The 57362-nt window shown below is 72.6% G+C and carries 50 protein-coding genes (1 of these 50 running past the window's edge); 35 read left to right on the top strand and 15 right to left on the bottom strand.

The window, feature by feature from the left end; genetic code table 11:
• Window positions 1-1272 (bottom strand): DJ-1/PfpI family protein (locus tag ACFFJG_RS10170; RefSeq protein WP_378518565.1); only part of this gene is annotated, 1272 nt, incomplete at its 3' end.
• Window positions 1272-2735: an MFS transporter gene (locus ACFFJG_RS10175; RefSeq protein ID WP_378518566.1), complete on the bottom strand. Its 1464-nt coding sequence runs from the start codon at window positions 2733-2735 to the stop codon at window positions 1272-1274. The genes ACFFJG_RS10170 and ACFFJG_RS10175, both read right to left, overlap by 1 nt.
• A 200-nt stretch (window positions 2736-2935) precedes the next feature.
• On the opposite strand from ACFFJG_RS10175, the gene ACFFJG_RS10180 reads away from it, so the two are divergent.
• A complete protein-coding gene (locus ACFFJG_RS10180) occupies window positions 2936-3091 on the top strand; it encodes a hypothetical protein (RefSeq protein WP_378518568.1) in 156 nt (51 codons plus the stop codon).
• Between the two features lie 117 nt (window positions 3092-3208).
• Here ACFFJG_RS10180 and ACFFJG_RS10185 read toward each other — a convergent pair whose 3' ends face one another.
• From ACFFJG_RS10185 to ACFFJG_RS10195, 3 genes are all read right to left on the bottom strand, one after another.
• Complete coding sequence (locus ACFFJG_RS10185) at window positions 3209-4642, bottom strand: MFS transporter (protein ID WP_378518569.1); 1434 nt, start codon at window positions 4640-4642, stop codon at window positions 3209-3211.
• Between the two features lie 255 nt (window positions 4643-4897).
• A complete protein-coding gene (locus ACFFJG_RS10190) occupies window positions 4898-5932 on the bottom strand; it encodes an alpha/beta fold hydrolase (protein ID WP_378518570.1) in 1035 nt (344 codons plus the stop codon).
• A 462-nt stretch (window positions 5933-6394) separates the two neighbouring features.
• Window positions 6395-9136: a helix-turn-helix transcriptional regulator gene (locus tag ACFFJG_RS10195; protein ID WP_378518571.1), complete on the bottom strand. Its 2742-nt coding sequence runs from the start codon at window positions 9134-9136 to the stop codon at window positions 6395-6397.
• A 154-nt stretch (window positions 9137-9290) separates the two neighbouring features.
• Between ACFFJG_RS10195 and ACFFJG_RS10200 the strand changes: the two genes are divergently transcribed.
• From ACFFJG_RS10200 to ACFFJG_RS10210, 3 genes are all read left to right on the top strand, one after another.
• Window positions 9291-9992 carry a DJ-1/PfpI family protein gene (locus tag ACFFJG_RS10200; RefSeq protein WP_378518572.1) on the top strand — a complete coding sequence of 234 codons (702 nt, stop codon included), beginning with the start codon at window positions 9291-9293 and terminating at the stop codon, window positions 9990-9992.
• Between the two features lie 70 nt (window positions 9993-10062).
• Window positions 10063-11100, top strand: a complete 1038-nt coding sequence (locus tag ACFFJG_RS10205; protein WP_378518573.1) for an NAD(P)-dependent alcohol dehydrogenase — start codon at window positions 10063-10065, stop codon at window positions 11098-11100.
• Window positions 11101-11109: 9 nt separating this feature from the next.
• Complete coding sequence (locus ACFFJG_RS10210) at window positions 11110-11385, top strand: hypothetical protein (protein ID WP_378518574.1); 276 nt, start codon at window positions 11110-11112, stop codon at window positions 11383-11385.
• On the opposite strand, the gene ACFFJG_RS10215 is transcribed toward ACFFJG_RS10210, so the two are convergent.
• Window positions 11334-11819 (bottom strand): hypothetical protein, encoded by a 486-nt coding sequence (locus tag ACFFJG_RS10215; protein ID WP_378518575.1) that lies wholly within the window; start codon window positions 11817-11819, stop codon window positions 11334-11336. The two genes, ACFFJG_RS10210 and ACFFJG_RS10215, sit on opposite strands and share 52 nt — an antisense overlap.
• 81 nt (window positions 11820-11900) lie before the next feature.
• Between ACFFJG_RS10215 and ACFFJG_RS10220 the strand changes: the two genes are divergently transcribed.
• The 15 genes from ACFFJG_RS10220 to ACFFJG_RS10290 all read left to right on the top strand — a co-directional run bounded on the left by ACFFJG_RS10220 (window position 11901) and on the right by ACFFJG_RS10290 (window position 25815).
• Complete coding sequence (locus ACFFJG_RS10220) at window positions 11901-12374, top strand: hypothetical protein (RefSeq protein WP_378518576.1); 474 nt, start codon at window positions 11901-11903, stop codon at window positions 12372-12374.
• A 501-nt stretch (window positions 12375-12875) separates the two neighbouring features.
• Complete coding sequence (locus tag ACFFJG_RS10225) at window positions 12876-13352, top strand: hypothetical protein (RefSeq protein ID WP_378518577.1); 477 nt, start codon at window positions 12876-12878, stop codon at window positions 13350-13352.
• 369 nt (window positions 13353-13721) lie between these two features.
• Window positions 13722-16004 (top strand): chemotaxis protein CheA, encoded by a 2283-nt coding sequence (locus tag ACFFJG_RS10230; RefSeq protein WP_378518578.1) that lies wholly within the window; start codon window positions 13722-13724, stop codon window positions 16002-16004.
• 8 nt (window positions 16005-16012) lie between these two features.
• Window positions 16013-16444 carry a chemotaxis protein CheW gene (locus ACFFJG_RS10235; protein WP_378518579.1) on the top strand — a complete coding sequence of 144 codons (432 nt, stop codon included), beginning with the start codon at window positions 16013-16015 and terminating at the stop codon, window positions 16442-16444.
• 99 nt (window positions 16445-16543) lie between these two features.
• Window positions 16544-18238 (top strand): methyl-accepting chemotaxis protein, encoded by a 1695-nt coding sequence (locus tag ACFFJG_RS10240; protein WP_378518580.1) that lies wholly within the window; start codon window positions 16544-16546, stop codon window positions 18236-18238.
• Window positions 18239-18266: 28 nt separating this feature from the next.
• Window positions 18267-19403 (top strand): protein-glutamate methylesterase/protein-glutamine glutaminase, encoded by a 1137-nt coding sequence (locus ACFFJG_RS10245; protein WP_378518581.1) that lies wholly within the window; start codon window positions 18267-18269, stop codon window positions 19401-19403.
• Entirely contained in the window at window positions 19400-20290 is an 891-nt protein-coding gene (locus ACFFJG_RS10250; protein WP_378518582.1) for a CheR family methyltransferase, read from the top strand. Before ACFFJG_RS10245 ends, ACFFJG_RS10250 begins: the two co-directional genes overlap by 4 nt.
• A gap of 1 nt (window position 20291) precedes the next feature.
• The gene (locus ACFFJG_RS10255) at window positions 20292-20681 is read left to right on the top strand and encodes a response regulator (RefSeq protein ID WP_378518583.1); all 390 of its coding nucleotides are present in this window, start codon (window positions 20292-20294) and stop codon (window positions 20679-20681) included.
• Entirely contained in the window at window positions 20678-21163 is a 486-nt protein-coding gene (locus ACFFJG_RS10260) for a chemotaxis protein CheX (protein WP_378518584.1), read from the top strand. Before ACFFJG_RS10255 ends, ACFFJG_RS10260 begins: the two co-directional genes overlap by 4 nt.
• Window positions 21160-21522 carry a response regulator gene (locus tag ACFFJG_RS10265; protein ID WP_378518586.1) on the top strand — a complete coding sequence of 121 codons (363 nt, stop codon included), beginning with the start codon at window positions 21160-21162 and terminating at the stop codon, window positions 21520-21522. Before ACFFJG_RS10260 ends, ACFFJG_RS10265 begins: the two co-directional genes overlap by 4 nt.
• Complete coding sequence (locus tag ACFFJG_RS10270) at window positions 21519-22022, top strand: hypothetical protein (protein WP_378518587.1); 504 nt, start codon at window positions 21519-21521, stop codon at window positions 22020-22022. Before ACFFJG_RS10265 ends, ACFFJG_RS10270 begins: the two co-directional genes overlap by 4 nt.
• A 175-nt stretch (window positions 22023-22197) precedes the next feature.
• Window positions 22198-23943 carry a methyl-accepting chemotaxis protein gene (locus ACFFJG_RS10275; RefSeq protein ID WP_378518588.1) on the top strand — a complete coding sequence of 582 codons (1746 nt, stop codon included), beginning with the start codon at window positions 22198-22200 and terminating at the stop codon, window positions 23941-23943.
• A gap of 53 nt (window positions 23944-23996) precedes the next feature.
• Complete coding sequence (locus ACFFJG_RS10280) at window positions 23997-24311, top strand: hypothetical protein (protein ID WP_378518589.1); 315 nt, start codon at window positions 23997-23999, stop codon at window positions 24309-24311.
• A 62-nt stretch (window positions 24312-24373) separates the two neighbouring features.
• Window positions 24374-24850, top strand: a complete 477-nt coding sequence (locus ACFFJG_RS10285; protein ID WP_378518590.1) for a glutathione peroxidase — start codon at window positions 24374-24376, stop codon at window positions 24848-24850.
• Window positions 24847-25815 carry a hypothetical protein gene (locus tag ACFFJG_RS10290; RefSeq protein ID WP_378518591.1) on the top strand — a complete coding sequence of 323 codons (969 nt, stop codon included), beginning with the start codon at window positions 24847-24849 and terminating at the stop codon, window positions 25813-25815. Before ACFFJG_RS10285 ends, ACFFJG_RS10290 begins: the two co-directional genes overlap by 4 nt.
• A gap of 62 nt (window positions 25816-25877) precedes the next feature.
• Here the strand turns inward: ACFFJG_RS10290 and ACFFJG_RS10295 are convergent, their stop codons facing one another.
• From ACFFJG_RS10295 to ACFFJG_RS10310, 4 genes are read right to left on the bottom strand one after another with little or no spacing between them, the layout of a single operon-like run.
• Window positions 25878-26159: a GNAT family N-acetyltransferase gene (locus ACFFJG_RS10295; RefSeq protein WP_378518592.1), complete on the bottom strand. Its 282-nt coding sequence runs from the start codon at window positions 26157-26159 to the stop codon at window positions 25878-25880.
• Between the two features lie 9 nt (window positions 26160-26168).
• Window positions 26169-27440, bottom strand: a complete 1272-nt coding sequence (locus tag ACFFJG_RS10300) for a glutathionylspermidine synthase family protein (protein ID WP_378518594.1) — start codon at window positions 27438-27440, stop codon at window positions 26169-26171.
• 15 nt (window positions 27441-27455) lie between these two features.
• Window positions 27456-27914 (bottom strand): DUF350 domain-containing protein, encoded by a 459-nt coding sequence (locus ACFFJG_RS10305; protein WP_378518595.1) that lies wholly within the window; start codon window positions 27912-27914, stop codon window positions 27456-27458.
• A gap of 58 nt (window positions 27915-27972) precedes the next feature.
• A complete protein-coding gene (locus tag ACFFJG_RS10310; protein ID WP_378518596.1) occupies window positions 27973-28359 on the bottom strand; it encodes a hypothetical protein in 387 nt (128 codons plus the stop codon).
• A 79-nt stretch (window positions 28360-28438) separates the two neighbouring features.
• Here ACFFJG_RS10310 and ACFFJG_RS10315 point away from each other — a divergent pair, with 79 nt between their 5' ends.
• Entirely contained in the window at window positions 28439-29818 is a 1380-nt protein-coding gene (locus ACFFJG_RS10315; RefSeq protein ID WP_378518597.1) for an NAD-dependent malic enzyme, read from the top strand.
• A 280-nt stretch (window positions 29819-30098) separates the two neighbouring features.
• Here ACFFJG_RS10315 and ACFFJG_RS10320 read toward each other — a convergent pair whose 3' ends face one another.
• Entirely contained in the window at window positions 30099-32252 is a 2154-nt protein-coding gene (locus ACFFJG_RS10320; protein WP_378518598.1) for an MMPL family transporter, read from the bottom strand.
• Between the two features lie 157 nt (window positions 32253-32409).
• Between ACFFJG_RS10320 and ACFFJG_RS10325 the strand changes: the two genes are divergently transcribed.
• Window positions 32410-32949 (top strand): MarR family winged helix-turn-helix transcriptional regulator, encoded by a 540-nt coding sequence (locus tag ACFFJG_RS10325; protein WP_378518600.1) that lies wholly within the window; start codon window positions 32410-32412, stop codon window positions 32947-32949.
• A gap of 51 nt (window positions 32950-33000) precedes the next feature.
• Here ACFFJG_RS10325 and ppgK read toward each other — a convergent pair whose 3' ends face one another.
• On the bottom strand, window positions 33001-33756 hold the full coding sequence (gene ppgK, locus ACFFJG_RS10330; protein WP_378518601.1) for a polyphosphate--glucose phosphotransferase: 756 nt from the start codon (window positions 33754-33756) through the stop codon (window positions 33001-33003).
• 50 nt (window positions 33757-33806) lie between these two features.
• On the opposite strand from ppgK, the gene ACFFJG_RS10335 reads away from it, so the two are divergent.
• From ACFFJG_RS10335 to ACFFJG_RS10370, 8 genes are all read left to right on the top strand, one after another.
• Window positions 33807-34439 carry a PadR family transcriptional regulator gene (locus ACFFJG_RS10335; protein ID WP_378518603.1) on the top strand — a complete coding sequence of 211 codons (633 nt, stop codon included), beginning with the start codon at window positions 33807-33809 and terminating at the stop codon, window positions 34437-34439.
• Between the two features lie 79 nt (window positions 34440-34518).
• Window positions 34519-35535 carry an ATP-binding cassette domain-containing protein gene (locus ACFFJG_RS10340; RefSeq protein ID WP_378518604.1) on the top strand — a complete coding sequence of 339 codons (1017 nt, stop codon included), beginning with the start codon at window positions 34519-34521 and terminating at the stop codon, window positions 35533-35535.
• A complete protein-coding gene (locus ACFFJG_RS10345; RefSeq protein WP_378518605.1) occupies window positions 35532-36287 on the top strand; it encodes an ABC transporter permease in 756 nt (251 codons plus the stop codon). The genes ACFFJG_RS10340 and ACFFJG_RS10345 overlap by 4 nt, the downstream gene beginning before the upstream one ends.
• A gap of 196 nt (window positions 36288-36483) precedes the next feature.
• Entirely contained in the window at window positions 36484-37959 is a 1476-nt protein-coding gene (locus ACFFJG_RS10350; protein WP_378518606.1) for a fatty acid desaturase, read from the top strand.
• Between the two features lie 9 nt (window positions 37960-37968).
• The gene (locus ACFFJG_RS10355; RefSeq protein ID WP_378518607.1) at window positions 37969-38538 is read left to right on the top strand and encodes a TetR/AcrR family transcriptional regulator; all 570 of its coding nucleotides are present in this window, start codon (window positions 37969-37971) and stop codon (window positions 38536-38538) included.
• Window positions 38535-39956 carry an MFS transporter gene (locus ACFFJG_RS10360; protein WP_378518608.1) on the top strand — a complete coding sequence of 474 codons (1422 nt, stop codon included), beginning with the start codon at window positions 38535-38537 and terminating at the stop codon, window positions 39954-39956. Before ACFFJG_RS10355 ends, ACFFJG_RS10360 begins: the two co-directional genes overlap by 4 nt.
• 9 nt (window positions 39957-39965) lie before the next feature.
• Window positions 39966-41213, top strand: a complete 1248-nt coding sequence (locus ACFFJG_RS10365; RefSeq protein WP_378518609.1) for a M15 family metallopeptidase — start codon at window positions 39966-39968, stop codon at window positions 41211-41213.
• Between the two features lie 35 nt (window positions 41214-41248).
• Entirely contained in the window at window positions 41249-42226 is a 978-nt protein-coding gene (locus ACFFJG_RS10370; protein ID WP_378518611.1) for an NADPH:quinone oxidoreductase family protein, read from the top strand.
• A 15-nt stretch (window positions 42227-42241) separates the two neighbouring features.
• Here ACFFJG_RS10370 and ACFFJG_RS10375 read toward each other — a convergent pair whose 3' ends face one another.
• Window positions 42242-43705 (bottom strand): hypothetical protein, encoded by a 1464-nt coding sequence (locus tag ACFFJG_RS10375; protein ID WP_378518612.1) that lies wholly within the window; start codon window positions 43703-43705, stop codon window positions 42242-42244.
• Window positions 43706-43840: 135 nt separating this feature from the next.
• On the opposite strand from ACFFJG_RS10375, the gene ACFFJG_RS10380 reads away from it, so the two are divergent.
• The 5 genes from ACFFJG_RS10380 to ACFFJG_RS10400 all read left to right on the top strand — a co-directional run bounded on the left by ACFFJG_RS10380 (window position 43841) and on the right by ACFFJG_RS10400 (window position 51746).
• The gene (locus tag ACFFJG_RS10380) at window positions 43841-45784 is read left to right on the top strand and encodes a M13 family metallopeptidase (protein WP_378518614.1); all 1944 of its coding nucleotides are present in this window, start codon (window positions 43841-43843) and stop codon (window positions 45782-45784) included.
• A gap of 250 nt (window positions 45785-46034) precedes the next feature.
• Entirely contained in the window at window positions 46035-46871 is an 837-nt protein-coding gene (locus ACFFJG_RS10385) for a 2-phosphosulfolactate phosphatase (protein ID WP_378518615.1), read from the top strand.
• Between the two features lie 93 nt (window positions 46872-46964).
• The gene (locus tag ACFFJG_RS10390; protein ID WP_378518617.1) at window positions 46965-47984 is read left to right on the top strand and encodes an SGNH/GDSL hydrolase family protein; all 1020 of its coding nucleotides are present in this window, start codon (window positions 46965-46967) and stop codon (window positions 47982-47984) included.
• 85 nt (window positions 47985-48069) lie between these two features.
• Window positions 48070-49506 carry a sigma-70 family RNA polymerase sigma factor gene (locus tag ACFFJG_RS10395; RefSeq protein WP_378518619.1) on the top strand — a complete coding sequence of 479 codons (1437 nt, stop codon included), beginning with the start codon at window positions 48070-48072 and terminating at the stop codon, window positions 49504-49506.
• Between the two features lie 92 nt (window positions 49507-49598).
• On the top strand, window positions 49599-51746 hold the full coding sequence (locus ACFFJG_RS10400; RefSeq protein ID WP_378518620.1) for a RecQ family ATP-dependent DNA helicase: 2148 nt from the start codon (window positions 49599-49601) through the stop codon (window positions 51744-51746).
• 118 nt (window positions 51747-51864) lie between these two features.
• On the opposite strand, the gene ACFFJG_RS10405 is transcribed toward ACFFJG_RS10400, so the two are convergent.
• Window positions 51865-53367, bottom strand: a complete 1503-nt coding sequence (locus ACFFJG_RS10405) for a DHA2 family efflux MFS transporter permease subunit (RefSeq protein WP_378519478.1) — start codon at window positions 53365-53367, stop codon at window positions 51865-51867.
• 150 nt (window positions 53368-53517) lie between these two features.
• On the bottom strand, window positions 53518-54696 hold the full coding sequence (locus tag ACFFJG_RS10410) for a dipeptidase (protein WP_378518621.1): 1179 nt from the start codon (window positions 54694-54696) through the stop codon (window positions 53518-53520).
• 224 nt (window positions 54697-54920) lie between these two features.
• Here ACFFJG_RS10410 and ACFFJG_RS10415 point away from each other — a divergent pair, with 224 nt between their 5' ends.
• Window positions 54921-57362 carry the 5' portion of a DEAD/DEAH box helicase gene (locus ACFFJG_RS10415; RefSeq protein ID WP_378518622.1) on the top strand. Its footprint extends 321 nt past the window's final position, so 2442 of the gene's 2763 nt are visible here — the first part of the coding sequence; its start codon is at window positions 54921-54923; the stop codon falls past the right edge of the window.

Raw genomic sequence — 57362 nt, forward strand, 5'->3', positions numbered from 1 at the left:
TCCCACACCGATGGCGAGCAGGACCGCTGTAGCTGCGAGGACAGGGGTGCGAGCTGAGGTTGCCTTCGTGCCGAGGTTGAGGCTGCTGACCGGGTAGTCGATCATCTTGGCCGCGGAGCGGGCGGTCGTCGCCCCGCTGACGTCCGCTAGGTACTCGAGAGCACCGTCGAAGCCGGCGCGCCCGCTCGGACCGTGAACGCCTGGTCGCAGACGGATGTCGACGCTGGGGGCGTCCGGTTCGGTGAGGGTCAGGAGCGTCATGCCGTGGGCGGTGTGGACCACGCCGGTGTCGTTGAGCGCGACGGTTCGCGCTGCGGCGGAGTTGGCGTAGACCTCGAACAGGGCTGCCGTATCGATCTCTCCGTCGCCGTCTTGAAGCTGGATGCCGATGGTGGGGCGGCCCCACGGGAGGAGGGTGTTCAGGCCGAAGGGCCAGTCGGCGAGCGCCCAGGACTGCACGGGGATGGCCGTGGGGGCGTCGGGCGACCACCCGGGGTAGCCGACTTGTGCGCCGACCGTTCCGGCTTCGTCGGCTCCTGCGAGGTCTTCGATGACGGATAGCGCGCCGGGGATGCCGGAGGTGATGCCGGCGGTGGTGGTGATGGTGCCGTCGCGGACGAACCGTTGCCCGGCCACCCAGCGTGTTTCGGGATGGGCGGCGCGCAGGCTGGACAAGCGCGACCAGTGGCTGGTGGCGGTGCGACCGTCGAGGAGTCCGGTCTCGGCCATCAGCATCGCGCCGGCGCAGACGCTGAGGATGCGCGCGCCACGCGCGTGTTGCTGCGCGACCCAGTCGCGGGTGTCCTGCTCGACGATGCCGGAGGGGTCGTCGACCGCCGGGACGACGACGACGTCTGGTGCGAGCTCGGCATGGGCATCGACGTCGCTGAACGTGTGGTCCGGCACGATCGACGGTGCCCCCTGCGTTGGGGCGGGGCCGGGGTCGCGGGCGACGGTGTAGACCGAGAACCGGGGCGAGCGCGCGAACACCTCATACGGGCCCATCGCGTCGGTCGCCACAGTGGCAGACGTGCCCAGGATGACCGCAACGACAAACGTCTTGGGTCGCGCGGGCCGGGCCCCTGCTCCGGTTGGGAGGAGGTCCATGTCGGCGTCTCCGGCCGAGGCAGGGTCGTACGGGGTGTGCTCGAGGTGGCCCTGGGCTGCGGTGACGCGGGCGCCGGCAAGGCCGAGCCCTCCCAGTGTGAGGACCGCAAGGACCGTGAACAGCGTCGTGCGAAACGTCGCAGCGACGATCCGTCGGACCCGCATCACAGGTCACCCTCCCCGTGACGGGCGCCGGTGCGCCCGCTGCCAAGGGTGCGCCAGCCGAGGGCAGCGGTAGCGAGCGCGACGACGGCTCCCGCGGTGAACGCTGCGGTGAACCCGGGGCCGTCGAGTGCTCCGGTGGTCGGGGCGGCTGACGCACCGATGACGATGAACGCGGCGGTCCCGAGAGCGCCGCCGACCTGCATGGAAGCAGACGCGAGGCCGGAGGCCAGGCCGGTGTGGGAGGCAGGCATCGAGGCAGCCACGACCATGGTGGATGGAGTGAAGCTGAGCGCCACTCCGGTCGCGACGAGGAGCAGGCCGGGGAGGACCTCCAGCGCGTAGCCGAAGTCCTGGGGAGCGTAGGCGAGCCACATCTGACCGCTGGCAAGGAGGACCAGGCCGAGCACGAGGGTGCGGAGGGGACCGAAGGCCTTCAACGCGCGCGGGAGGACGGCGAGGGAGACGGCGAACCCGGTCAGCGAGGTGGGGACCATGGCGATACCCGCCTGTTCGGGCGGCATGGCGAGGACCTGCTGCAGGTACAGAGCGACAAGCACGAAGGTGGATCCACGAGTCGCTCCCCCGAACAGCGCCAGGGCCACCCCACGGCGCGCCATGCGCGAGACGAACACCTCGAGCGGGACGATCGGGTCGACGGCCCGGCGCTCCAAAGTCACGAACGCTGCCCCAAGGACCACTGAGGTGCCGAACAGGCCGAGGACGCGCGGCGAGGTCCACGCGTGGTCGACGGCGTCGACGGCACCGTGCACGAGCGTGATGACGGCTCCGGTGGCCAGCGCCGCACCGACCCAGTCGAGCGAACGACGCCCGGTGACCGAGTCGGCCGCGAGGACGCGCCGCGCGAGCAGGATCGCCGCTACCGAGACAGGGACGGTCACGAGGAAGACCGCTCGCCAGCCGAGGTTGCCGGCGAGGAGGCCGCCGGTGACGACGCCGGTCGCGCCGCCGAGGGTGGACGCGGCACCCCAGGCGCCCATCGCCCGGGCGCGCTGCGCGGCGGGGAAGGTGGCGAGCAGCAGGGACATGGCGGCGGGGCTCAGGGCGGCAGCGCCGATGCCTTGGACGACCCGGCCGCCGATGAGCATGACGGGACCTGCCGCGAGCGCTGCGAGAAGGGTTCCCAGGGTGAAGAGGCCGGCGCCGGTGGTGAACAGGCGCCGGCGGCCGAACAAGTCGGACGCCCGGCCGGAGAGGAGCAGCAGCCCGGCGAAGGCGAGCACGTAGGCGTTCACGACCCACGTCAGCTGAGCCGGCCCGAACCCGAGCTCGGACTGGATGGACGGCAGGGCCACGTTGACGATAGAGGTGTCGAGCATGACCAGGAACTGCGCTGAGACGAGGAGCGCGAGCGCGAGCGGCTGCCGGCGCTGCTGACCCGAGCCGGTGGGCTCAGCGGCGGCTGAAGCCGCGTGCGGTTCCGTGCGGCCGGTGGTGGCAGTCATGGTGTCACGCCCTTCAGGCCGCGAGGCGGGCCAGGACTGCTCCGCCTCGGGCCTCGCCGCGCGCCCCCACTCGTGCCGTGCGCGTGGTGCCGCACCGGGGGCAGTGGGTGCCGTGGACGACGTCCATGTCCTGACCGCACCAGCACCGCTCGCGCCCTGCGTCGGCGGCCGGCCGGCTGGGCCTCCCTGACGTTCCCGAGATGCTGAAGACGGTCGCCGCCATCTTGTGCGTCGGTGCGGTCGTCCCGGACATCGTCATGCTGAACGTGGTCGTGGTGGACGTCGTCATGGTGGTTGTTGCGGTCCTGCCGGTCCAGGAGCTGCTGTACATGGTGCTCACCGCCTGCGTGTCGTAGTGGGTGGGTTGATGTCTTCAAGATGTCGCGGACCCGGCGTGCTCGAACCGGTCGAATGGCCAGGGTTGGGCCTTGCCGTGGCCGGGTCGAGGTGGGGGGTCGGGTCCGCGACACCGGTCACTGGTGCATGTGGCCGATGGCGCCGGTGACGCGCTGTGCGGGCATCCGCCACAGGGCGTAGGCGGCAACGACCGCTGCGATGGCGGCGGCGCAGGTGAAGCCCCTGCTGAAGGCGTCGGCGGCCCCGTCCGCCGTCGCGAGCGACCCGGCGGTGCTGGCCACCGCGGACAGGACGGCCACACCGAGCGCGGCTCCGACCTCGTGTCCGGTCATCAGGAACCCGGACGCCACGCCGGCGTGCGAGGCGGGGATGCCGGCCATCGACGTGACCGACACGGGCACGAAGACCATGCCGACGCCGACGCCCATGATGATCAGGCCGGGGAGCAGGTCGACGGCGTAGCCGGCGTCGGGTCCCGCGATGGACAGCAGCACGGCGGCGCCTGCGGTGATGAGGAGACCGACGCCGGCGACGACGCGCGGTGCCGCGTGAGCGAGCAGGTGCCGGGCGAGGATGGTGCCGGCGGTGATGGCGAGCGCGAAGGGCAGGAACGCCACCCCGGTCTTCAGCGCCGAGTAGCCAAGCACGGTCTGCACGAAGATCGAGGTCAGGAACACGGAACCGACCAGGAGGCCGGTGATGCCGAGCATCACGGCCGTGCCGGACACGAGGGCCTTGAGCTTCCACACGTGCGGAGGGAACAGCGGCTTGTCGGCGCGTCGCTCGATGGTCAGGAACGCCACCAGGAGGACGGCCGAGACCGCCATGGCGAAGACGGTGTGGGCTGACCACCAGCCGTGCGTGGCGGTCGCTCCCAGCGCGTAGGTCAGTGCGACGAGTCCGCCGATGACCGCGCTGGCGCCGGGAAGGTCGAGGTCGGTGAGCTGGGGACGGGCGACCTGCTCCTTGGCGATGGTGCGGGTGCCGACGATGAGCGCGATGACACCGATGGGGCCGTTGATCCAGAAGATGAACTGCCACGACGTCCAGGTCGTGACGGCTCCGCCGAGCAGGACGCCTGCGGCGACGCCGAGGCTTCCGACGGCTCCCCACAGGGCGAGCGCGGCCCTGCGCTGTGCGCCGGCGTAGGTGGTGGTGATGAGCGACAGCGCAGACGGGGTGAGGAGTGCGGCGCTGAGTCCTTGGACGGCGCGGGCGGCGATGAGCTCGCCGGTCGAGCCGGCGAACCCGCTGAGGATGGACGCGGCGGTGAAAAGGGTGAGGCCGGTGAGGAACACGCCGCGGCGCGAGAGCAGGTCGGAGATGCGTCCGCCGAGGAGCAGTCCGCCGCCGGACATCATCACGTACGCGGTGACGAGCCACTGCAGGTTGCCGCCGTCGATGTCGAGGGCGTGCCCGATGGTGGGGAGCGCGGTGTTGACGACCGAGATGTCGAGCACCACGAGGATCTGCGCGGCCAGAGCGACGGCGAGCACCGTCCATGGGCGGCGCGGTCCGTCCTCGTCGTCCTGGCCTCCAGTGGCGTGCAAGGAGGCGTGAGGGTCAGCATGAACCGCGTGCTGCGCGGCGTGCGGTGAGGCAACCGGCGAGGGCTGGCGTGCGGGGTGCGGTGCACCGTGGCGTGTGTGGGACATGTTGGGCTCCTGCGTGATGGGTGGGATGTGGCGGGGGGATACGGCCAGGGGGCTGCGTGGATGGGCTGCGCGCGCTCGGCTGGGCGGGCGAGCCGGGGCGGTACGCCGTCGGTCCCTGCGGTAGGGCGTGCGGCGGATACCGGTGGTCGGTCAGGGCCTCGCGAGCGGGGTGTGGCTGCGGACGGCCTGGACGACCGAGGTGATGGCCTCGATCGAGGCGGAGGCGCCGGCCGGGTCCTCGACCATTCCCTGGTGGCTGGCGTCTACAACGCGGTGGACGACGTTGCTGGACAGCGCCGCGAGCTGGTCCTGCGCATGCGTCCAGCCTCCGGTGTCGTGGGCGGTGTCCGCGCTGGTCAACACGACGAGGGGACGGCTCCCGAAGGTGGTCAGCGCCTGAGCCTGCGCGAACACCTCGGGCAGCATCGACACCTCGTCGCGAGCGTTCCGCCCGCCTCGCGGGGACGCGTTCATGTCGTCGACCGCACCTGCCGCACCGCCGGGCAGGTGTGACCCGGCCAGCAGCGACCCGAGACCGAGTCGGGCCAAGCTCGGCATGACGCCGTAGATGCGACGCAGCATGGCGTAGGTGCCCGGGTAGCTGGGGATGGCGGTGAACTGGTGGGGGCTGGTGCTGTCGATCAGCACCAGCCCGGCGGTCTCGTCCGGGTACTGGTGGGCGTAGGTGAGGGCGTAGGGGCCGCCGATGGAGTGACCCGCGAGGACGAAGGGTCCGTTCTCGCCGGCGGCGTCGAGGACGGCGTGGAGGTCTTCGGCCGCGGTCACCGCGTCCTGAGGCTGGTCGACGTCGTCGCTCCAGCCCTGCCCGGCGCGGTCGTAGGCGCACACGCGGGTCGTCGGTGTTGTGCCGTCGACGATGCGGGCCCACGAGGCGGAGAACTCGCCGAGACCGTTGAACAGGACGACCGTCGGGCTGCCCTGACCGCGGCAGTCGATGTGAAGGTCATGACCGCGCACCGAGACCGTCATGCCTGAGGCGGGGTTGGCTTCCGCGAACGGGTCGACGGTGACCTGGCGTGCTCCTGCACCGACTGCGGCCGCCGTGAGCACCAGCAGTGTCGCGGCCACCAGCCAGCGGCCCGCCCCGGTGAGGTGCCGGCGGGACTGGACGAACGTCCATCCTGCGAGCGCGAGCGCGAGCGGCGGCCAGACCCAGGTGAGCACGCCAAGGGTGTGGTCTGAGGGGGAGGAGGCGATGAGGGCGCACCCAGCCGCTGCCATGGCGGTGGCCGGGACCACCGCCCACCGCTGCGGGCGACCGGTCCTGCCGGCCAGCGTGTAGAGCACTGCCCATCCAAGGGCGAAACCGAGCAGGGCGAGGCCCGTGGTGACTCCTTCTCTGGCGCCCGGAAAGACGCCGAGCGTTAGGGCGCCGGCCGCAGCCGCTCCGACGGCCAGGGAGACGACCACGAGCGCGGTTGAGGGGCGCGTGCTTGGCGCCGTGCCGGGGGTGCCGGTGGCACTGTCGGTGGTGCTCGGCGACGGGTGGGTGGTGCTCATCAGCTTCTCGCTCTCACAGCTGGGGAACTGTCCTGCTGAGAGTGCGCGCGCCGACCGGACCGTCGCCCCGGTCAGATGGCCGGGATGACCTGACAAAGCGTGTGGGGGAAGGTCGTCGAGTCGGGGTCAGGTGAGGTCGAGCTGAGCCAGTTCGCCTCGGGAGGTGACGCCCGCCTTGGTGAAGACGTTGCGCAGGTGGAACGCGACGGTGCGCGGGGAGATCCAGCACTGCGCCGCGACGTCTTTGTTCGACATCCCGGAGCTGACTAGCTGGGCGATCTTTCGCTCCGTCGGGGTGAGCTGCAGCTGGGTGGACGGGTCGCGCTTGCGGGCGGTCTCCCCCGAGGCGCGGAGCTCCTGCTCGGCGCGTGCCGACCACGCGCTGGCGCGGACGTCGCTGAAGGTGTCGAGCGCGTGCCGCAGGTGCTGGCGGGCGTCGACGCGGCGCTGCTGGCGACGCAATGACTCCCCGTAGGTGAGCTCGATGCGCGCAACGTCCACGGGACGTTCGCTCCGCTCGCCTTCCGCGAGCGCACGACGGAAGCCGTCCTCGACGTCGCCGTACTCGGTCAGCGCGTGACCGAAGGCGACGGCCGACCGCGCCCACGGGTGCGCCGTCTGATCAGCGAAGTCCTCGAGCTCCGCGGTCCACGCCTGCACCTGGGTGTCCTCGCCGGCCCGCGCGGCCGCTTCGAGCCGCTGGGTCGCCACCATCCGAGCGATGAAGGCGAGGCGGATCCGGGTGAAGTGGTGGAGCGCACCCGCGGTGTCCCCTTGCCCGGCGGCCCGCAATGCGGCGGCCCACCTGGTTAGGTCGTGCACCGGGTCGGCGGTGATGCCGAGCGGGTAGGCCCCGACCACGGTCTCGAGCCGGTGGGCGAACTGGTCGTAGTCGTCGCTGCCCTGATGGGCCGCGAGCAACGTCAGCCAGGCAAGGGGCAGGGCCGTCATGGCCCCCTGGCCGATGCTCTCGCCGAGGTTGAGCGCCTCCTCGGCGCTGACCCGCACAGCGAGGTGGTCACCGCTGGCGAAGTGGACGAAGCACAGGCGTTGGAGGCAGTAAATGACGGCGGTCACCGCTCCGCTCTCGCGTGCACGGGACAGGGCGTGGGAGTAGAACCGGCGCTGGCCTTCGTCGTGCCCGAGCTGCAGGGCGGCGTTTCCGAGGTTCCAGAGCACGTCTCGGTCGTCGACGTCCTCACCGAGGTCGAAGGCGAGGTCCAGCGCGCCCACCGCCGCATCCCAGCGTCCCTCGGCGACCTCGGTCATCGAGGTCAGCATCGCTCGCAGGCACCGGGTGCGGACCGAGTCGTCACCCGCGGTCGCGGCGAGCAGGTCTGCGGTTCGCAGTGGTGTGCCGCTGTCGGCGCCGAAGGTACGCATGACGGCGGCCAGGACCCCGAGTTGCAACGCCCGGGCGGGGTCGGTGTCGCACACGGCGTGTGCGGCATCGACGAAGATCCGGTGCCCTTCTGGGGCGGAGCCGATGTTGACCTCGATGTGTCCGCGAAGACTGGCAATGTCGGACAGCACGACCGGGTCATCCGCCACCTCCCGTGCGGCTGCGAGGAGTGCGCGGGCTCGCTCCGCCTGACCGCACGCCCAGGCGCTGCGAGCGGCCGCAACGCTCAGCTGCGCCCGTCGGGCAGGAAAGTTGGACAGGCCGGCGGCGCGCTCGTACGCGGCGAGCGCAGCGACGTACCCACCGCGTCTCTGGGACCGGGAGCCGACGTCGGCGAGCGCGTCGACCAGGTCCTCCTGAAGATGGTCATGGAGGTCGTCGTGACTGTCGTTCACAGCGAACGCACGGTGCCACACGGCACGGTCTGCCTCCCCGGCGCGGCTCAGCGCCTCGCCCAACGCGCGGTGTGCGCGGCGTCGCGCGTCGTCCGGTGCGGCCTGGTAGACCGCGGACCGGACGAGGGGGTGCCGCAGTGCCACCGTGTGGTCGGACTGCACGAGGAGTCCTGAGTCCACGGCGGCGCGAAGCGCGAGGTCGTCGAGGTCGAGCCGTCGGGCGGCGGCGCGGACGACGTTGAGACGGCCCGAGTCGTCGGCGGCGGCCAGAAGGAGGACCTGCTGGGCGGGTTCGGAGAGCCGGCGGCTCCGGTCGAGGAATGCCTGCTCGACGCGTTGGGTGAGGTGCAGGTGGGCCGGCAGCGCGGACGCGCCGGTGAGCTGGGCGGCGTCGAGCTCGTGCGGGAGCTCGAGGAGCGCCAGCGGGTTGCCGCGTGACTCGTCCACCAGCCGCGCGACAACCCCTTCAGCTGCCGATTCGCCGAGGTGGCGGACGAGAAGAGCGCGACTCGCGTCGTCGTCCAGCCCACTCAGCACGATCTCGCGAAGCCCCGGGGCCTCGAACCGCGAAGCACCGTCCTCACGGGCCGCGAACAGCATCGCCACCCGGTCCGCGCCCAGGCGGCGGCCACAGAACAGCAGCGCTCCGATCGACGCCGGGTCGAGCCAGTGGGCGTCGTCGACGATGCACAACACCGGCGCCTCCTCCCCGGCTGAGGTGAGCAGCGACAACGTCGCGACCCCCACCAAGAACGGCTCCACCGACGGACCGTCCTCCTCGCCGAACGCCACCCGCAGCGCACGCGCCTGCGGCGCCGGTAGCTCGTCGCGCAACCGCGTCAGCGGTAGCAGTAGGCGGTGCAGGGCCGCGAACGGCAGCGGAGCCTCGGCTTCGAGCCCCTGGGTGCGAAGAAGGGTGACGTCTGAAGCGTCGGCGGCGAGAGCGTCGAGGAGCGCGGACTTCCCGACACCCGGGTCGCCGCGGACCACCACGGTTCCGGCCGCGCCGTCGCGTGCCTGCTCGACGAGCGCTCCCAGGAGCGCCCGCTCGGGGTCCCGGCCGACCAGCACGGCACGAACGTACAACCGACCGGCGGCGGCCGCAGGGATGGACCGGACCAACCCCGGCGGTTTTGCCGGGGCGACCCGGCATCATCCGCAGCAGGCTCGGACTCACGCTCGGAGGCACTCGGCCCCGAGAAGGTCCACCACCTGGAGCCCACTAATGCACCCCCACCTCACCTCTGCCACTACCGACAGCGGCACGCGCGCCGGCAACGCGCCCACCGTCATCGCTTCGGCTGACCCGCAGACATCGGACCGCGACGAGACCGCGAGACGCCGCCAGATCGGTCTGCTGGTCTTCGACGGAGTCGAGGAACTGGACGCCGTCGGGCCGTGGGAAGTGCTGTCGAACTGGACCCGCGAACACCCCAACGACGGATGGGACGTGTTCTGCATGTCCGCCCACGGAGGACCCGTCGTCGGAGCGAAGTCCCTCATGCTCGGAGCCCACCACTCGACCAAGACCGCACCCCAACTCGACGTCCTCATCCACCCCGGCGGGAAAGGCACCCGACCGATGCTGAACGACCCGGAACACCTCGACTGGATCCGCAAAGCCCGCCGCCGAGTGCCGCTGATGGCCTCGGTATGCACCGGCAGCCTCGTCTACGCCGCCGCCGGCCTCCTCACCAACAGGCCAGCCACCACCCACTGGGCCTCCCTCAACCACCTCGCTGAGCTCGACCCCACCGTCATCACCGACGTCCGGTCTCGCTTCGTCGACGACGGAGACCTCATCACCAGCGCCGGAGTAAGCGCCGGCATCGACATGGCCCTCCACCTCGTCGCCCGCCTCGCCGGCACCAACCGCGCCCAAGAAGTCCGACGCGACATCCAGTACGACCCCATGCCCCCCGTCTGACCACCCGCCCCCACGCCAAGACCAACCCACCCAACCCCGACCCACCGCGCCAGCAGACAAGGACGAAGGCATGAGCACCGACACCCCCGCCGACAACACCATGGCTTCGGCAAACCCCCGACCCGGCACGATGCGCGCCATCACCCAGGACCGCTACGGCAACGCAGACGTCCTCTACCCCGCCCACGTGCAGCGGCCCGTCGCCGGCGACGGGCAGGTACTCGTGCGCGTCCGCGCCGCCGGCCTCGACCGCGGCACCGAGCACCTCCTCACGGGAAAGCCGTACGCCGTGCGCCTCGCCAGGGGACTTCGCCGCCCCAAGAACCCCGTTCCAGGGAGGGACGTCGCCGGCATCGTCGCTGAAGTCGGAGCTGGCGTCGACGGGTTCACGGTCGGCGACGAGGTGTACGGCGTCGCCCCCGGCTCGTTCGCCGAGTACGCCCTCACCACCCCGGACAAGCTGACCCGCAAGCCCGCCGACGTGTCGTTCGCTCAAGCCGCCGTCGTACCCATCTCCGGCGGCACCGCGCTCCAAGCCGTCACCGGTGCGGGGCGTCTCCAGCCTGGCCAGACCGTCCTCGTCACCGGCGCCTCAGGCGGCGTCGGCAGCTACGCCGTTCAGATCGCCCGCGCTCTGGGAGCCGAGGTCACCGGTGTCAGCAGCCCCGCCAAGACCGACTACGTCCGAGCCATCGGCGCCCACCACGTCCTCACCTACCCGCACGACGACTGGGCCGACGGCACCCGCCAGTGGGACCTCATCATCGACGTCGCCGGCAACCCCTCCATTCGCCAACTCCGCCGCGCCCTCACCCCACGCGGGACCGCCGTGTTCGTCGGCGGAGAGAACGCCGGCGCCCTCGTCGGCATGCACCGCCAGATCCGCGGGGCCATGCTGTCGCCGTTCGTCGGTCAGCAACTCGTACCCCTCCTCGCCCGCGAACACGCGAACCACTACGAGCGCCTCACCACCCTCATCGAAGCCGGTCAGCTTGACCCCGTCCTCGACCGGACCTACCCGCTTGAGAAGGCCGCCGACGCGATGCGGCACCTCGCGCGCGGCGAGGTTCGCGGGAAGGTCGCGGTCGTCATCAGCGGCCGCGGCTAGCGTCCCTGCATGGGCACCGAGCATCAGGACGCCGAGCAGAGCGACGAGTCCGTCGACGTCGCGGCCATGCAGGCCGAATTCTCGAGGTACGTGCCTAGGGGCACCGCCAAGCGCCTCGCGAAGCTCATGGACGCCGGCACTGACCTGGTCGCCATCAGCCTGCGCGGTAGTGGACCAGGGTCGGAAGGAGTCAACCCGCAGATCCTCTTCTGCGACCGCTCTGTACGAACACCTCACGCGCGACTGGCCCTCCTCCTAACGCCCGTGTTGAGTCCGGCCGTCTGAAGCAACTCGACATCACGACTCTTGGTGAGTACCTGCGCCCTGACTGTGGCCTCGACCTGCGCGACTTGGTACCACACCACGCCGTCCGTGCCGACCACGTGCGGGAGTCGGCCTCGTCGCGTCCGCTGACGAACGGCGGCCGGCTGCACCCCGAGAACCTCAGCGACGACCTCCGCGCGCACCCAGTCGTGCTCGCTGTTCGGTGGCGTGGGCTCGGCAGGCGGTTCAGGGTCAGGCTTCGGCAGCGCCCGAAGGCGAGCGGCCTCGGCGCGCGCGTCCCGCAACGCCAGCACTTCGGACTTCCGCAGGCTCGAGCGCTCTCGTCGCGGGTGCAACAACTGACGGCGCGTCAACTTCGGCACGTTCGACGGGTGCGTGGACAAGAGGCGTGCGGCGGCCCGGATGGTGATCCACTCGTCGTCCGCCTCCGACATGCCCGGAACGCTACCCACGATCGTGTGCATCCAACCGGTTCTCCGCAGGGCGATGTCGGTGGTGGCGGCTAGCGTCCCGACATGGACAGCAACGACGGCCACTCGAAGAGCCAGCCCGTCCAAGGCGATGACGTCGATGTTGCGGCCCTGCAGGCCGAGCTCGCCGAGGCCAAGCGGATCGGACGATGGCTCTACGACCACTCCCCGGGACTGCGGCGCTTTCTCGGCGACGTGTCCGAGTGGCCGTGGCTTCTCGATGCGGATGCGCCTGGCGGCGTGGACGCCGCGCACGTTGACGACGCTGTACGTGACCGGCAAGTCCTTCATGCTTTCGCGGTCATCCAGGCGTCGGGACGCGACCCGTTCGACGCCCAGGACCTTCCCACCGCCTTGGGGTTCACGAGCTCCGAGTTCGACTCGACGGTCTCTCGCCTCATCCATGGAGGGCTGGTCACCGGAGGTCGGTACTTCAGTCGCGCGTTCGTTGAGACCGTGACCGACGCTGGCATGGAGGCCGCGCGCACCAAGGACACCGCGCACGTGGCGCGGCCGTGAGGACGTCTCCCACGGTCCACCCGGTCTCGCAGCCGGCGAACGGGGGCGCCGGCCCGGCTGGATGTCGCGACAAGCTGTCACGGACCTAGTCCGCGGACACGTGCTGGGCCGGCATGCGCTCCGCCGAGGCGGCACCCAGGGGCCTACCGACCGACGTCAGGGAGCGCATCGAGCTCGAGCCCAACCGGCCACAAGCCTGTGGCCTGGGTCACAACGCGACGGTAGCCCTCCTCGGCGCCCAAGATGCCCGGCGTCTTTCCCGTGCGCTCGGTGCGGGACGTCGAGCAGCGGGAAGCGGTCGAGAGGCGGAGCCATGAACCCGAACAGTCAACGTCGGCGCGGACGTGCGTCCGCGACTCGTCCGCTGACCGTCGGACGGTTGCGCATGGTGAAGGGGGATGACCCCGGCCGGGGCTCGACTCGGCCACCGTCCCCCACAAGCAACGCGATCCGCCCCAGTGTGCTCCACGACGCGGACGCGACATGGAAGGCCGACCTGCGATGACCAACGAGATCCTTACGGCGCTGACTCACACGCCGTACGTCGCTGCCCTCGCCAGCCTCGCCGCTGCCCTCGCCAGCCTCGTCGCCGCCCCCGCGGCAGTCGTGCATGGCAGGGCAGCCATCATCCGAGCCCGTGGGGACGCCGATGCGAAGCGCACCGACGCCGAAGCCCGGCGCCTCGACGCGGAAACGAGGAAGGCGTCGGCCGGCGTCAGCGACGCAGGGCGGACGAACACCCAGATGCAGAGCGATCTCATCCTGAGCCGACTGCTGAACTCGCCGCCGGACGACATCGAGAAGTTGAAGGTCCTCGCCGGGATGTACCAGCACGCGTCGGCCGTAGCGGCCGGCACCGCCGTCCCATCGTCCACGGACACGACACCCCAGGGGGATCAGTCACCTGGTCTCGCGGTCGTGCCAGACCTGTCTCGCATGGAGCGTCTCCTCGCGCGTGCCGCATCAGCTGTCGGGTGAGCTCAGGTCGTTCCGACACTGACGACGTGACCTCCGTCGTCAGCGCGGGGGCCGGTGGTTGCACCCCTTGAGTGGCAGACCTTCCACCGCTCGGATGGGAACTCCCCCCTCGCGCACCACCACCTCGAAGGCCCCGGATCACCGATCCGGGGCCTTCGTCGTTCCCGGGGCCGGGCCCGGACGCGGGCCCCGCGCCCGCCCGAGCACGCCGCCGTACGGCAGCGCCGCCACAGCCGGGATGGCCCGGACGGGTGGTGCGGCATGGCCCGAACGGGGGGTATCGGCCGCCGTGCCTCAGCCGGGTCCGTGCCGGGCCGATTCGACGGGGGACAAGCCATACCCGTAGGGACGGAGCCCACGTTGGATGCCATGGACGGCCTCGACGAGATCATCGGCGAGTTCCTGGTCGAGAGTCACGAGAACCTCGACCAGCTCGACCGCGACCTGATCGCGCTCGAGCGCGACCCCTCCTCGACAGCACTGCTGGCGAGCGTGTTCCGCACGATCCACACGATCAAGGGCACGAGCGGGTTCCTCGCCTTCTCGATCCTGGAGTCGGTGACCCACGTCGGGGAGAGCCTGCTCGCACGGCTCCGCGACGGTGAGCTGTCGCTGACGCCGGGCCTGACCAGCCTGCTGCTCGAGGTCGTGGACGCCGTGCGCGCCCTGCTGACCAACATCGAGCACGAGGGCGGCGAGGGCACCGAGACCTACGACGACCTCGTCGCGCGCCTCTCGGCGGTCCTCGACGGACAGCTGCCGGACGACCCCGCCCCCACGGCCGCCCCCGCTGCGGCCGTCGCGGAGCCCGAGGACGACGCCGCGGAGCCCGGGACGGACCTCGGCGAGCACGCCGGGGAGGTGCTCGCCGAGGTCGCCGCGGTCATCGAGGCCGCGACGCACGCGCCCCTCGAGGTCGTGCCCCTGCCGGCACCCGTTCCCGCAGCCGTGCCCGCGCCCGCCGCGGCCGAGCACCACGAGGAGCCGGGCGAGGCCCGCAAGTCGGTGGCCGACAGCACGATCCGCGTGGACGTGTCGCTGCTCGACTCCCTCATGAACCTGGTGGGCGAGCTGGTGCTCACCCGCAACCAGATGCTCCAGCGCGTCGCGTCCCGCGAGGACGTCGAGCTGGCCCGCACCACGCACCGCCTCAACCTCGTCGCCGGCGAGCTGCAGGAGGGCGTGATGAAGATGCGCCTCCAGCAGATCGACACGCTGTGGAGCAAGCTGCCGCGCGTCGTGCGGGACCTGTCGGTCCAGCTCGGCAAGAACGTGGAGCTCGACATGCGCGGTCGCGAGACCGAGCTCGACAAGACCATCCTCGAGGCCGTCCGCGACCCGCTGACGCACCTGGTGCGCAACAGCATCGACCACGGCATCGAGACCCCCGAGGCGCGCATCGCGAAGGGCAAGCCCGCGCAGGGCACGCTGTCGATGCGCGCGTTCCACGAGGGCGGCCAGGTCAACATCGAGATCCGCGACGACGGCGCCGGCATCGACCCGGCCAAGCTGCGCGAGAAGGCGGTCAGCAAGGGCCTCCTCGACCGCGAGACCGCCACCCGCCTCAACGACCACGAGGCCGTCAACCTCATCTTCACCCCCGGCTTCTCGACCGCCGAGGGCGTCACCAACGTCTCGGGCCGCGGCGTCGGCATGGACGTGGTGCGCACCAACATCGAGAAGATCGGCGGCGCCATCGACCTCACCAGCGAGGTGGGGGAGGGCACGACGGTCCGGATCCGGATCCCGCTGACGCTGGCGATCATCCCGGCGCTGGTCGTCGCCGCCAACGGCAACCGCTTCGCGATCCCGCAGGTCAACCTGCTCGAGCTCGTGCGCCTCGATGCCGCGCAGGCCGCCACCGCCATCGAGACCGTCCACGGCTCGCCGGTCTACCGGCTGCGCGGTCGCCTCCTGCCGCTCGTCGACCTGCGCGAGCAGCTCGACCTGCCCGCGGTGGAGCGCGAGACGACGTACGTCGTGGTGCTCAAGGCCGACAACCAGCAGTACGGCCTGGTCGTCGACGACATCCTCGACACCGAGGAGATCGTCGTGAAGCCGCTGGGCCACCAGCTGCGCCACCTGCCGCTCTACGCCGGCGCCACGATCATGGGCGACGGCGCCGTCGCGCTCATCCTCGACGCGACCGCCCTGGCCCGCCGGGCCGGCATGACCCCGGAGTCCGAGCTCGGCCTCGCGGGTGCGGGCGCCACGGACGGCGACGAGGACGTCGCCTCGCTGCTCCTGGTGGAGCTCGGCGACGGGCGCCGCGCGGCGATCCCGGTCGCCGCGGTCGACCGGCTCGAGGAGATCGAGCGCGGTCGGGTCGAGCGGGCCGGTCACCACGAGGTCGTGCAGTACCGCGGCCAGATCCTGCCGCTGGTGCGCCTCGACCACGTCCTGCACGGGGACGGCGGCCACCCCGGACTGTCGACGCTGCAGGTGGTCGTGTGCCGCCAGGGCGAGCAGCGCGCGGGCGTGGTGGTCTCCGCGATCCACGACATCGTCGAGACCGCCCTCGACACCCGTACCCCGCTCGACTCCACCGGCGGCGACGGCTCGGCCGTCGTGTCGGGCCACGTCACCGAGCTCGTCGACATCGCCCAGGTCTTCGCCGGACTCCCGGCCGACCGCCTGGCCTGGTCGGCGTAGGAGCCCCCATGTCCCAGTACTGCACCTTCTCCCTCGACGGCCACGTGTTCGGCGTGCCGGTGTCCTCCGTGCAGGAGGTCCTGCGCTCGCAGGACCTCACCACGGTGCCGCTGGCGCCGACGGAGATCGCCGGCCTGCTCAACCTGCGCGGCCAGATCGTGACCTCGCTCGAGCTGCGCGCCCGCCTCGGCCTCCCGCCGCGCGACCCGGACGCGCCCGCCGTCAACGTGGTCGTCAAGACGGCCGACGGCGGGGCGGTGAGCCTGGTCGTCGACGAGATCGGCGACGTGCTCGAGCCCTCCCGCGACGCCTTCGAGGCGCCGCCGGACACGGTGCCGGTCTCGATCCGCGGCCTGGTGACCCGGGTCTGCAAGCTCGACGGCGCCCTGATGCTGCTCCTCGACGCCGCCCGGGCCGTCGAGGTCCCGGTCGCCTCCTGACCATCCGGGGGCGCACCGCCCCCCGGCCGGCACCCGGCCACCCGACCCACCCATCCCGCTCCGGAGCCCCTCCGTGGCTCCCCCTCCCCCGGAGATCCCATGACCTTGCTCGCCCCGCCGCCGGCCCACACCGTGCCCGACGTCGCCCACCCGACCGTCGGCCAGGCCCCGGACGCCGGTCGTCCGGCACCGGCCGCCTCGCCCGAGCGGGAGGGTGGCCGCTTCCGGAAGATGACCGCCGACCTGTCGACCGCCCGCAAGCTCGGCCTGCTCACCGTCGTGTGCCTGCTGCCCTCGGTCGTGCTGCTCGGTGTCTCGGTGAAGGCGACCAGCACCGCCACCGACGACGCCAGCGTCTACGAGCAGGTCCAGCTGGCCTCGGCGGAGCTGTTCCACCTCGACAACCGCAACAGCGAGATCAAGGCCGACGCCTTCCGCTCGCTGATCCCCGGCGGCAGCGCGCAGGCCGCGGTCACCGATGCCGCGGACGACATCGCCAGCGCCCAGGACGTGATCGCCACCCTGCAGGGCCTCGACGTCCCGGCCGAGATGGAGGACGCCCTCGCCGACCTCGACACCACGGCCGCCACCTACTACGACGCCGTCGACGCCTTCATCGCCGACGCGACCGACGGCGAGGGCCCCGCCCTCTCCGAGCAGGCCGTGATCAACGCCAACCACGACCTCGACAGCTCGCTGGAGGAGCTGCGGGCCGTCGCCGACAGCCAGCTGTCGACGCTCGACGCCGACGCGGAGGCCGCCCAGTCGCGGGCCCGGACGCAGATGGTCGTCGTCGCGCTGCTCGGCCTGCTGCTCGGCATCGCGCTCGCGACCTGGATCGCCCGCGCCATGGTGCGCCGTCTCTCGCGCACCGTGGAGCTCCTCGAGCACGTCGCCGACGGCAACCTCGACCGTCGTCTCGAGGTCGACTCCATGGACGAGGTCGGTCGGATGGGCGTCGCGCTCAACGCCGTGCTGGACCGGCTGTCCTCCACGATGGGTCAGATGGACGCGAACGCGCAGTCGTTGGCGTCGGCGTCGGAGGAGCTCTCGGCGGTCTCGGGTGAGATGTCGGGGTCGGCGTCGGAGTCGTCGTCGCAGGCGGGTCTGGTCTCGGCGGCTGCCGAGCAGGTCTCGCGCAACGTGCAGACCGTCGCCACGGGCACCGAGGAGATGTCGGCCTCGATCCGCGAGATCGCCGCGAACGCCTCCAACGCCGCGTCGGTGGCCGCGCAGGCCGTCGTCGTCGCGGAGTCCACCAACGCCACCGTGGCGAAGCTGGGCGACTCCTCGGCCGAGGTCGGCAACGTGATCAAGGTGATCAACTCGATCGCGGAGCAGACCAACCTGCTGGCGCTGAACGCCACCATCGAGGCGGCGCGTGCCGGCGAGGCCGGCAAGGGCTTCGCGGTCGTCGCCAACGAGGTCAAGGAGCTGGCGCAGGAGACGGGGAAGGCGACCGAGGACATCGGGCGCCGGATCGAGGCGATCCAGGCCGACACCCAGGCCGCGGTGGACGCGATCGCGGAGATCGCCGAGATCATCGGCCAGATCAACGACACGCAGGCCACGATCGCCTCGGCGGTGGAGGAGCAGACCGCGACGACGAACGAGATGAGCCGCAACGTGGCGGAGGCGGCGACGGGGTCGGCGGACATCGCGATGAACGTGACGGGTGTGGCGCGCAGCGCCTCCGACACCCAGGCCGCGGCGAACTCCACCAGCCAGGCTGCGGACGAGCTGGCCCGGATGGCCTCGACCATGCGCTCCCTCGTCGGCCAGTTCCGCTACTGAGACCGGCCGGACGAGGAGAGGGACCCCCATGACGAGGCGGATCAGGGTGCTGGTCGTCGACGACTCGGTCGTCGTGCGCCGGCTGGTCAGCGACGCGCTGGCCGCTGACCCGGCGGTCGAGGTGGTCGGCACGGCGGCGAACGGCCGGGTCGCGATCGCCAAGATCGACCAGGTCAACCCCGACCTGGTCACGCTCGACATCGAGATGCCGGTCATGGACGGCCTGGAGACCCTGCGCCACCTGCGCAAGGACCACCCGCGCCTGCCGATCGTGATGTTCTCCACGCTCACCGAGCGTGGGGCGACCGCGACGCTCGACGCCCTCGAGCTCGGCGCCAGCGACTACGTCACCAAGCCGGCCAACGTCGGCAGCGTGACCGCGTCGATGGAGGCGGTGCGCAACCAGCTGCTGCCGCGCATCCACAGCCTGTGCGCCGGGATCGCGAGCAACCCGCGTGCGGCGTCGCCGTACCGGCCCGCTGCGCCCGTCCTCGCCGTCCGCCCGCCCGTCGCGGTCGCCGCGGCACCGCGCCCGTCGGGTCGGGTGGACGTCGTGGCCATCGGGTCGTCCACCGGCGGGCCCGACGCCCTCGCGGCCGTGCTCGCCGCGCTGCCCGCCGACCTCCCGGTCCCGGTCGTGGTGGTGCAGCACATGCCGCCGGTCTTCACCCGGCAGTTCGCCGACCGGCTCAACGGCAAGGTGCCGCTGCGCGTCTCCGAGGCCGTGGCGGGCGACGCCGTCACCGCCGGCCGGGTGCTCATCGCCCCCGGCGACCACCACCTGCGGTTCCGGGGCTCGCCCACCCGGTCCGTGACGCCCGTCGCCACCCTGGACCAGGGGACGCCGGAGAACTACTGCCGCCCTGCCGTGGACGTGATGTTCCGGTCGGTCGTGGAGACCTGGGGCGGCAACGTCCTGGCCGTCGTGCTCACGGGGATGGGATCCGACGGCGCCAGCGGATCGGCGGGCGTCGTCGCCGCCGGCGGGTCCGCGATCGTGCAGGACGAGGCGACCTCCGTGGTGTGGGGCATGCCCCGCGCCGTGGTCGACGTCGGCGTCCCGGCGCAGGTCCTGCCGCTGGACCGCATCGGTCCGGCCATCGTCGAGCGCGTCCGCCACGGACGCCACCATCCCTTTGCCCCCCGAGAGGCAGCCCTCGCATGAACCTGTCCCCCCGCTCGTTCGCCTACGTCTCGGAGCTGGTGCGCCGCGAGGCCGCGATCGTCCTCGAGACCGGCAAGGAGTACCTGGTCGAGGCCCGGCTGCAGCCCCTGGCCCGCGCCGGTGGCTTCGCGAACCTCGACGCGTACGTCGCGCACCTCCAGACGCCCGGTGGCTTCACCGGCCGCGCCGCGGTCGTCGAGGCGCTCACCACCAACGAGACGTCGTGGTTCCGCGACCGCGAGCCCTTCGACGTCCTGGTCGCGCAGGTCATCCCCGACCTGCTGGCCCGCAACGCAGCCCGGCGCAAGATCACCGTCTGGTCCGCCGCGTGCTCGAGCGGCCAGGAGGCCTACACGATCGCGATGCTGCTCCAGGAGCACGTCGTCTCGCGCGGCTTCCAGGTCGAGATCGTGGCCACCGACATCGCGCCCAGCATGGTGCAGCGCACCAAGGAGGGGCGCTACAGCCAGCTCGAGATCGGCCGCGGGCTCCCCGCGCCGCTCATGGTCAAGCACTTCCAGCGCGCCGGCACCCAGTGGCAGGTCTCCGACCAGCTGCGCTCGATGGTGCGCGCGCAGACGATGAACCTCGCCACGGCCTTTCCGCCCATGCCGGTCTTCGACCTGGTGTTCCTCCGCAACGTCCTCATCTACTTCGACCAGCCCACCAAGCGCTCGGTGCTCCAGCGCGTCCGGCAGGTCATGTCCCCCGACGGATACCTCTTCCTGGGGGGCGCGGAGACGACTCTCGGGGTCGACGAGACCTGGCACCGCCAGCCCGTCGGCCGGCTCACCCTCAACCGACCCCGACCCCCGGCCAGCTCCGCCGGGGCCCCGACCCGTCCCGCGCCGGCGTTCAGCATGCCGACCCGACAGGAAGCGATCTGACATGCGAGCTCTGGTGATCGACGACTCCCGCACCATGCGGCTGATGCTGGCGCGCCAGCTGCAGCAGCTGGGCTACGAGGTGCTCCAGGCCGGCGACGGCCAGGCGGCCCTCGACGTCCTGGCCGACAACCTCGACGACCTGCCGACCCTCGCCACCGTCGACTGGAACATGCCGGTGATGAACGGCCTGGAGTTCGTGCAGGCGACCCGCAAGGACCCGAGGCTGCGCGACCTCACGCTGATGATGGTCACGACCGAGGCCGAGCAGGGCCAGATCGTCCGTGCCCTCGCTGCCGGTGCCCACGAGTACCTCATCAAGCCGTTCTCGGTCGAGGCGTTCGTCGACAAGATCGACTACCTCGGCCTCAACCCCCAGAGAGGTGTCGCATGAGCACCTACGTGCCCGAGTCACCGGTGACGCCCGAGGACCTCCAGCTCCTCGGGGCGGACGTGCTGGCGGCCTTCCTCGTCGACGGCCCCGCCGGTGTCGTCCGCGAGGAGCAGGCCGACGGACGCGTCCGCGCCTCCGTGGCGGTCCGCGGCGAGTGGAACGGGGTGATCACCCTCGAGGTGTCCCGCGCCGCCGCCCACGACCTGACCCGCCGCATGCTGCTCCTCGACGAGGTCACCGAGGAGGACGTGACCGACGCCGTCGGCGAGCTCGTCAACGTCCTCGGCGGCAACGTCAAGAGCCTGCTGGTCGAGGGCAGCGTCCTCGGCCTGCCCGAGGTCACGGACGGTGACCTCGGGGACAGCACCCGCGTCGAGATCTGCCAGACCGAGCTCTGGTGGGCCGGCCACCCCGTCCACGTCCGTGTCTGGGGAGCCGACCCCGACCATGACCCCGCCCATGAGCACAGGAGCACCCCATGAAGATCCTCATCGCCGACGACAGCCGCGTCATGCGGCAGATCGTGATCCGCACCCTCCGCCAGGCCGGCTACTCCGGCCACGACATCGTCGAGGCGGAGAACGGCGCCGTGGCCCTCGAGCTGGTGCGCAGCGAGTCGCCCGACCTGGTCCTCTCGGACTGGAACATGCCCGAGATGAACGGCATCGACCTGCTGCGCGCGCTGCGTGCCAGCGGCGACCAGGTGCCCTTCGGCTTCGTCACCTCCGAGGGCACCCCGGAGATGGTCGAGCGCGCCAAGTCGTCCGGCGCCCTCTTCCTCATCGCCAAGCCGTTCACCGCCGACTCCTTCCGCGACGAGCTGGACGCGGTGGTCGCGTGAGCACCGACCTGCTCGCGGAGATGGCCCGCGTCCCCAACGCCCTCGAGGTGCGCGAGCTCCTCACCGACCTGCTCGGCCGTGACGTCGAGGTCGCGCCGGCCGACCCGTTCGCCGGCGACGCCTCGATGGGCTCGACCTTCGCGGTCTACGTCGACGACCAGGGCACCACGCGGGTGGTCGCGGTCATGGACTTCGCGCTCTCGGCCTGGTCCGCCGCCGCCGTGGGCCTGATGCCCGCCGGCGGGGCCAGCGACGCCATCGACGAGCGCGAGCTCTCCCCGATGCTGAAGGAGAACCTCTTCGAGGTCCTCAACGTCATGGCCGCGCTGCTCAACGGCGCCGGTCGACCGCACACGCGCCTGGAGACCGTGCACCACGTCGACGCGTGGCCGCACTCCCAGGTCGTCATCGACGCCGAGACCACCGGACGCCGGCTCGACCTCACCGTCACCATCCCGCTCTACGGCAAGGGACGCCTGTCCGTCGTCGGCATCCGCTGACCCGCCGGCCGGCGTCCGTGGGGCCGGTGCTCCCGCCAGGAGCAACCGGCCCCGCGCCGTCGCACCGCACGCCCCCGCTGCACGCCCCGCTGCACGCCCCGCTGCACCCGCCCAGGCGCCACCGCCTGACCTCGATGCCTCGCCCACCCGCGGGCGGCAGACCCGGAGGAAGCCGATGACCACGCTGACCGACCCGCCCGCGCTCGGGACGCCCGAGCACGCCGGGACGTACCCCGGCGCGACGGTCACCGACGACGTCGTCGCCGGGGGAGGTCCCGACGACGCCGGTGCTCCCCGGCGCCGCCGCGTGGCGCTCCGCCGGCCCGGGCGCCTGCGCTTCCGCTTCCGCGACCTGCCGACCGCCCGCAAGCTGCTCCTCGGCTACCTCGCGCTCGTCGTGATGATGGTCGGCGTCGGAGCCGTCGGGATCACCCGGCTCGCGGCCTCCCAGGACCACCTCGAGTCGATGTACCGCGACAGCCTCCAGGCCACCCTGTGGCTCTCGGAGACCGGCGACCACCTCTCCGCGATGACCCGCGCGCTCGACGACTTCGCCCTCAACTCCACCGCGCGCTCGGTCAGCGACGTCTCGGCGGGTGTGATGCGCGAGGACCAGCTCATGGACCAGTCGTGGCGGCTCTACACCTCCGCCGACGCCCCCGGGCGCGAGGACGGACGGGCGGCCTTCGACGCCGCCATCGCGAGCTACCGCGACGCCCGTGACGAGAAGGTGCTGCCCCTGCTCGCCTCGGGCGAGGTGGCCCAGGGCGTCGCCGCGATGAACACCGACCTCAAGCGCACCCAGGAGGCCTCCACCCAGGCGCTCGAGGCCCTCAAGGTCGTCGAGACCAAGGCCGCCGAGCAGGCGATCGCCGACGCCCGTACGTCCTACCAGCACGCCCGCGACGTGATCCTCGCGCTCGTCGCGGTGGCCGCGCTGCTCGGCATCGCCCTGGCGCTCGGGATCGGCCGCCTGGTGTCGCGCCCGCTCGTGCGCACCGTGGAGGTGCTGGAGGACGTGGCCGGGGGACGCCTCGACCGCCGGCTGGAGGTCAGCTCCGCCGACGAGGTCGGCCGGATGGGCGTCGCGCTCAACGCCGTGCTCGAGCGGCTGTCCTCGACGATGGGCCAGATGGACGCCAACGCCCAGTCGCTGGCGTCGGCGTCCGAGGAGCTCTCGGCCGTCTCGGGCGAGATGAGCGGTGCGGCGTCGGAGTCGTCGTCGCAGGCCGGCCTGGTCTCGGCCGCGGCCGACGAGGTCTCGCGCAACGTGCAGACGGTCGCCACCGGCACCGAGGAGATGTCGGCCTCGATCCGCGAGATCGCCGCCAACGCCGCGAACGCCGCCTCGGTGGCCGCCCAGGCGGTGCAGGTGGCGGAGTCGACGCACCGGACGGTCGCCAAGCTCGGCGACTCCTCGACCGAGGTCGGCAACGTGGTCAAGGTGATCACCTCGATCGCGCAGCAGACCAACCTGCTCGCCCTCAACGCCACCATCGAGGCCGCCCGCGCCGGCGAGGCCGGCAAGGGCTTCGCGGTCGTCGCCAACGAGGTCAAGGACCTCGCGCAGGAGACGAGCACCGCCACCGAGGACATCAGCCGCCGGATCCAGGCCATCCAGGAGGACACCGGCGCGGTCGTCGCCGCGATCGCGGAGATCGCCGAGATCATCGGCCAGATCAACGACACCCAGGCCACCATCGCCTCGGCGGTGGAGGAGCAGACCGCCACCACCAACGAGATGAGCCGCAACGTCGCCCAGGCGGCCACCGGGTCGACCGAGATCGCCCACAACGTCGTCGGCGTCGCCCGCAGCGCCTCCGACACCCAGGCCGCGGCCGACTCCACGAGCCAGGCGGCCGAGGAGCTGGCCCGGATGGCCGCGACGATGCGCTCGCTCGTGGGTCAGTTCAGCTACTGACACCCACCCCTGGGGGCACCGCGCGCCGGTGCGGCCGCTGGCATGCTCGTGCCATGGCAGACGCCCAGGACGGCCCGACCGACGAGGAGCGGTGGCTCGTGGTCGACGGCCGTCGGTGGCGGCGCACGGACCCGGCGGTGCCGGAGGACGCGCTGGCCCGGCTGAAGTCGCACCTGGGTCGGGGACGCTCCGGCGTGCGGACGGCGCCGGACGACGCGGCGCTGGCCTCCACCCGTCGGCGCACGCAGCTGGCCAAGGTCGGCCTCGGCGAGCGGGGCACGCCGTGGTGGGAGCAGACCGATGCCGAGCGACGCGAGCGGTGGGAGACGGCGCTCGCGGAGCTCGACGCGCTGGACGCGGCCGACTGAGGGGGAACGGGGCCGGGTCCGGGCGCCCGGGAGGTCTCGGCCGGGCTGGCAGACTCGGAGCCATGACTACTCTCACCGACTTCTCCGCGAAGGCGATCGACGGCACCGACACCGACCTGTCGGCGTACGAGGGCAAGGTCGTCCTCGTGGTCAACACGGCCTCGCAGTGCGGCTTCACCGGTCAGTACAAGGGCCTGCAGGAGCTCCAGGACACCTACGCCGACCAGGGCCTGGTCGTCCTGGGCTTCCCGTGCGACCAGTTCGGCCACCAGGAGCCCGGCGACGAGGCGGAGATCTCGGAGTTCTGCGAGCGCAACTTCGGCGTCACCTTCCCGCTGTTCTCGAAGGTCGAGGTCAACGGTGACGGCGCGCACCCGCTGTTCCAGTGGCTCAAGGACTCCAAGGGCGGGATGCTCGGCAGCAAGATCAAGTGGAACTTCACCAAGTTCCTCGTCGGTCGCGACGGCCAGGTGATCGACCGCTACGCCCCGACCACCGAGCCGGAGAAGCTGTCGAAGGACATCGAGAAGGCGCTGTGATCCGCGCCGGCGTCCTCGTCGCGGCGGTCCTCGCCGCGCTGGTGGCGTCGGCCGACCCGGCCCCGGCCAGCGGTCTCGAGGCCCGCTCGGTCGTCGGCACCGGTACGCCGGCGTCGTGCACCTCGGCCGCCGTCGTGCGGGCCGTGGCGCGTGGCGGCCGCATCGGCTTCGACTGCGGTCCCGACCCGGTGACGATCGTGATGCGGCGCACCGCCAAGGTGGTCAACACCTCCGCGCGCGTCGTCCTCGACGGCGGGGGACTGGTCACGCTGAGCGGCGACGGCCGTCGTCGGATCCTCTACCAGGACACCTGCGACCGCCGGCAGGTGTGGACGACCCCGCACTGCGACGACCAGGCCGAGCCGCGCCTGGTCGTGAAGCGGATGCGCTTCGTGCGCGGCAGCGCCCTGGGTGACGACGAGGGCGGCGGCGCGGTCTTCGCGCGCGGCGGCCGGCTGCGCATCCTCGACTCGGTCTTCGAGGACAACCGCTGCCGGCGCACCGGCCCCGACGTCGGTGGGGCGGCGGTGCGCGTGCTCGACCAGTTCCGCGACCGGCCGGTCGTCGTCCGCCGCTCGACCTTCTCCGGCGGCAGGTGCAGCAACGGCGCGGCCCTCAGCTCGATCGGCGTCTCCTGGCGGATCAGCCGCTCGACCTTCACCGACAACCGAGCGGTCGGTCGCGGCGCGAACCCGGCGCGCCCGGGCACGCTCGGCGGTGGGTCGGGCGGCGCGATCTACATGGACGGCAACGACATCCACCTCTGGCTCGACGACTCCACGCTCACCGGCAACCACGCGCGCGAGGGCGGGGGCGCGATCTTCTTCGTCTCCAACGACCGCACGGGCACGCTGGCCGTCGACGGCTCGCGGCTGGAGGACAACCCGAGCACGGGGTTCGAGACGCTGCCGGGGATCTTCTTCCTCGGCGCGAGCCGGTCGATCACCGACTCGGTGGTGCGCTGAGAGGTCTCGGGGCTCGCTGCGTCGCACCTCCACCAGCGAGGTGACGACCGCGGCGCTCGACGTCAGCCGGCGACGAGGTCGGCGTAGTCGGGGTGCTTGTCGATCCACGCCGCGACGTAGGGGCAGCTCGGCCGGACCCTGAGGCCGCGCGAGCGAGCGTCGTCGAGGGCGCCGCGGGCCAGGAGCGAGCCGTAGCCCTTCCCGCCGTGGGCCGGGTCGACCTCGGTGTGGACGAGGACGATCGTGGGCTCGCGCAGGACGTAGTCGAGGAAGCCGACCAGCTCGTCGCCGGCGTGGAGCTCGTAGCGGCTGCGGTCGGGTGCGTCGGAGAAGACGGTGTCCACGCCGCGAGCCTAGCCCGGGGGCAGCGTCGGTGCGTCGGGCCCGACCCGCTCGGCCAGCCACTGCGCGACCTGCGCCTGGCTCGGCGCCAGCCCGTCGCTGATGACGTGCGGGGCGACGCGGGAGAAGTAGTCGGTGACCATCGAGTCCGACTCGCGCACGATCATCCCCGCGGCCTCGCCGTCGACGACCCACGACCCGAGGACCACGCGGTTGCCCTCGAAGCTCGGCAGCTCGGTGTAGGTCTGGTAGACCCATCCCTCGGCGCCGTAGCCGCCCGGCATGACGACGTCCTCGACCAGGTCGTCGAGGTGGATGCGGATGTTGTCGCCCTCGCGCCCGTGGAGCGGCTTGGCGACCCAGCGCTCGAGGTCGCGGGGCTCGTCGAAGTACGCCGGAAGCAGCAGCCGGTGACGCGGGAACAGCTCCCACAGGACCGGCAGCAGCGCCTTGGTGCTGAGCAGCACCTTCCAGGCCGGCTCCACCCACCGGGTCGGCCGCGCCTCCCGCCGGTCGACGAGCATCCGGCCGAACGGCTCGGCGAGCATCTCCTCCCAGGCGTAGAGCTTGAAGGCGTTGCGCAGCGGCTCGTCGTGGACGTCGCGGAAGTCGCGGGTCTCGGGGTTCCAGCCCACCTCGGCCACGGGGTGCGCCATCGTGGTCCAGCCGGCCTGCACGGCGGTGTCCATGAGGTAGTGGACGGTCATCTCCATCTCGCCGCCGTCGTAGGAGTCGTCCTCGCCGAGGTCGTAGAGGAAGTGCATCCGGTCGCCGTCGAAGTGGCCCGAGCGACGCAGGCTCCGCCAGCCGGCGATCAGCCGGTCGTGGACGGAGTTCCACTGGTCCATCTCGGGCATCACGTCCTCCATCCACCTCCACTGGACGATGCCGGTCTCGACCAGGCCGGTGGGGGTGTCGCCGTTGATCTCGAGCATCTTGATCGAGCCGTCGGCGCCGTAGGCGAGGTCGAAGCGGGCGTAGAGGGCCGGGTCGCCGGCCTCGATCGAGCGGCGCACGACGTCGAGCGAGCCGGGCGGCAGGCCCAGGCGCGCGTCGGTCATCGTGGTGGCCATGTGGCCGACGGCCTCCAGGCACATCGCCCAGAGCTCCTCGGTCGCGGCCTCGAGGGCCTCGACCTCCTCCATGGTGACCTCGTACCAGGCCTCCTCGTTCCAGTACGGGAGCTCGGAGCCGTCGGGCATCTTCGTCACGGGGAAGACCAGGCCCTGCTCGACCACGGTCTCGCGCCAGCCCTCACGGGGCCGCGAGCGGTGCCGCCACATCGTGCGTCGCCCCGCTCAGGCGATGCTGGCGCACACGACGGCGCCCACCGACAGGGCCACGGACGCGGCGACCCAGGCCAGCGGGCGCACCGGGCCGGGCTCGGTGACGATGCGGCGCAGGTTGCCCGGCGTGATCGCCTCGACGGCGAAGAACATCAGCGTGTTGAGGACGATGCCGACGGCGCCGAAGGAGACCGTCCATCCGAGCGCCCAGCCGAGCGAGGTCGCGCCGTTGGTCCAGATCGCGGTGAAGAGCACCGCGGCGTTGGAGACCAGCCACGCCGAGGTGACCACGCCGGCGGACCGCGAGTGGGCGTGCACCGACTCCTGCCCGTTCTCGTCGATCCCGCGCAGGTAGGACCCGAGGTGGCCGGGGATGGCGAGGTCGAGCACGTAGTAGGACACCACCAGCATGGCGCCGCCGACGAGGGCGTACGCGACGGCGTGGAGGAGGGCGTCGATCAGGTCGGTCACGTGGGGGCTCCTGGGAGGGACGTCGTGGTCGGGGCTGCTGCGGCCGGGCGGGCCGGGCTCAGCCGAACCCGCGCGAGCTGCCGCCGAAGCCACCCTTGGTGGTGGCCGACCGCACGGTGGAACCGCCGGTCGACGGCAGGCCGCCGCGCTGGACGGTGCCGTTGAGGGTGCTGCCGCGGTAGGTCCCGCCGCTGACGGTGGAGCCCACGCCGGGGACGACCGACCGGGCGGCGAGGTAGTACCAGAAGAAGCCCGAGCCGCCGCCGTCGTAGTCGGAGTCGTCGTCGCACTGGTCGTCGTCGACGCGCTGCTGGGTCTGCGGGTCGACGCACACCGCGGCGTAGTCGGCGCTCGACGCGCACCCGGTGAGGCTGGAGGCCATGACGGCGGTGATCCCCAGGGCGATGCCGGAGGACCGCATGCGGCGGCGCGGTGTGCTGGTCACCGGTGAACACTACGACCACAAGGCCTCGCGGGGGCCAGGTGACTTGCCCGTAACCCTCGCGGGACGAGAAGGTCGGAGCATGGCAGCAACCGCGTCGTCGTACTCGATCACCATGCGGTTGTACACCGCTCCCGACCACGGCGTCGTCGGCGCCGTCGCGACCCAGATCGCCGCGTGCGGCGGGGTGGTGACCGCGATCGACGTGACCGAGTCGCGCCACGACCGCCTCGTGGTCGACGTGACCTGCTCGGCGTCCGACGCCGGCCACTCCGAGGAGCTGGTCGCGGCCGTCGCCGGTGTCGAGGGCGTGACGGTGCACAAGGTCAGCGACCGCACCTTCCTGCTGCACCTCGGCGGGAAGATCTCGGTCAACAGCAAGGTGCCGCTGCGCACCCGCGACGACCTGTCGATGGCCTACACCCCCGGCGTCGGACGCGTCTCGATGGCGATCCACGACAACCCCGAGGACGTCCGCAAGCTCACCATCAAGGGCAACTCGGTCGCGGTCGTCACCGACGGCTCGGCCGTGCTCGGCCTCGGCAACATCGGGCCCGGCGCCGCGATGCCGGTGATGGAGGGCAAGGCGGCGCTCTTCAAGCGCTTCGCCGACATCGATGCGTGGCCGATCTGCCTGGCCACCCAGGACACCGACGAGATCGTCAAGGCCGTCGAGATGATCGCGCCGGGCTTCGGGGGCATCAACCTCGAGGACATCGCGGCGCCCCGCTGCTTCGAGATCGAGCGCCGGCTGCGCGAGTCCCTCGACATCCCGGTCTTCCACGACGACCAGCACGGCACCGCGATCGTGGTGCTCGCCGCGCTGACCAACGCGCTCCGCTGCGTCGAGAAGTCGCTGGAGTCCGTGCGCATCGTGGTCTCCGGTGCGGGCGCCGCCGGCACCGCGATCGTCACCCTGCTGCTCGCGGCCGGGGCCGCGGACGTCGTGGTGGTCGACCGCTTCGGCGCCCTGTCGGCCGACGACGACTCCCTCTCGCCCGCCCACGTCGAGCTCGCCGCCGCGACCAACCCGCGTCGCGCCACCGGCTCGCTGCAGGAGGTGCTCGTCGACGCCGACGTGTTCGTCGGCGTCTCCGCCCCCGGCATCCTCGACCCCGAGTGGATCCCGACGATGGCCGACAAGCCGGTCGTCTTCGCGCTGGCCAACCCCGACCCGGAGGTCGACCCGGCCCAGGCCGGCAAGTACGCCGCCGTGGTGGCGTCGGGCCGTTCCGACTACCCCAACCAGATCAACAACGTGCTGGCCTTCCCCGGCGTCTTCCGGGGCCTGCTCGACGCGGGCGCCGAGGACGTCACGGTCGACATGCTGCTGCGGGCGGCCAAGGCCATCGCCGACACGGTCAGCGCCGAGGAGCTCCACCCGGCCTTCATCATCCCGAGCGTCTTCCACCCCGACGTCACCAAGCGCGTCGCTGCCGCGATCAGCGGCAAGGAGGGCTGAGCGCCCGCTCCGTCGAGCCTGCTCGGTGCCCGCGGCGCACCGGCTCGGTGGGCGGCGCGGGGTTCTCGGTGTCTGTTCGTGGTTCTCGGGGTTTGCAAGCTGCGAGAACCCCGGGTTCCCCCGGTGAAGCGGGGGAACCGGAGTCAGCCGGCGCCCATCCCCGCCCCGCAGGGCTGAGGTTGTCGGGGTTTGTCCGAGGTTCTCGGGGTTTGCAAGCTGCGAGAACCCCGGGTTCCCCCGGTGAGGCGGGGGAACCCGGAGTCAGCCGGCACCCAACGGCTCAGCCGGTCACCTTCCGCGGCCACCAGAACTTCTCGCCGAGGGTCATCGCGAGGGCGGGGACCAGGACCGTGCGCACGACCAGCGTGTCGAGCAGCACGCCGACGAAGATGATCGCGCCGAGCTGGGCGAGCACGACGAGGGGGAGCACGCCGAGCACCGCGAACACGGCCGCCAGCAGGATGCCGGCGCTGGTGATCACGCCGCCGGTGGCGGTCAGGGCGCGCAGCATGCCCGTACGGGTGCCGTGCTCGCGCGCCTCCTCCCGCGCCCGGGTGACGAGGAAGATGTTGTAGTCGACGCCGAGCGCCACCAGGAACAGGAACGCCAGCAGCGGCACCCCGGTGTCCATCGCGGCGAAGTCGAAGACCGTGCGGAAGAGCCACCACGAGGCGCCCATCGCGGCGGCGTACGTCGCGAGCACGGTCGCCACCAGCAGCAGCGGCGCGACCACCGAGCGGAGCAGCACGACCAGCGCGCCGAGCACGAGCAGCAGGATGAGCGGCAGGATCAGCAGCCGGTCCTGGCCGGCGTAGTCCTTCGCGTCGACCGCCTCGGCGTCACCGCCGCCGACGTGGGTGTCGTCGAAGTTGGCCACCGCCGAGCGGACCTCACCGACGAGCGCGCGGGCCCGGTCGCTGCCGGGCTCCGCGTCGGGGACGGCGTCGACCTGGGAGATGCCGTCGGCGCTGGTCGTGACGCGCGCCGAGGAGATGCCGTCGACGTCCTCGACCGCCCCGAGCACCTGGTCGGCGTCCGCGCGGGTGACGACCTGGATCGGGTCGCTGGTGCCGGCCGGGAACGACTCGCCGAGACGCTCGGCCGCCGAGATCGCCTCGGGACGCTCGAGGAACTGGTCGGAGGGCCGCAGCCCCGTGGTGATCGACAGCGTGCCCGAGGCGAGCACGGCGAGGGCCGCCACGGTGCCTACGACGAACGTACGGGGCCGGTGCGAGACGGCCTCGCCGACGCGGTGCCACAGCGAGTTCGAGTCCACCAGCACGGTGTCGCCGACGCGCGGGACCTTGGGCCAGAACACCCAGCGGCCGAAGACGACCAGCGCCGCGGGCAGCACGAGGAGCGCGAAGGTGGCGGCGATGAGGACGCCGACGGCGCACGCCAGGCCGAGGCCACGCGTGGTGGGGATGCTCGAGAGGAGCAGGGTCAGCAGGCCGAGGACGACCGTCGTGGCGCTGGAGACCACCGCCTCGAAGGTGCGCGCCAGCGCGTGGGCCATCGCCTCGAAGCGGTTCTCGGTGGTCTTGAGCTCGTCGCGGTAGCGGGAGATGAGCAGCAGCGCGTAGTCGGTGCCGGCGCCGAACACCAGCACGCTCAGGATGCCCACCGTGGACTCGTCCCAGGCGACGCCGGTGAGCTCCAGGACGTTGGTGGCCACGATCGAGGCGAGCCGGTCGGCGATGCCGACCACGGTCAGCGGGACGAGCCAGAGCACCGGGCTGCGGTAGGTGATGATCAGCAGGATCGCGACGACCGCGGCGGTCGCGCCGAGCAGGCGGACGTCGGCGCCGTCGAAGACCTGGCCGATGTCGGCCTGGATGCCGGCCGGGCCGGTCACCTCGACGGTGACGCCCTCGGGTGCCTCGTCGCGCAGCCTCGTGCGGAGGTCCTCGACCTTGTCGATGTTGTCGGTGGCCGACGTCGAGGTCACCGGGACCGCGACGAACGCGGCGGTGCCGTCCTCGGCCACGACGACCGGCGACTGCCGGCCGCCGCCCTCCTGGCCCTCGGACCCGCCGCCGGTGGCACCCGGCGGAGGGCCGCCCTGCCCGGCCTCGCCGCCCTGCCCACCCTGTCCGGCCTGTCCGGCCTGATCACTGTCGCCCGCGTCGGAGAGCAGCCGTACGGCCTGCTGGGTCAGCTCGCCCTGCACCGCGCTCGACAGCTTCCCTTCGTCGGCGGTCCACAGCACGATCGCGACCTGCCCCTCGTCCTCGGGCAGCTCGTCGAGCAGCTGGGCCGCCAGCGTGCTGTCCGCCCCGATCGGCGAGGTGTCGGTGCTGGTGGTCTCGCGCTCGCCCTCCGGGACGAGGGCGAGGACGGCCAGCGCGAGCAGGATCGGCACGAGCGCGACGGCCCAGGCCGTACGGCGGCCGGCGACGACGCGCGCAGCGGCGGGGGTGCGGTGGGGGGACACAGGGGCTCCTCGAGGACGGGGGCAGATCGCTAGCCCGAGTAGTTGCTAACCAAGTTACTCATCAAGTTAGCGGTATGGTGGTGCGGCAGGCAAACGAGCGGAGGGGTGATCCACCCCTCGAGGCGAGGGAGAAGGTCATTCGAGTGCGAGGTGGGTCATGACCGAGCGGCCCGGCACGGCGCAGGCGCACGACGTGCCGGACGCCCCGGGCATGTCCGACGTGCCGGCCTGGTCCGCGCGTGGGGAGGAGTGGCGGCAGCCGCCCACCCTCAAGGCGCTGCGCGACCTCGTCGCGGCGGGCAGCCGGGTCACCCACGTGGTGGCGCGCCGCTCGGGCCTCAGCGAGACAGAGCTGGTCACCCTCGAGCACCTCAGCCGCGAGCAGATCGGCCCGGCCGAGGTCGCGCGCCGCCTCGAGGTGTCGACGGCCGCCGCCACCGGGATCGTCGACCGCCTGGTCTCCCGGGGTCACGTCGAGCGGCGCCCGCACGAGGTCGACCGGCGCCGCACCGAGCTGCACATCACCGACTCCGGGCGCGGCGAGGTCGTGGGCCACCTGATGCCGATGTTCGCCGCCCTCGACCGCCACGACGCCACGTTCACCGATGAGGAGCGGGCGGTCGTCGAGCGCTACCTCCGCGGCGCCACCGCGGCGTTCGAGCAGGTCAGCGGCACGGTGCCGCGCCCCGGCGACTGAGGGCGCGACCCGGGAGCGGGGTCCCGGGGGACCGCCCGTCAGTCGTGCGGGTCAGTCGTCCTGGCCGGCCTTGCGGTGGGCCACGAGCGCGGCGCCGACGATGCCGGCCCGGTTCTGCAGCTTCGCCGGGATGATCTCGGTGTCGATCTCGATGCGGTGGCCGAACTTCTCCCACGACTTGCTCACGCCGCCGCCGACCACGAACAGGTCGGGGCTGAAGAGCCGCTCGAGGTGGCGGAAGTAGGTCGTCAGGCGCTCCGACCAGGCCTCCCAGCTGAGGTCCTCGCGCTCGCGGGCGCTGGTGGCGGTGGTGACCTCGGCGACGGCGCCGCCGAGCTCGAGGTGGCCCAGCTCGGTGTTGGGCACCAGCTCGCCGTCCCAGATCATCGCCGACCCGATGCCGGTGCCGAGCGTGATCACCAGCACCTGGCCGCGGCGCCCGCGCGCGGCGCCGTACTCCGCCTCGGCGAGGCCGGCCGCGTCGGCGTCGTTGACCACGTGCACCTCGCGCCCGAGCGCCGCGGTGAAGATCGCGTCGGCGTCCTGGCCCATCCACGACGGGTCGATGTTGGCGGCCGAGTGCACGACCCCGTGCCGGACGATGCCGGGCACCGTGACGCCCACCGGGCTGCTCGAGGCCGGGAAGCTCTCGACGATCGTGCGGAACACCTGGGCCACCGCGGCCGGGGTGGCCGGGCGGGGGGTGTCGATGCGGACGCGGTCGTGCGAGAAGTCGCCACGCTCGAGGTCGACGGGGGCGCCCTTGATGCCCGTCCCGCCGAAGTCGATGCCGAAGGGATGCTCCATGGGGGCGACCCTATCGGGAGCCCCGCCGGGCAGCGCCTACCATCCGGGACATGGCCGCCCACACCACCCGGATGCTCCTGCTCGGGGCGGTGGCGATGTTCGAGCCGGTCAACGGCTACCAGATCCGCCGCGAGCTGGTCTCGTGGCGCGTGGACGAGTGGGCCAACCTCGGCCCGGGGTCGATCTACAGCGGCCTGACCACCCTGGAGAAGCTCGGCCAGGTGGTGCGCCACGACGTCGACGACGAGGGCCGGGCGGTCGCCGTCTACGAGATCACCGAGGCCGGTCGCGGCGAGCTCGCGCGGCTGGTCGGCGAGGGGCTGGAGACGGTGACGCTGTTCAACGCCGTCGCGTTCCACGCCGCCTTCGGCATGCTGCCCCTGATCTCGCGCGAGGCCGCCGTGCGCCACCTCGAGGTGCGCCGGGGCGAGATCGACCGCGCGCTCCTCGAGTGGGACCCGGGCACGGGGCAGGACGCGCCGCCCCACGCTGTGCACGGCGTACGCCACTGGCTCGCGCTGCTGCGCGAGGAGCAGGCCTGGCTGGCCGGGACCGTCGAGCGGCTCCACGCGGGCGACTTCGACCTCGCGGGCGAGCCGTGGCGCTGGGTGCCGCGTGAGGACGACCCCGGTCGCGAGATGGCTGCGGACCGGGAGCGCTACCTCGGCCTGCTCGGGCGCTGAGCGGTCCGGTACGAAAGTCGGTTGCCGCGCATCCGCGCGCTCCACCATGATTGTTCAAGTTTGAACACTTGGAGGACTGATGATCACAGCACGGGGACTCGTGCAGACCTTCACCACGCGTGCGGGGAAGGAGAAGAAGGAGGTGCGCGCCGTCGACGGCGTGGACCTCGACGTCGCCGAGGGCGAGGTGGTCGGGTTCCTCGGCCCCAACGGCGCCGGCAAGACCACCACGCTGCGGATGCTCACCACCCTGCTCCGCCCGACCTCGGGCACCGCGACCGTCGCCGGCTACGACGTCGTGCGCGAGTCGCAGCAGGTGCGGCGCTCGATCGGCTACGTCTCGCAGGCGGGAGGCGTCTCCACGTCGGCGCGCGCCGGCGAGGAGGTGATGGACCACGGCATGCTCTACGGCCTGTCGCGGCAGCAGGTCGAGACCCGCGGGCGTGAGCTCTTCGCCCAGCTCCAGCTCGACGGGCTGTGGGAGCGGATGCCGAAGAACATGTCCGGCGGCCAGAAGCGCCGCCTCGACATCGTGATGGGCCTGATCCACGACCCGACGCTCGTCTTCCTCGACGAGCCGACGACCGGCCTCGACCCGCAGGCGCGGGCCAACCTGTGGGAGCACATCGCCCGCCTGCGCAGCGATCGCGGCGCGACGGTCTTCCTCACCACCCACTACCTCGACGAGGCCGACGCGCTGTCGGACCGCATCGTCATCATCGACCAGGGCCGCATCGTCGCCTCCGACACCAGCGACAACCTCAAGGCCCAGGTCTCCGGCGACCTCGTCTCGCTCGAGGTCGCGCCCGACCACGTCGGCCTGGCGGCGCAGAGGCTGGGGGCCGTCGCCGACGCCGTGGAGACCGACGGGCTGAAGGTGCACGGTCGCGTGCCGCGCGCCGGACGCGTCGTACCGACCCTGCTGCGCGAGCTCGAGGGCGCCGGGGTGGCGCTGGAGTCGATCGAGGTGCGCCGCCCGACCCTGGACGACGTCTTCCTCACCCTCACCGGGCGCTCGCTGCGCGACGCCGAGACCGAGACCACCGGCCCGAGTGGCAACGCCGCCGAGCCCGAGACCGAAGGGGCGTCGGCATGACCTTCCTCCGCGAGTGCTTCATCGTCTTCCGCCGCCAGCTGCGGATGAACCTGCGCAACCCGGCCTGGGTGATCATCGGCGCGCTGCAGCCGATCCTCTACCTGCTGCTCTTCGGGCCGCTGCTCAAGCCGCTGGTCGCGCAGTTCGGGGCGACCAACGCCTACACCTTCCTGGTGCCCGGCCTGCTGGTGCAGCTCGGGATGTTCGGCGCGTTCTTCGCCGGGTTCGGCCTGATCGCCGAGTGGCGTGAGGGCGTCGTCGAGGCCGAGCGGGTGACGCCGGCCTCGCGCACCGCGCTGCTCGTGGGGCGGCTGATGCGCGACCTGCTCCAGCTGCTCGTCCAGGCGCTGATCCTCATCGGCCTCGGCACCGCGATGGGCATGCGGGCGTCGTGGGGCGGCGTCCTCGCCGGCGTCGGGATCACCGTGCTCGTCGGCGGTGCGTGCGCCGCGGCGTCGAACGCGCTCGCGCTCACCACCAAGTCCGAGGACGTGATGGCCCCGGTGATCAACATGGTGATGATGCCGGTCCTCCTGCTCAGCGGGATCATGCTGCCGATGACCCTCGGCCCGGCCTGGCTCGAGCGGCTCAGCGACTTCATGCCGTTCCGGTGGGTGGTCGACGGCGTGCGCAGCAGCTTCGCCGGCGACTTCGCCGCCAACGGCGTGATGTGGGGCACCGGCTGGGCGCTCGCCCTCTTCGCCCTCGCCGTGTGGTGGGGGACCGCCACCTTCCGCCGCGAGAACGCCTGACCGTCAGTAGGGGTCGGGTTCCCCCGGCTCACCGGGGGAGTTCGCGGTTCTCGGGGTTTGCAAGCCACGAGAACCACGGATTCCCCCGCCTAGCCGGGGGAACCGGGCGCCACAAGCCACCTTGACAAAGAGGCGGGCCTTGTCAAACGGGTTGACAGATCGTACGGTTCTGTCAACCGACGGCAGGAGGCCCCCGATGGCTGGCTACCCCACCCGACTCGCGCCCAGCGGCACGGTGCCCGAGGGCACCACGGCGCTGTGGACCGACCGCAAGCGCCACCTGTGGCTGATCGGCCTGGTGGTGCCGAGCTTGGCGTTCGTCGCCTTCGGCGGGTACGTCGCCACCGGCTGGGGCGTGTGGTTCTGGGTCGGGCCGATCGTCATCCTCGGCGTCGTCCCGGCCATCGACCTCGTCGCCGGGCTCGACCGGGCGAATCCGCCCGACGACGTGATCGAGGCGCTGGAGGCCGACCGCTACTACCGGTGGATCACCTACCTCTTCCTGCCGATCCAGTACGCCGGCTTCCTGGGCGCGATGGCGGTGGTCGGCGGCTGGGACGCCTTCGGCGTGCTGGCCGACCACCCGCTCGGCACCCTCGACCGGGTCGGGCTGGCGATCTCGATCGGCTGCATCGGCGGCATCGGCATCAACACCGCCCACGAGCTGGGCCACAAGAAGGAGTCGCACGAGCGCTGGCTGTCGAAGGTCGCGCTCGCGCAGGTCTGCTACGGCCACTTCTACATCGAGCACAACCGCGGCCACCACGTCCGCGTCGCCACCCCCGAGGACCCGGCTTCCGCGCGGCTCGGCGAGAGCCTCTACCGGTTCTGGCCGCGCACCGTCCTGGGCTCGTTGAGGTCGGCGTGGCGCCTGGAGCAGCGACGCCTGGCCCGCCGCAAGCAGTCGCCGTGGCGCCTCGACAACGACGTGCTCAACGCGTGGCTGATGACCGCCGCGCTCTGGGCGGTCGTCCTGGTCGCCTTCGGCGTCGACGTGCTGCCGTACCTCGTCGTGCAGGCGGTCGTCGGCTTCTCGCTGCTCGAGGTGGTCAACTACATGGAGCACTACGGGATGCTGCGCCAGAAGGTGGGCGAGGGCGACCGCCAGCGCTACGAGCGGGTGCTGCCGAGCCACAGCTGGAACTCCAACAACATCGCCACCAACGTGCTGCTCTACCACCTCCAGCGGCACAGCGACCACCACGCGAACCCGACCCGGCGCTACCAGACGCTGCGCGACTTCGAGGAGAGCCCGGTCCTGCCCACGGGGTACGCCGGGATGATCGTGCTGGCGCTCGTCCCGCCGCTGTGGCGACGGGTGATGGACCAGCGGGTGGTCGACCACTTCGGCGGAGACGTCACGCTGGCCAACATCAGCCCCCGCAGGCGGGAGCACTACCTCGCCCGCTACGGCGCGACGGCGGGTGGCCCGGGTCTCGAGGCTCGCTCCGCTCGCACCTCGACCAGCGAGGGACGGCCTGCAGGGGACGAGGTGCTCGCGGCGCGCTGCCCGGGCTGCGCGTACGTCTACGACGTGGCGGCCGGCGACGAGCACGAGGGGTTCGCCGCCGGGACGGCGTGGGCCGACATCCCCGCCGACTGGTGCTGTCCCGACTGCGGGGTGCGTGAGAAGGTCGACTTCGTGCCCTGCGAGCCGGAGCGCGCTGCCTAGACTCGGCGCATGGCCCCCACCCCCACCCGCGAGCGGATCCTCGCCGCGGCCGTGGAGCTGACCACGTCGCAGGGGTGGGCGGCCGTCACGATGGCCCGCCTGGCCGAGGCGGCCGGCGTGAGCCGGCAGACGGTCTACAACGAGGTCGGCTCCAAGCCCGCGCTCGCCGAGGTGATGGTGCTCGAGGAGCTCGCCCGCTTCCTCGGCGTCGTGGAGCAGGCCTTCGACGCCGAGCCCGACGACCTCACCCGGGCGATCGGGAGGTCGGTGCGCGACGTGCTCACCTACGCACGGGCCAACCCGCTGCTCCACGCCGTCGTGAGCGCGACCCACGGCGCCGACACCGAGCTCCTGCCGCTGCTCACCACCAACGCCGGCTCGCTGCTCGGCGCCGCCAAGGAGGTCGTCAGCGCCCGCGTGGCGCCGTACGCACCCGACATCGACACCGCCCACCTCGAGCCGGCCATCGACATGGTGGTGCGGGTGGTGCTGAGCCACGTCATGCAGCCCTCGTCGTCGCCCGAGCAGACCGGCGCCGACCTCGCCTGGCTCGCCGGCCGCGTCCTGGCCCGCGCATGAGCGGCACGGACGCGGCGGGCGCCACCGGGGAGAGCGGCGTCGCCTGGGGAACACCGACGGGGCGCGGGGTGGTCGCGGCGGCCACCCTCGGCTCGGGGCTGACGCTGCTCGACGGCACGGTCGTCAACGTCGCGCTGCGCACGATGGGCACCGACCTCGACGCGTCGCTGGCCCAGCTGCAGTGGATCACCAACGGCTACTTCCTCTCGCTGGCCTCGCTGATCCTGCTCGGCGGTGCGCTCGGCGACCGGCTGGGCCGACGCCGGGTCTTCGTGGTGGGCACGGTCTGGTTCGCCCTGGCCTCGCTGCTGTGCGGCGTCGCCCCGACCGCCGAGGTGCTCATCGTCGCCCGCGTCCTGCAGGGCATCGGCGGGGCGCTGCTCACCCCCGGCAGCCTCGCGATGATCCAGGGCGCCTTCCGCGCCGAGGACCGCAGCCGGGCCATCGGTGCGTGGTCGGGGCTCGGTGGCATCGCCGCCGCGCTGGGTCCCCTGGTCGGCGGGCTGCTGATCGACCACGCCTCGTGGCGGTGGATCTTCCTCATCAACCTGCCGCTCGCGGCGCTGACCGTGTGGCTGGCGCAGCGCTGGGTCCCGGAGACCCGCGACCCCCGCGCCCACGGGCGCTTCGACCTGCTCGGCGCCGCGCTGGCCTCGCTCGCGCTCGCCGGGACGACGTGGGCGCTGACCGCCGGCGGTGGCCCGACCACCTGGTGGGCGGCCGGCGTCGGGGTGGCCGCGGCCGTGGCCTTCGTCGCCGCGGAACGACGGGTGCGCGAGCCGATGGTGCGCCTCGAGCTCTTCGCCGACCGCACCTTCAGCGCCGCCAACGCGATGACCCTGGTCGTCTACGCCGCGCTCGGCGCGATCCTGTTCTTCCTCGTCCTGCAGCTCCAGACCGTCGCGGGATACGACGCGCTCGAGGCGGGCCTGGCGACCCTGCCGATGACGCTCTGCATGCTCCTGCTCGCCGCCCGCGGGGGTGCGCTCGGCGAGCGGATCGGCCCGCGGGTGCCGATGACGTTCGGTCCGATCGTGATGGCCGGTGGCACGCTCCTGCTGATGCGGGCCGGGCGCGACACGTCGTACTGGCTCGACGTCGCGCCCGGTCTGACCGTGTTCGGCGTCGGGCTGGCCCTGATGGTCGCGCCCCTGACCGCGACCGTCCTCGCGGCGGCACCCGACGAGGTCGCCGGCACGGCGAGCGGCATCAACAACGCCGTGGCGCGTGCCGGGTCGCTGCTCGCCGTGGCGGCCCTGCCGGTCGCGGTCGGTCTCTCGGGCGACGACTACCGCGACCCGGTGGTGTTCGAGTCGGCCTACGGCAGCGCCCTGCTCGCGTGCGCAGGCCTCCTGGTCCTCGGCGGCCTGGTGTCCTGGTTCACCATCCCGCGCCGGCTGCGTCCGCCGCCTGCCTAGGCTCTGGCCATGCACGAGCGACGGGGGGCAGGACGGGGGGCACGACCGGGGGCACGGAGCGGCGCCGCGCTGGTGGCGACCGCCGCCCTGGCGCTGCTGCTCGGTGCGTGCAGCGAGCGCCCGGCGCCGTCCGGCACCGACCCGACGTCCGCGGCGGGACCGGGCACGACGGGCGCGTCGGCGAGCCCGGCCGTCCCGGTCGCCGACCCCGCGCACGCCGTCGACCCGCCCGGACCCCGCGAGGACCGGCTGTGGAGCGCCGACGTGCTGGTGCAGTCGGACGAGCCGCTCGACGACGCCACGGTGAGGCGGATCGAGCGGCTGCCGGGGGTGGCGCACACGGAGCGGATCGGCCTCGGCCAGGTCAGCCTGGAGAACCGCGTGCTCACGGTCGCCGCGGTCGACCCCGCGGCGTACCGGCTCTTCACGCAGGCGGAGGTCGCCGACTTCCAGCAGGGCTGGGACCGCGTCGCCGGCGGCGAGGTGGCCACGACGGCCGCCGTGTCGAAGCGGCTGGCCGACCGCGACGGCTCGATCCGGCTCGGCACCGCGGGCGCCCCGTCGCTCCACGTCGGCGCCCTCACCCCGCAGGTCCCGACCATCGACATGGTGGTCAACACCGCGTGGGCCCCTGACATCGGGATGGACACCGACAACGGCCTGCTCATCTCCACCGACGGCACCACCCCCTCACGGATCCGCACGCCCCTCGAGCGGCTGGTGGGCAGGCGCGCCGCGGTGCAGATGCTCGACGTCGCCTCGCGGATCGGCCTCGACCCACAAGCCCGGCTGACCGCCGTGCCGACCGGCGGCACGCTCGGCAGCCTCGTCGGCACCTACCGCTACCAGGTCGCGGGCGGCGGCCGGATCACGCCCGACCCCGCCTGGGTCGCGGCCCACATCCGCACCGAGGTCGTGCCGATCCTCGGCAGCGTCACCTGCCACGAGGACCTCTTCCCGCAGCTGCGCGCCGCCCTGCTCGAGGTGCAGCAGCGCGGGCTCTCCGACGCGATCCACCCCAGTGAGTACGCCGGCTGCTACTACCCGCGGTTCATCGCCGGCACGACGACGCTCTCCAACCACTCCTTCGGGCTGGCGCTCGACCTCAACGTGCCCGGCAACCAGCGCGGCACGGTCGGCGAGATCGACCGCGACGTCGTCGCCATCTTCAAGACCTGGGGCTTCGCGTGGGGCGGCGACTGGAAGTACACCGACCCGATGCACTTCGAGCTGAGCCAGGTCAAGCGCGTCGGGTGAGCGGTGGGGCGGGGCGCCGTCGCTAGGGTCGCCCTATGAAGGCAGTCCAGGTCGTCACGCTCACCGGTCCCGCCGACCTGGAGGTGCGCGAGGTCCCCGAGCCGGTGCCCGGCCCGCACGACGTGCTGGTCGAGGTGCACAGCGTCGGCATCGCGTTCCCCGACCTGCTGCTCAGCCGCGGGGAGTACCAGTTCAAGCCGGAGCCGCCGTTCACCCTCGGCGTCGACTTCGCGGGCGTGGTCCTCGACCCCGGCTCGCCGGAGTCGAGCGGCTTCACCGTCGGCCAGCGCGTCGCGGGCGTCAACCTCCACGGCGGGGCCGCCGAGCAGGTGGCCAACCCGGCGATCTTCACCTTCGCGCTGCCCGACGAGCTGTCCTACGACGAGGGCGCGGCACTCCCGATGAACTACCTCACCGCCCTCTTCGCGCTGGAGGAGCGCGGCGGCCTGCGCGACCGCGAGACGGTCCTCGTGCACGGGGCGGCCGGGGGCGTGGGCACCGCCACGCTGCAGGTGGCCAAGGGCTTGGGCGCGCGCACCATCGCCGTGGTCAGCACCGAGGAGAAGGCCGCGTTCGCCCGCGCGGCCGGTGCCGACGAGGTGGTGGTCGGCCCCGCCTTCCGCGACGAGGTCAAGGAGCTGACCGGCGGCAAGGGCGTCGACGTGGTGCTCGACGTCGTCGGCGGTGACGCGTTCACCGACTCGCTGCGGTGCCTGGCCGAGCAGGGCCGGGTGCTGGTCGTCGGGTTCGCCGCCGGCCAGGGCATCCCCGAGGTCAAGGTCAACCGGCTGCTGCTCGGCAACACCGACGTGCGCGGCGTCGGGTGGGGGGCCTACGCGATGACCCGGCCCGGCTACATGCAGCGGCAGTGGCACCGGCTCGCGCCGATGATCGAGTCCGGCGTGGTGCGCCCGCCCATCGGCGCCACCTACGACCTCTCCGACTTCGGCGCGGCGCTCGTCGACATGGACGAGCGCCGCACCCTGGGCAAGTCGGTCGTGCGGGTGCGCTGAGGCGCTACCCGGTCCTCACCTCCGCCGGACGACCTTGAGCGTCAGCGCGGCCTGCTGGTAGCCCTTGCGCGTGGCCCTGACGGCGAGCTTGCGGCCCTTGCCGGGCGTCACGGTGATCGAGCAGGTGCCCTTGCCCGACGTCGTGCACGCCTTCCCGGCGGCCTTCACCGTGACCCCCTTGAGGCCGTCGCCGGCGTCGGTGGCCTTGAACGTCAGCTTCGTGCCGGCGCCGGCGACGACCTTCTTCCTCGACGCCGCGAGCGAGAAGGACGGGCCGAACGAGCGGCTCCACACGGCCTCGGTGTCGCTGTCGTTGAGCAGCACCACGGCGCTCGCCTCGTCGCCGCTCAGGGCCATCGCGCGCAGGCTGCTGCCGAAGGCGAGCCTCTCGCTCGTCACGCCACCGGTCGCGAAGCCCTTGGCGGCCGTGCGGACCAGGTTGACCGTCTCGCCGTACTGCGTCGTCCAGCCCACCCACAGCCGCCCGCTCGGCGTCGCCGACAGCGAGATGCGGTCGGCCTCGACGCTGCCCCGGAGGTTGGCCGTGGCCCCCGTGGTGAGGTCCCAGAGCCCGACGGTCGGGTCGAGGTAGCCCCGGGCGTAGGCCAGCACCACCCCGCCGCCGGGACGGGCCACCAGCGCCATGCTCTGGCCGTGGTCGCTGGACGAGCCGTCCAGCGACGAGCCGGGAGCCTTCATCACCGGCCCGGCCGTCGGGTAGACCTGCTGGGCGAAGACGCCGTTGGCGCTGTCCGCCGTGCCGTTCTGGTACCACGCCATCCAGGCGGTGTCGCCGGACGTGACGACGCTCTGGTGGTAGGAGCAGCACTCGGGCATCGTCGTGACCGCGTCGCCCGTGGCCGTGTTGCGGAGGTTGGGGTCGGTGGTGTCGATCGACCCGACCCGGTAGGAGGTGTCGCCGTAGATCGCCACCGCGGTCACCGGGACGCCGCTGGGCAGCTGCGCCGAGCCGATGCCGTAGCCGGTGTAGGCGGTCGAGTTCTTCGCCAGCGCCCGGGGCTGGGTGGCCCACGACGCCCCGCCGTCGGCGCTGAGGGCGTCGACCGCCCGGCCGTCACCGGCCGGCCCCGCGCCCAGCCCGGCGTACGTCAGGCGCAGCCCCCCGGTCGGGGTGACGTTGACGGGGTAGACCTCGGCCATGCTGTCGAGGACGGCCGCCGTGGCGTACGAGACCGGCCTGCCCTCGTCGGTGAGGGCGGCGTGCTGGAGGGCGGACTGCGCGCCGGCGTCCTGCTTCCAGAACGCGTGGAGCACGCCGTCGGGTGAGCGCAGCGCGCTGATCTCCGCGAGGCTGCTGACGGTGGAGGTGGACACCCGGGTCCACGCGGAGGCGGCTCGCGGGTGGGCCTCAGCGCCCCCACCCGGTGCGTCCTGGGCTCCGGCCGCGGTGGGCGCGAGCGCGGTGGTGGCGAGCGCGGCGACCGCGAGCAGCGGCACGGTGAGACGACGAGTGGGCATGTGGGTCCTTCCCCCGTGTGGTGCACCCCCGTGGCGCACCCGCCCAGCCTCACCCCGTCGCGCCCCGGGCGCACGGGTGCCAGCACGTGGTCTGGACCGCTGGCGCGGTGGGGGAGCGGGGTTAAGGTCGCAGGCGTGACGATCCTCGACGCCGCACGCGACGGCATGAACCCCGACATCCGCCCCCAGGACGACCTCTTCGGCCACGTCAACGGCCGGTGGCTGGAGGAGACGGAGATCCCCTCCGACAAGTCGAGCTGGGGTGCGTTCATCGCGCTCGCCGACGACGCCGAGCAGCAGGTGCGCGACATCATCACCGAGCTGGCCGAGCGGCCCGCCGAGGAGCTCGACGAGGACGAGCGCAAGATCGGCGCCCTCTACGCCTCCTTCATGGACACCGAGACCATCGAGGCCAAGGGCCTGAGCCCGGTCCAGGGGCTCCTCGACCGCGCCCACGGCGTCGCCGACCTCACCGAGCTGGCCGCGTTCGTCGGCATGTTCGAGCGCATCGGCGGCCCGGGGATGTTCGGCTCCTACATCACCCCCGACCGCGCCGACGCCTCGCGCAACATCGTCTACCTCGCCCAGGGCGGCCTCGGCCTGCCCGACGAGTCCTACTACCGCGAGGACAAGTTCGCCGAGATCCGCGCGACCTACCGGGACTACCTCACGACGCTGCTGCGACTGAGCGCGCACGAGGACCCCGAGGGTGCCGCGGAGCGCGTGCTGGCCTACGAGACCCGCCTGGCCGAGGGCCACTGGGAGGCGGCGGCGACCCGCGACGTGCAGAAGACCACCAACCACAAGGACCTCGAGGAGCTCCAGGCGCTCTGCCCGGCCTTCGACTGGGTCACCTTCGTGACCGCGCTGGGCGGCACCGAGGAGACGCTGCGCCGCACGATCGTGATGCAGCCCGACTTCTTCGAGCACCTGTCGGTGGTGCTGGAGGAGACGCCGATCGAGACCTGGCACGACGTCCTCCACGTCCGCATCGTGCGGAGCTCGGCGCCCTACCTCCCCGACGAGTTCGTGCAGGCCAACTTCGACTTCTACGGCCGCACGCTCAACGGCACGCCCGAGCTGCGCGCGCGCTGGAAGCGCGGCGTCGACTTCGTGGAGGGCGCGATCGGCGAGGCGGTCGGCAAGGTCTACGTCTCGCGCCACTTCCCGCCGGCCTCGAAGCAGATGATGGACGAGCTGGTGGCCAACCTCGTCACCGCCTACCGCCGCTCGATCGAGGCGCTCGACTGGATGGGCGAGGACACCAAGCAGAAGGCCTACGACAAGCTCGACCGGTTCTACCCCAAGATCGGCTACCCGACGGAGTTCCGCGACTACTCCGGGCTCACCGTCAGCGCCGACGACCTGATGTCCAACGTGGCCGCCGCGTCCGCGTTCGAGACCGACCGCCAGCTCGAGAAGGTCGGCCAGCCGGTCGACCGCGACGAGTGGCTGATGCTGCCGCAGACGGTCAACGCCTACTACCACCCGGGCACCAACGAGATCTGCTTCCCGGCCGCGATCCTCCAGCCGCCCTTCTTCAGCCCCGACGCCGACGAGGCGGAGAACTACGGCGGCATCGGCGCGGTCATCGGCCACGAGATCGGCCACGGCTTCGACGACCAGGGCGCCCAGTACGACGGCGACGGCAACCTGCACGACTGGTGGACCGCCGCCGACAAGGCTGCCTTCGAGGAGAAGTCGCAGGCGCTCGTGGCGCAGTACGACGCCTTCGAGCCGCGCACGCTGCCCGGCGAGCACGTCAACGGCAGCCTCACCGTCGGCGAGAACATCGGCGACCTCGGTGGCCTCACCATCGCCCACAAGGCCTACGTGATCAGCCGCGGCGGCGAGGCGTCGCTCGACGAGCGCCGCACGCTGTTCCTCAACTGGGCGCACGTGTGGCGCACCAAGCGGCGCAAGGAGCAGGAGCTGCAGTACCTCACCATCGACCCGCACAGCCCCGCCGAGTTCCGCGCCAACATCGTGCGCAACCTCGACGAGTTCCACGAGGTCTTCGAGACCTCGGAGGGCGACGGCCTGTGGCTCGAGCCGGAGGCGCGCGTCCGGATCTGGTGACCGGCGGGTCGACCGCCGCAGGACGGGCCGGGGCGGCCCGTCCTGCGTCATCCGCCCGGTGGGGACGGGCGGGGACACGACGCACGGGGTTCGGGTGTGCGCCGTGACGTGTGGGTCGACGGTGTCCTTCTGTGGACGATCCGTTGCCTTCGACGGTAGGCAGTGTCGCGCCCGATGTCGCCCCCCGGGGTCGAAACGTGGCGCAGCGGTCCAGACCACCCGCAGCTGGGCCCTGCGGTTGAATGGGCGGGTGACGATCCCGGGCCACGACCAGTCGACCTACCGCCTCCGCCTGGAGTGGGGGCCGACCGGTGCCGAGGCGGTGCCGGCCGACGTCGCGGTCGTGGTCGACGTGCTGTCCTTCACCACCACGCTCGGCGTCGCGGTCGAGCGCGGCATCGAGGTCTTCCCGTACCGGTGGAAGGACGCCCGCGCCGCCGAGCACGCGATGCGCCACGGCGCCACCCTGGCGGTCGGGCGGTTCGAGGCGCTCTCGCGCGGCGACGCCCGCCACGTCTCGCTGTCCCCGGCCAGCCTCGCCGAGGTCGAGGGCGTCGAGCGCCTGGTGCTGCCCTCGCCCAACGGCTCGACGATCTCCTTCGCGCTCGCCGACTCCGGCGCGCGGGTGGTGGGGGCGTGCCTGCGCAACGCCTCCGCGGTCGCGCGGTGGCTGGCCCCGCAGGTGCGCGCCGGCGCCAGCGTGGTCGTCGTACCGGCGGGGGAGCGGTGGTACGACGACACCCTCCGCCCGGCGGTCGAGGACCTCTGGGGCGCGGGCGCGGTGCTGGACGCGCTGCTGCGCGGGCTGGAGGACGAGGGCGAGGCGGGCGAGCCGGTGGCCGTCAGTCCCGAGGCGCGGATGGCGGTCGCGGCCTGGCGGGGCGCGAGCCTGCCCGACGACCTGCTCGGCTGCGCCAGCGGGCGCGAGCTGGCCGAGGCGGGCTTCGCCGTCGACGTCGAGGTCGCCGCGCGGCACGACGTGAGCGAGGTGGTGCCGGTGCTGCAGGGCGAGTCGTTCCGCGACGCCGCCGCGCTCGAGGCGCCGTCCGGCCCCCGGCTGCGCCGCGTCGGCGGCGGCGGCTCCTGACCCGTCAACCTGACGCTGGCGCGTGTCGGTGGCGGTGCCTAGTGTGAGGACCGCCACACTCGGGTGGCCCTTTTCTCGGGAGGTCTCCAGACCATGCTCCGCCACGCACGCACGTCCTCACGGCTCGCCCTCCTCGGCGCCGCCCTCGCGGGCCTGATCAGCCCGCTGCTCCTCCAGCCGGCGCAGGCCGCCGCCCCGGTCTACGTCGCCCTCGGCGACTCCTACTCCTCGGGCACGGGCACCCGCTCCTACATCGCCGACGGCACCTCCTGCCAGCGCTCCACCAAGGCCTACCCCAGCCTGATCGCCGCGGCCCGCGGCTTCTCGCTCAACTTCCGGGCCTGCTCCGGCGCGACGATCCCCGACGTCACCGCGACCCAGCTCAGCGCCCTCACCACCGCGACCGGCTACGTCACGATCTCGGTCGGCGGCAACGACGCGGGCTTCGCCGACGTGCTCACCACGTGCGCGCTGCCGAGCTGGGCGAGCAACTGCAACGGCGCGATCGACGGCGCCCAGGCCTACGTGAACACCACGCTCCCCGGCCAGCTCGCCACCCTCTACTCCTCGATCCGCTCCCGCGCTCCCTACGCGAAGGTCGTCGTCGTGGGCTACCCGCGCATCTTCAACGGCGAGGACTGCAACGCGCTGACCTGGTTCTCCCCGACGGAGGAGGCCCGGCTCAACCAGATGGCCGACCTGATCAACACCCGCACCCAGGCCGCCGCGGCGTCGGCCGGCTTCTCCTTCGCGAACCCGACCGGCGCGTTCGTGGGCCACGCCGTGTGCGACTCGCCGGAGTGGCTCAACGGGCTGTCCAGCCCGATCTCGGAGAGCTACCACCCCAACGTCCTCGGGCAGGCCAGCGGCTACACCCCCGTCGTGAGCGGCGCCGTGGGCGCCGCCCTCGCGGTGACCCCCGCCGTGGTGGCCGCCTCCGACGCCTCCGGCGCCGACCAGGCAGCGGTGCAGAGCCAGTACGCCGCAGCCGACGCCGCGATCGAGCCGGAGCCCGTCGTCGCCCCCGACCTCACCACCCCCGAGGTGCGCCGCGCCGCCCGCAGGGCCGGCGTCGACCTCGACCGCTTCGTCGAGCGCAGCCAGCGGCGCTGACCGCCCGACAGGGCCGGTCGCGGGACCCGGGCACCTCACCCGGGTCCCGTGACAACCTCTCGTCGTGCCGGGCCGTCGAGGGGACATGAGTGAGAACGACCTGCTGACCCGGCTCGACGACGAGCTCGCCCACCTGCCGAGCATCCCCCCGACGGCGTACCTCCGCCAGGGGAAGCGGGTGCGGCGCCGCCGGCGCGCGGTCGCTGCCGGCGCGGTGGTGGCGGTCGGTGTGACGGCGGTCCAGGTGCTCGCACCCGGCGCGGGGCGCGAGACCACGATCGCCGAGGAGGTGGCCCCCGACCACGTGGCGCACGTGGACCTGGGCCCCGACCCCGACTACGTCGCACCCGAGCCCCGCAACGCGGTCGAGGCCGTGGACGGGCTCGCCGGCGTCGACTGGTTCACCACGGCCGACATCCCGTCGTGGGCGTCCGAGTACGGCAGCCACGGGCCGGTCGCCCTCACTCCGGACGGGCGCCTGTGGGTCGCCCCCGACGCCGAGGTCGCCCGCACGGTCGTCGATCCCTACCCTCCCGGCGAGGACGGCATCACGGCGTCGTACGCCGTCGAGGCCCGCTGGCAGGATGCGCCCGACGAGCTCGCCGACAGGTTCGTCTGGGTCATCATCGCCACCGACGGCACCGGCCCCGGCACCGGCACCATGGACGAGCCGGGCCGCTGGACCGACGACTTCGAGCTGTGGGTCGACGACGCGACGGCCCACGAGCAGGGCCGCCCGTCCTTCGCCGAGCGGCTGCTGACGTTCGTCGACGACACCACTGACACCGTCGGCGTGGGCGCAGAAGGGGTCGAGCTCCTCCACCAGCAGCGCGACCCCGACCTGGGGCCCGGTTGGGTCCGGCACACCCGAGCGGCGGCCGCGGACGTCGACTGGAGGGGCGTGCGCTGGTACGTCGTGGCGGTCGACCCGAAGGCACGGGGCGCCGTGGTACCAGGTCTACCCGGCCGACACCGCGACCGACTTCGACGACTTCCTGGCCCAGGTCGCCCAGGGGGGACTGTGAGCAGGTCCTACGACTCCTACGTCGAGTTCGTGGCTGCGCGCCAGCCGGCGCTGCGGCGGATCGCCTACGCCGTGTGCCGGGACGACTCACGCGCCGAGGACGTGCTGCAGGAGGCGCTGGTCAAGCTCTACCTCGCGTGGTCGCGCGTGCAGGGCACCGGTCGCGAGGAGGCCTACGCCCGGCGGATCATCGTCAACGCCGACCTCGACCAGCGACGTCGGGCCTGGCACCGCCTCCGGTCCTCGGTGCCCGTCGAGGTCGTCGACCGCCCGGTGACGGATGCCACGGTCGCCGACGACCGCTCGGAGCTGGTCGCGGCGATGCGCCTGCTGCCGCCCATGCAGCGACGCACGGTGGCGCTGCGCCACCTGCTGGGGCTCTCGGTCGAGGAGACCGCGCGCGATCTCGGGATCGGCGAGGGCACCGTCAAGAGCCACGCCTCGCGCGGTCTCGCCGCCCTGCGGACCCACCTCGGGGAGGAGGTCGGCACCCGCTGACGGGGCGTCGTCCGCGAGCCTTCGCGGCCGGCCGTCCACAGGCAGCAGCACCGGAGGGGCGGGGCGTCGGTGGTGCTTGGTAGACAGGTGCCATGACCACCGGGACCCACGACGCCGTCACCGACGAGGTGCGCCTCGCGGCGCGCGAGTCCGCCGAGCGCCACCTGCGCGCCCTCGTCGGTCGCGACGACGCCGTGCTCCGCGAGGACCAGTGGTCCGCGATCGAGGCGCTGGCCGTCGACCGGCGGCGCGCGCTGGTCGTGCAGCGCACCGGGTGGGGCAAGTCGGCGGTCTACTTCGTGGCCACCAAGCTGCTCCGCGAGGCAGGGGCCGGGCCCACGGTCATCGTCAGCCCGCTGCTGGCGCTGATGCGCAACCAGATCGCCGCCGCCGAGCGCGCCGGGATCCGGGCGGTGACGATCAACTCGACCAACATCGACCAGTGGCAGCCGATCCACGACCAGATCAACGGCGGCGAGGTCGACGTGCTGCTGGTCAGCCCCGAGCGGCTCAACAACCCCGGCTTCCGCGACGAGGTCCTCCCGCGCCTGGCCGCCACCTGCGGCCTGCTGGTCGTCGACGAGGCCCACTGCATCTCCGACTGGGGCCACGACTTCCGCCCCGACTACCGGCGGCTCCGCACGCTGCTGGCCGAGCTCCCCTCCGGCATCCCGGTGCTGGCCACCACCGCCACGGCCAACGCCCGCGTCACCGCCGACGTCGCCGAGCAGCTCGGTGTCCACGCCGACGGCACGGCCGGTGCCGAGGTGCTGGTCCAGCGCGGCACCCTCGACCGCGAGTCGCTGCGCCTCGGTGTCGTCCAGCTGAGGACGGCCGAGCAGCGCCTGGCCTGGCTGGCCGACCACCTGGTCGAGCAGCCCGGCTCCGGCATCGTCTACTGCCTCACCGTCGCCGCGACCCAGGAGGTCGCGGGCTACCTCCGCGACCGCGGCCTCGAGGTGGCGGCGTACTCCGGGCAGACCGAGGCCGACGAGCGTCACGCGCTGGAGCAGGCGCTCGTCGACCGACGGGTCAAGGCGCTGGTCGCCACGAGCGCGCTGGGGATGGGCTTCGACGCCAGCCTCGGCTTCGTGATCAACCTCGGCGCCCCGTCGTCGCCCGTGTCCTACTACCAGCAGGTCGGCCGCGCCGGCCGCGGCACCGACGACGCCACGGTGGTGCTGCTCCCGCAGGTCGAGGACCGCGACATCTGGGCCTACTTCGCCTCCTTGGGCTTCCCGCGCGAGGAGCAGGTGCGCGAGACACTGGCCGCGCTCGCCGACTCCGAGCGCCCGCTGTCCACCGCCACCATCGAGACGCGCGTCGAGCTCGGCCGCAACCGCCTCGAGTCGATGCTCAAGGTCCTCGACGTCGACGGTGCGGTCCAGCGCGTCCAGGGAGGGTGGGTCGCGACCGGACGGCCCTGGCACTACGACGCCGAGCGCTACGCCCGGGTCGCGGAGGCCCGCGAGCGCGAGCAGCAGGCGATGCTGGGCTACCTCCGCACGACCGAGTGCCGCATGCGATACCTCCGCGAGCAGCTCGACGACCCCGACGCCGCCGACTGCGGTCGTTGCGACAACTGCGGGGGGCTGACGCTGTCCACGAGCGTCAGCGAGGCGGCCGTCGCCGAGGCCGGTGAGCGGCTCTCGCGCCCGGGCGTCGTGCTCGAGCCGCGCAAGATGTGGCCGACCGCGCTGGGCAACCTGGGCCTCGACCTCAAGGGCAAGATCAGCGACGCCGCCGAGCCCGGCCGCGTCGTCGCCCGCCTCACCGACCTCGGTCACGGCCAAGCGCTGCGCGCGCTCTTCCGCGAGGACACCCCTGACGGCCCGGTGCCGCCCGCGCTGGCGCAGGCGGTGATGGACGTGATGAAGGACTGGGCCCCGGCATGGTCGAGCCGACCCGACGCCATCGTCGTGGTGGAGTCCGCGACCCGACCCACCCTGGGCCGCGACCTCGCGGAGAACCTGTCGCGGGTGATGCAGGTCCCGCTCGTCGGCACGTGGGCGATCCGCGACCCGAGCGTCCCGCCCCGCGCCGGGCAGTCCAACTCCGCGCAGCGCGTCGCCGCCGTCCGGCGCCGCGGCGGGCTCGACGCGGAGGTCCCCCCGGGCGCCACCGTCCTGCTCGTCGACGACCAGGTCGCCACCGGCTGGACCCTGACGGTGGCCGCCGCGGCGATCCGCGCCGCTGGGGCCTCCGCGGTCCTGCCGCTCGCCCTCGCCACCCAGGGCTGACGCCGGCGGCTGCNNCCGCCGGCGGGCGTCGTACGCCGGGCCGGACAACGGCAGCGGCCCGCCCTCCGGAGGGAGGACGGGCCGCGGACGTCGTACGGACGACTCGTGCGGGGGCGGGTCAGTGACCCATCACCGCGGTCGGGTCGACCGGGGCGACCTTCCTGCGGGGCAGGAAGGCGGCCGGGATCAGGCAGCAGGCGACGAGGATCGTGGCGACGATGAAGACGGTCGCGAAGGCGTCGGCCATGTCGCTGGCGATCAGCTGACCGATGTTGCCCATCTGGTCCGGCGAGATGCCGAACTGCTCGAGCACCGCGGCGACCTTGGACTGGTCGTCGCCGGCCTCCGCGAGGGCCTGACCGGCGGCGGCGTACCGCGAGTCCTTGATCTCGTTGGTGAGGATCACCGAGAACAGCGCCGTGCCGATCGAGGCCGCCACCTGCTGGGTGATGTTGAGCAGCGTGGAGCCGCGGGCGACGTTGTGCGCGGTGAGCGTGGCCAACGCCGCGGTCATGATCGGCATCATCGTGCCGCCCATGCCGAGACCCATGATGAAGAGCGCGCCCAGGATGTAGGCGTAGGAGGTGTCGGCGCCGATCTGGGTGAACATCGCCATGCCGACGGTGATCACGGTGATGCCGGCGAGCACGATCTTCCCGGGACCGATCTTGTCGGCCAGGATGCCGGCGATCGGCATGGTGATCATGGCGCCGACGCCCTGCGGGGCCAGCAGCCAGCCGGTGTCGAGCGTGCCCTCGCCGCGGACCTGGATGAAGTAGAGCGGGAAGAGCAGCGAGGCACCGAAGAACGCGATCGCGAAGAGCATCATTGCGATCACGGCGACGGTCATGTTCTTGTTGGCGAACAGGCGCAGCTCGACCAGCGGGTGGATGTTGCGGCGGTTGAGGGCCCACGGCACGAACGCCACGATCAGCACGACGCCGAGCACCATCGGCACCATCACCCGCGCGGCCATCGCGGTGCCCTCCTCGGGGATCGAGCTGACGCCGTAGAGGAACGCGGCGAGGCCGGGGGAGAGCAGCAGCATGCCGATCCAGTCGAAGGTCTCCGACGGCGACACGTCGTCGCGAGGCAGCACCACCGAGGCGTAGACGATCGCGGCGATGCCGATCGGCAGGTTGATCAGGAAGATCCAGTGCCACGACGCGCTCTCGATCAGCGCGCCGCCGATGATCGGGCCGAAGATCGGGCCGAGGAGCATCGGGATGCCGAGCACGGCCATCACGCGGCCCACACGCTCGGGACCGGCGGCGCGGGTCAGGATCGTCATGCCGAGCGGCATCAGCATGCCGCCGCCGAGGCCCTGCAGGACGCGGAAGAGCACCAGCATCTCCAGCGACGTGGCCGCGGCGCACAGCACCGAGCCGGCGGTGAAGAGGGCGACCGCGAGGAGGTAGAGGCGCTTGGTGCCGAAGCGGTCGGCGGCCCAGCCGGTGAGCGGGATGACGCTGGCGAGGGCCAGCGTGTAGCCGGTCATCGTCCACGCGACCTCGGCCGCGGTGGCATCGAACTCCTGCTGGAAGGTGTTCAGGGCGACGGAGACGACGGTGATGTCGAGGATCGACATGATGGCGCCGAGGACGACGACGCCGGCCACCATCAGGACGCCCTTGTCGAGCTTGTCGGAGCTGTCCGGCTGGATCCCGCCGGGGGAGGTCTGGGTGCTGGTCACCGGTCGAGTTTATTGGTTGACGACGACAACGACCCAATCGTTTTCGCGGTGGGCTGCGTCACCTGGGGGCAGGCGCCCTCACGTCGCGGGGACGCCGTCGAGGTCCTCGATCCGCGCCAGGCTCGGGTTGCGCACCTCCTGCAGCCCGCGCGCGACGTCCTCGACCTCCCGCATCACGCGCAGCGTGTTGCGGCAGGTGAGGCGGGCCAGGTCGTCGGTCGACCAGCCGCGGTCGGCGAGCGCCGCCAGCAGCGCGGGGTACGTCGAGACGTCCTCGAGGCCGGTGGGCAGCACCTCGACGCCGTCGTAGTCCCCGCCGAGCCCGACGTGGTCGACGCCGGCCACCTCGCGCACGTGCTCCACGTGGGCGACGACGTCGTCGAGCGTCGCGGTCGGTGCCGGGTGGTCGAGCCGCCAGGCGTCCTCGAAGGCGGCGAACCGCACCCCGTCGGCCTCCGCGACACCCTCCGCCTCGGCGGCCGCGACGAGCTCGCGGTGCGAGTCGGCACAGGCGGCGTTCACGAACTTGGGCACGAAGGTCACCATGCACACGCCGCCGCCGCGGGCCGTCGCCTCGAGCACGTCGTCCGGCGCGTTGCGCGGGCTGTCGGTGACGGCGCGGGCGGAGCTGTGGCTGAAGATCACCGGCGCCTCGGTGACGGCCAGCGCGTCGCGCATGGTGTCGGCCGAGACGTGCGAGAGGTCGACCATCATCCCGACCCGGTTCATCTCCCGGACCACCTCGCGCCCGAAGGCGGTCAGCCCGCCCGCTACCGGACGGTCCGTGGCGGAGTCGGCCCACGGGGTGTTCGCGTTGTGGGTGAGCGTCAGGTAGCGCACCCCGAGGCGGTGCAGCTGGCGCAGGGTGCCGAGCGAGCTGGCGATCGAGTGCCCGCCCTCGGCGCCGGCCAGGGAGGCGATCCGGTCGGTGGCCCACGCCTCCTCGACCTCGTCGGCGGTGGTCGCCCACGCGAGCTGGTCGGCGTACCTGCGGGTCAGCTCGCGCGCCGCGTCGACCTGCTCGAGCGTGGCGCTGACCGCGGCGTCGCCGGTGAGCCGGGTGGGGACGTAGACCGACCAGAACTGCGCGCCCATCCCGCCCGCGCGCATGCGGGGCAGGTCGGTGTGGGTCGGCGTGCCGCCCGCCCCGACGTCGAGCCGGTCGAAGTCGTACGCCGCCCGCGCCCGCGCCTCCCACATCAGGTCGTTGTGCCCGTCGACGACGGGGTGGGCGGCCAGCAGCGCGGAGACGTCCATGCCCGCGACGCTAACCGACCTGCACCCCTGGGTCCGCCCGGGAAAACCCGGCTAGGCGGGGGAATCCGGGGTTCTCGTGGCTTGCAAGGCACCAGAACCACGAACAACCCCGGCTAGGCGGGGGAACCCGAGACACAGCGCCACGGCCCCCGCCAGGAACTCCCTGTCGGTGTGAGGCGTTAGCGTCCTCGTGCCCGCCCACCGCGGGGACAGGAAGGGTGTGCATGAGTTTCGTCCCGGTCACCGGTCCCGCCAGGCTGCTGGTGGGGGAGCCGCCCCGGGAGGGCTCGGTCGAGTTCACCGACGAGCGCCGCACGATCGTGATGCCGGTCCGCGGCGCGCTGCCGGTGCTGGCGAAGGTCCGCGACCAGGACGACCTGCACCCCTCCGTCGCCCTGCTGGCCGGGGCCGCGCTGATGGGCCTCCAGCTCGTCGCCGCCGGGCGGTTCGCGCCCGAGCCGGGTGGGCGGCACTGGCAGGTCGCGGGCCTCGATGCCGACGACGAGCGCCGCATCGCCGACCTGGTGCGCGCCCGCGCCCACGACGGCCACGACGCGGCCACCGCGGAGGGCACCGTCCGGGCGCTCCTCGACGCGATCGCCGACACGGTCCCCCGCACGTCGCCCGGCACCTCGCGCCACCGCGCCCGTGCCACGGCCCCGCCGCCCGCCCCGGTCAGCCCCGACGACTTCAGCGACCGGCTCCAGCAGCGCATCGCCCGGATCCGCTCTCGCGGCCGCGACGACCGTCCCCACCTGGTCTCGGTGTCGTTCCGGGTCGAGGCCGACGAGGAGGAGCTCGTCGCCGGCGCCGTACGCCTGGTGACGCAGGTCCACGCGGTCGACAACGCCGCCCACGTGGCCGACGCCGCCGAGCTCTGGGAGGACGTCGGGCCCGACGCGGCCCACGGCTTCGGCGAGCGGGCCCGCACCCACGCCGCCATCGCGCTGCGCTCGGCCGCCGACGCCTGGCCGGTCCTCGACCGGCTGCTCGACCTGCGGGTGCCCGACGAGATCGTGCTCGACTCCGACGAGATCCTCTCGCTGCTCGACCACGGGGCCGCGGCGCTGACCGAGGCCGGGCACCAGGTGATGTGGCCGAAGTACCTCGACCGCGACGTCACCCAGCGCGTCGAGCTCGGCCGCCGCTCCTCGGCCGGCCCCCGCGAGGAGGCGCTGCACGACGGGCTGTTCGGGCCGCAGGCCCTCTTCGGGTTCGAGTGGCAGCTCTCGCTGCACGGCGAGGAGCTCACCGAGGAGGAGATGGACGAGCTGGCCCGCACCACCAGCCCCATCATCAAGCTGCGCGACAACTGGGTGGCCGTCGACTCCGGCGTCATCAAGCGGGCCCGCAAGCGGCTGATCCGCACGGTCACCCCGGTGCAGGCCATCGCAGCGACCCTCACCGGCGTCGTCGACGTGGAGGACGTCCCCTACGAGGCGGTCGTCGGCGCCAGCCTGCTCAAGGTCCGCGAGCGCCTCGCCGCGGCGACGACCGGTGAGCTCGTCGACGTCCCGGTCGCATTGCGGGCCGAGCTGCGCGACTACCAGCGCCGCGGCCTGTCCTGGCTGGCCGAGCTCACCTCGCTCGGCCTGGGTGCCTGCCTGGCCGACGACATGGGCCTGGGCAAGACCGTCACGGTCATCGCGCTCCACCTCCACCGTCAGGAGCGTGGTCTCGAGGCTCGCTCCGCTCGCACCTCGACCGACGACGGGCGGGAGCGTGGCGCGGGCGGACCGACGCTCGTCGTGTGCCCGGCGTCGCTGCTGGGCAACTGGGAGGCCGAGATCCGCCGCTTCGCACCGGGAGTCGCCGTACGCCGCCACCACGGCAGCGCGCGCGACCTCGGCGACGTCGGCACGGGCTTCGTGCTGACCACCTACGGCACCATGCGCAACGACGCCGCCCTGCTCGCCGAGGTGCCGTGGGACCTCGTGGTCGCCGACGAGGCGCAGCACGTGAAGAACGCACGCTCGGCCGCCGCGCGGGCGCTGCGCACGATCCCCAGCGCCGCCCGGGTCGCGCTCACCGGCACCCCGGTCGAGAACGACCTCACCGAGCTCTGGGCCATCCTCGACTGGGCGATCCCCGGGCTGCTCGGCAGCCGCAACGCCTTCCGCAAGGTGTGGGCGGGCCCGATCGAGTCCGGCCTCGAGCCGACCAAGGCGCGACAGTTCGCCGACCTCATCGGCCCGTTCCTGCTGCGCCGCCGCAAGTCCGACCCGGGCATCGCGCCCGAGCTGCCGCCCAAGACCGAGACCGACCACGTGCTGGGGCTCAGCCGCGAGCAGGTCGTGCTCTACGAGACCCTCGTGCGCGAGTCGATGCGTCGCATCGAGGAGGCCGACGAGGAGACCCGCCGCGGGCTCGTGCTGGCGCTGCTCACCGGCCTGAAGCAGATCTGCAACCACCCGGCCCACTTCCTGCGCCAGGCCAACCCCAAGCTGCGTGGGCGCTCGGAGAAGCTCGAGCTGCTCGACGAGCTCGTCGGCACGGTGGTCGCCGAGGACGGCGCGATCCTGCTCTTCACCCAGTACGTCGCGATGGCCCGGCTGCTCGAGCGGCACCTCGCCACCACCGGCGTGCCCCACCAGCTGCTCCACGGCGGCACGCCCGTGCGCGAGCGCGAGGCGATGGTCGCGCGGTTCCAGGCCGGCGAGGTGCCG

The organism is Nocardioides zeicaulis (assembly GCF_042432345.1).
GTDB lineage: Bacteria > Actinomycetota > Actinomycetes > Propionibacteriales > Nocardioidaceae > Nocardioides > Nocardioides zeicaulis.

Bases quoted from the DNA above. Each gene is read 5' to 3' on its own strand.
- ACFFJG_RS10345 (WP_378518605.1), top strand. From the start codon at position 35,532: ATGACCTTCCTCCGCGAGTGCTTCATCGTCTTCCGCCGCCAGCTGCGG.
- ACFFJG_RS10250 (WP_378518582.1), top strand. From the start codon at position 19,400: ATGAACCTGTCCCCCCGCTCGTTCGCCTACGTCTCGGAGCTGGTGCGC.
- ACFFJG_RS10255 (WP_378518583.1), top strand. From the start codon at position 20,292: ATGCGAGCTCTGGTGATCGACGACTCCCGCACCATGCGGCTGATGCTG.
- ACFFJG_RS10220 (WP_378518576.1), top strand. From the start codon at position 11,901: ATGGACAGCAACGACGGCCACTCGAAGAGCCAGCCCGTCCAAGGCGAT.
- ACFFJG_RS10300 (WP_378518594.1), bottom strand. From the start codon at position 27,440: ATGTGGCGGCACCGCTCGCGGCCCCGTGAGGGCTGGCGCGAGACCGTG.
- ACFFJG_RS10240 (WP_378518580.1), top strand. From the start codon at position 16,544: ATGACCTTGCTCGCCCCGCCGCCGGCCCACACCGTGCCCGACGTCGCC.
- ACFFJG_RS10285 (WP_378518590.1), top strand. From the start codon at position 24,374: ATGACTACTCTCACCGACTTCTCCGCGAAGGCGATCGACGGCACCGAC.
- ACFFJG_RS10235 (WP_378518579.1), top strand. From the start codon at position 16,013: ATGTCCCAGTACTGCACCTTCTCCCTCGACGGCCACGTGTTCGGCGTG.
- ACFFJG_RS10315 (WP_378518597.1), top strand. From the start codon at position 28,439: ATGGCAGCAACCGCGTCGTCGTACTCGATCACCATGCGGTTGTACACC.
- ACFFJG_RS10275 (WP_378518588.1), top strand. From the start codon at position 22,198: ATGACCACGCTGACCGACCCGCCCGCGCTCGGGACGCCCGAGCACGCC.
- ACFFJG_RS10360 (WP_378518608.1), top strand. From the start codon at position 38,535: ATGAGCGGCACGGACGCGGCGGGCGCCACCGGGGAGAGCGGCGTCGCC.
- ACFFJG_RS10395 (WP_378518619.1), top strand. From the start codon at position 48,070: ATGAGTGAGAACGACCTGCTGACCCGGCTCGACGACGAGCTCGCCCAC.
- ACFFJG_RS10355 (WP_378518607.1), top strand. From the start codon at position 37,969: ATGGCCCCCACCCCCACCCGCGAGCGGATCCTCGCCGCGGCCGTGGAG.
- ACFFJG_RS10245 (WP_378518581.1), top strand. From the start codon at position 18,267: ATGACGAGGCGGATCAGGGTGCTGGTCGTCGACGACTCGGTCGTCGTG.
- ACFFJG_RS10375 (WP_378518612.1), bottom strand. From the start codon at position 43,705: ATGCCCACTCGTCGTCTCACCGTGCCGCTGCTCGCGGTCGCCGCGCTC.
- ACFFJG_RS10210 (WP_378518574.1), top strand. From the start codon at position 11,110: ATGGGCACCGAGCATCAGGACGCCGAGCAGAGCGACGAGTCCGTCGAC.
- ACFFJG_RS10340 (WP_378518604.1), top strand. From the start codon at position 34,519: ATGATCACAGCACGGGGACTCGTGCAGACCTTCACCACGCGTGCGGGG.
- ACFFJG_RS10410 (WP_378518621.1), bottom strand. From the start codon at position 54,696: ATGGACGTCTCCGCGCTGCTGGCCGCCCACCCCGTCGTCGACGGGCAC.
- ACFFJG_RS10350 (WP_378518606.1), top strand. From the start codon at position 36,484: ATGGCTGGCTACCCCACCCGACTCGCGCCCAGCGGCACGGTGCCCGAG.
- ACFFJG_RS10390 (WP_378518617.1), top strand. From the start codon at position 46,965: ATGCTCCGCCACGCACGCACGTCCTCACGGCTCGCCCTCCTCGGCGCC.
- ACFFJG_RS10215 (WP_378518575.1), bottom strand. From the start codon at position 11,819: ATGTCGGAGGCGGACGACGAGTGGATCACCATCCGGGCCGCCGCACGC.
- ACFFJG_RS10365 (WP_378518609.1), top strand. From the start codon at position 39,966: ATGCACGAGCGACGGGGGGCAGGACGGGGGGCACGACCGGGGGCACGG.
- ACFFJG_RS10260 (WP_378518584.1), top strand. From the start codon at position 20,678: ATGAGCACCTACGTGCCCGAGTCACCGGTGACGCCCGAGGACCTCCAG.
- ACFFJG_RS10225 (WP_378518577.1), top strand. From the start codon at position 12,876: ATGACCAACGAGATCCTTACGGCGCTGACTCACACGCCGTACGTCGCT.
- ACFFJG_RS10400 (WP_378518620.1), top strand. From the start codon at position 49,599: ATGACCACCGGGACCCACGACGCCGTCACCGACGAGGTGCGCCTCGCG.
- ACFFJG_RS10175 (WP_378518566.1), bottom strand. From the start codon at position 2,735: ATGACTGCCACCACCGGCCGCACGGAACCGCACGCGGCTTCAGCCGCC.
- ACFFJG_RS10405 (WP_378519478.1), bottom strand. From the start codon at position 53,367: ATGGTGGCCGGCGTCGTCGTCCTCGGCGCCATCATGTCGATCCTCGAC.
- ACFFJG_RS10265 (WP_378518586.1), top strand. From the start codon at position 21,160: ATGAAGATCCTCATCGCCGACGACAGCCGCGTCATGCGGCAGATCGTG.
- ACFFJG_RS10280 (WP_378518589.1), top strand. From the start codon at position 23,997: ATGGCAGACGCCCAGGACGGCCCGACCGACGAGGAGCGGTGGCTCGTG.
- ACFFJG_RS10200 (WP_378518572.1), top strand. From the start codon at position 9,291: ATGCACCCCCACCTCACCTCTGCCACTACCGACAGCGGCACGCGCGCC.
- ACFFJG_RS10180 (WP_378518568.1), top strand. From the start codon at position 2,936: ATGCTGAAGACGGTCGCCGCCATCTTGTGCGTCGGTGCGGTCGTCCCG.
- ppgK (WP_378518601.1), bottom strand. From the start codon at position 33,756: ATGGAGCATCCCTTCGGCATCGACTTCGGCGGGACGGGCATCAAGGGC.
- ACFFJG_RS10335 (WP_378518603.1), top strand. From the start codon at position 33,807: ATGGCCGCCCACACCACCCGGATGCTCCTGCTCGGGGCGGTGGCGATG.
- ACFFJG_RS10205 (WP_378518573.1), top strand. From the start codon at position 10,063: ATGAGCACCGACACCCCCGCCGACAACACCATGGCTTCGGCAAACCCC.
- ACFFJG_RS10230 (WP_378518578.1), top strand. From the start codon at position 13,722: ATGGACGGCCTCGACGAGATCATCGGCGAGTTCCTGGTCGAGAGTCAC.
- ACFFJG_RS10325 (WP_378518600.1), top strand. From the start codon at position 32,410: ATGACCGAGCGGCCCGGCACGGCGCAGGCGCACGACGTGCCGGACGCC.
- ACFFJG_RS10370 (WP_378518611.1), top strand. From the start codon at position 41,249: ATGAAGGCAGTCCAGGTCGTCACGCTCACCGGTCCCGCCGACCTGGAG.